Annotated in this window: 57 protein-coding genes (1 of these 57 running past the window's edge); 19 read left to right on the top strand and 38 right to left on the bottom strand. The window is 49.0% G+C overall.

The features are described from left to right. Positions 1–1,060, bottom strand: partial view of a chemotaxis protein CheA gene (locus NP589_RS06505; RefSeq protein ID WP_256606246.1) — the 5' portion only. Its footprint begins 1,031 nt before the window's first position; only the first 1,060 of its 2,091 coding nucleotides appear in the window; its start codon is at positions 1,058–1,060; its stop codon lies beyond the left edge, outside the window. 39 nt (positions 1,061–1,099) lie between these two features. Beyond that, positions 1,100–1,462: a response regulator gene (locus NP589_RS06500; protein ID WP_026146892.1), complete on the bottom strand. Its 363-nt coding sequence runs from the start codon at positions 1,460–1,462 to the stop codon at positions 1,100–1,102. A 416-nt stretch (positions 1,463–1,878) separates the two neighbouring features. On the opposite strand from NP589_RS06500, the gene NP589_RS06495 reads away from it, so the two are divergent. The 6 genes from NP589_RS06495 (at position 1,879) to NP589_RS06470 (ending at position 9,658) form a co-directional block, all read left to right on the top strand. After that, positions 1,879–2,490, top strand: a complete 612-nt coding sequence (locus tag NP589_RS06495; RefSeq protein ID WP_256606245.1) for a GspH/FimT family pseudopilin — start codon at positions 1,879–1,881, stop codon at positions 2,488–2,490. A 3-nt stretch (positions 2,491–2,493) separates the two neighbouring features. Then, the gene (gene pilV / locus NP589_RS06490) at positions 2,494–2,946 is read left to right on the top strand and encodes a type IV pilus modification protein PilV (protein WP_256606244.1); all 453 of its coding nucleotides are present in this window, start codon (positions 2,494–2,496) and stop codon (positions 2,944–2,946) included. Beyond that, complete coding sequence (locus tag NP589_RS06485; RefSeq protein WP_256606243.1) at positions 2,943–3,674, top strand: PilW family protein; 732 nt, start codon at positions 2,943–2,945, stop codon at positions 3,672–3,674. The genes pilV and NP589_RS06485 overlap by 4 nt, the downstream gene beginning before the upstream one ends. 11 nt (positions 3,675–3,685) lie before the next feature. Continuing rightward, a complete protein-coding gene (locus tag NP589_RS06480; RefSeq protein ID WP_256606242.1) occupies positions 3,686–4,264 on the top strand; it encodes a pilus assembly PilX family protein in 579 nt (192 codons plus the stop codon). A gap of 25 nt (positions 4,265–4,289) precedes the next feature. Continuing rightward, entirely contained in the window at positions 4,290–9,110 is a 4,821-nt protein-coding gene (locus tag NP589_RS06475; RefSeq protein ID WP_504137420.1) for a pilus assembly protein, read from the top strand. An 80-nt stretch (positions 9,111–9,190) separates the two neighbouring features. After that, the gene (locus tag NP589_RS06470) at positions 9,191–9,658 is read left to right on the top strand and encodes a type IV pilin protein (protein ID WP_256606240.1); all 468 of its coding nucleotides are present in this window, start codon (positions 9,191–9,193) and stop codon (positions 9,656–9,658) included. Positions 9,659–9,681: 23 nt separating this feature from the next. On the opposite strand, the gene queA is transcribed toward NP589_RS06470, so the two are convergent. The 8 genes from queA to NP589_RS06430 form a co-directional block, all read right to left on the bottom strand. Beyond that, a complete protein-coding gene (gene queA, locus NP589_RS06465) occupies positions 9,682–10,701 on the bottom strand; it encodes a tRNA preQ1(34) S-adenosylmethionine ribosyltransferase-isomerase QueA (protein WP_256606239.1) in 1,020 nt (339 codons plus the stop codon). A 145-nt stretch (positions 10,702–10,846) separates the two neighbouring features. Further along, positions 10,847–11,089 (bottom strand): FAD assembly factor SdhE, encoded by a 243-nt coding sequence (locus NP589_RS06460; RefSeq protein ID WP_064007855.1) that lies wholly within the window; start codon positions 11,087–11,089, stop codon positions 10,847–10,849. After that, positions 11,086–11,868, bottom strand: a complete 783-nt coding sequence (locus tag NP589_RS06455; protein WP_305890944.1) for a succinate dehydrogenase iron-sulfur subunit — start codon at positions 11,866–11,868, stop codon at positions 11,086–11,088. The genes NP589_RS06460 and NP589_RS06455 overlap by 4 nt, the downstream gene beginning before the upstream one ends. Continuing rightward, positions 11,868–13,652, bottom strand: a complete 1,785-nt coding sequence (gene sdhA, locus NP589_RS06450; protein WP_256606238.1) for a succinate dehydrogenase flavoprotein subunit — start codon at positions 13,650–13,652, stop codon at positions 11,868–11,870. The genes NP589_RS06455 and sdhA overlap by 1 nt, the downstream gene beginning before the upstream one ends. 3 nt (positions 13,653–13,655) lie before the next feature. Further along, a complete protein-coding gene (gene sdhD / locus NP589_RS06445; protein WP_256606237.1) occupies positions 13,656–14,036 on the bottom strand; it encodes a succinate dehydrogenase, hydrophobic membrane anchor protein in 381 nt (126 codons plus the stop codon). A gap of 13 nt (positions 14,037–14,049) precedes the next feature. Then, complete coding sequence (sdhC, locus tag NP589_RS06440; protein ID WP_256606236.1) at positions 14,050–14,421, bottom strand: succinate dehydrogenase, cytochrome b556 subunit; 372 nt, start codon at positions 14,419–14,421, stop codon at positions 14,050–14,052. Positions 14,422–14,457: 36 nt separating this feature from the next. Beyond that, entirely contained in the window at positions 14,458–14,634 is a 177-nt protein-coding gene (locus NP589_RS06435; protein WP_157204870.1) for a DUF1674 domain-containing protein, read from the bottom strand. Positions 14,635–14,652: 18 nt separating this feature from the next. Beyond that, a complete protein-coding gene (locus NP589_RS06430) occupies positions 14,653–15,960 on the bottom strand; it encodes a citrate synthase (protein WP_064007851.1) in 1,308 nt (435 codons plus the stop codon). A 474-nt stretch (positions 15,961–16,434) separates the two neighbouring features. Between NP589_RS06430 and NP589_RS06425 the strand changes: the two genes are divergently transcribed. Continuing rightward, entirely contained in the window at positions 16,435–16,980 is a 546-nt protein-coding gene (locus NP589_RS06425; RefSeq protein WP_256606235.1) for a flavodoxin, read from the top strand. A 136-nt stretch (positions 16,981–17,116) separates the two neighbouring features. Here NP589_RS06425 and NP589_RS06420 read toward each other — a convergent pair whose 3' ends face one another. Next, on the bottom strand, positions 17,117–18,298 hold the full coding sequence (locus NP589_RS06420; RefSeq protein ID WP_256606234.1) for a BaiN/RdsA family NAD(P)/FAD-dependent oxidoreductase: 1,182 nt from the start codon (positions 18,296–18,298) through the stop codon (positions 17,117–17,119). 143 nt (positions 18,299–18,441) lie between these two features. Between NP589_RS06420 and ppdK the strand changes: the two genes are divergently transcribed. Continuing rightward, entirely contained in the window at positions 18,442–21,180 is a 2,739-nt protein-coding gene (gene ppdK / locus NP589_RS06415; RefSeq protein ID WP_256606233.1) for a pyruvate, phosphate dikinase, read from the top strand. Between the two features lie 43 nt (positions 21,181–21,223). Here the strand turns inward: ppdK and NP589_RS06410 are convergent, their stop codons facing one another. Continuing rightward, complete coding sequence (locus tag NP589_RS06410; protein ID WP_064036325.1) at positions 21,224–22,459, bottom strand: diguanylate cyclase domain-containing protein; 1,236 nt, start codon at positions 22,457–22,459, stop codon at positions 21,224–21,226. A 198-nt stretch (positions 22,460–22,657) separates the two neighbouring features. Between NP589_RS06410 and NP589_RS06405 the strand changes: the two genes are divergently transcribed. The 5 genes from NP589_RS06405 (at position 22,658) to NP589_RS06385 (ending at position 26,941) form a co-directional block, all read left to right on the top strand. Next, on the top strand, positions 22,658–23,170 hold the full coding sequence (locus NP589_RS06405) for a transcriptional repressor (RefSeq protein ID WP_256606232.1): 513 nt from the start codon (positions 22,658–22,660) through the stop codon (positions 23,168–23,170). Positions 23,171–23,364: 194 nt separating this feature from the next. Further along, positions 23,365–25,320, top strand: a complete 1,956-nt coding sequence (locus NP589_RS06400) for a BRCT domain-containing protein (protein WP_256606231.1) — start codon at positions 23,365–23,367, stop codon at positions 25,318–25,320. Beyond that, positions 25,317–26,102 carry a bifunctional hydroxymethylpyrimidine kinase/phosphomethylpyrimidine kinase gene (gene thiD / locus NP589_RS06395; RefSeq protein WP_256606230.1) on the top strand — a complete coding sequence of 262 codons (786 nt, stop codon included), beginning with the start codon at positions 25,317–25,319 and terminating at the stop codon, positions 26,100–26,102. Before NP589_RS06400 ends, thiD begins: the two co-directional genes overlap by 4 nt. Then, positions 26,099–26,725, top strand: coding sequence for a thiamine phosphate synthase (gene thiE, locus NP589_RS06390; protein WP_256606229.1), 627 nt, complete (start codon positions 26,099–26,101; stop codon positions 26,723–26,725). The genes thiD and thiE overlap by 4 nt, the downstream gene beginning before the upstream one ends. 6 nt (positions 26,726–26,731) lie before the next feature. Beyond that, a complete protein-coding gene (locus tag NP589_RS06385) occupies positions 26,732–26,941 on the top strand; it encodes a dodecin (RefSeq protein ID WP_256606228.1) in 210 nt (69 codons plus the stop codon). 1 nt (position 26,942) lies between these two features. Here NP589_RS06385 and NP589_RS06380 read toward each other — a convergent pair whose 3' ends face one another. The 14 genes from NP589_RS06380 to NP589_RS06315 all read right to left on the bottom strand — a co-directional run bounded on the left by NP589_RS06380 (position 26,943) and on the right by NP589_RS06315 (position 38,032). Next, entirely contained in the window at positions 26,943–27,995 is a 1,053-nt protein-coding gene (locus NP589_RS06380; RefSeq protein WP_256606227.1) for a hypothetical protein, read from the bottom strand. Positions 27,996–28,096: 101 nt separating this feature from the next. After that, positions 28,097–29,011 carry a 1-aminocyclopropane-1-carboxylate deaminase/D-cysteine desulfhydrase gene (locus NP589_RS06375; protein WP_256606226.1) on the bottom strand — a complete coding sequence of 305 codons (915 nt, stop codon included), beginning with the start codon at positions 29,009–29,011 and terminating at the stop codon, positions 28,097–28,099. Then, positions 29,008–29,826 (bottom strand): dihydropteroate synthase, encoded by an 819-nt coding sequence (gene folP, locus NP589_RS06370; RefSeq protein WP_256606225.1) that lies wholly within the window; start codon positions 29,824–29,826, stop codon positions 29,008–29,010. The genes NP589_RS06375 and folP overlap by 4 nt, the downstream gene beginning before the upstream one ends. A gap of 134 nt (positions 29,827–29,960) precedes the next feature. Beyond that, complete coding sequence (locus NP589_RS06365) at positions 29,961–30,179, bottom strand: Nif11-like leader peptide family natural product precursor (protein WP_020482391.1); 219 nt, start codon at positions 30,177–30,179, stop codon at positions 29,961–29,963. A 218-nt stretch (positions 30,180–30,397) separates the two neighbouring features. Further along, entirely contained in the window at positions 30,398–30,886 is a 489-nt protein-coding gene (locus NP589_RS06360; protein WP_256606224.1) for a flavin reductase family protein, read from the bottom strand. 54 nt (positions 30,887–30,940) lie between these two features. Beyond that, complete coding sequence (lysS, locus tag NP589_RS06355) at positions 30,941–32,437, bottom strand: lysine--tRNA ligase (RefSeq protein ID WP_256606223.1); 1,497 nt, start codon at positions 32,435–32,437, stop codon at positions 30,941–30,943. 88 nt (positions 32,438–32,525) lie between these two features. After that, the gene (locus NP589_RS06350) at positions 32,526–32,894 is read right to left on the bottom strand and encodes a DUF5615 family PIN-like protein (protein WP_256606222.1); all 369 of its coding nucleotides are present in this window, start codon (positions 32,892–32,894) and stop codon (positions 32,526–32,528) included. Then, on the bottom strand, positions 32,891–33,121 hold the full coding sequence (locus tag NP589_RS06345) for a DUF433 domain-containing protein (RefSeq protein ID WP_256606221.1): 231 nt from the start codon (positions 33,119–33,121) through the stop codon (positions 32,891–32,893). Before NP589_RS06345 ends, NP589_RS06350 begins: the two co-directional genes overlap by 4 nt. Positions 33,122–33,156: 35 nt before the next feature. After that, entirely contained in the window at positions 33,157–34,254 is a 1,098-nt protein-coding gene (gene prfB / locus NP589_RS06340; protein ID WP_256606220.1) for a peptide chain release factor 2, read from the bottom strand. A gap of 86 nt (positions 34,255–34,340) precedes the next feature. Next, a complete protein-coding gene (gene lgt / locus NP589_RS06335; RefSeq protein WP_256606219.1) occupies positions 34,341–35,129 on the bottom strand; it encodes a prolipoprotein diacylglyceryl transferase in 789 nt (262 codons plus the stop codon). A gap of 96 nt (positions 35,130–35,225) precedes the next feature. After that, a complete protein-coding gene (locus NP589_RS06330) occupies positions 35,226–35,540 on the bottom strand; it encodes a non-heme iron oxygenase ferredoxin subunit (RefSeq protein WP_256606218.1) in 315 nt (104 codons plus the stop codon). A 35-nt stretch (positions 35,541–35,575) separates the two neighbouring features. After that, positions 35,576–36,346, bottom strand: coding sequence for a class I SAM-dependent methyltransferase (locus NP589_RS06325; protein WP_371929650.1), 771 nt, complete (start codon positions 36,344–36,346; stop codon positions 35,576–35,578). 10 nt (positions 36,347–36,356) lie between these two features. After that, the gene (gene sufU / locus NP589_RS06320) at positions 36,357–36,809 is read right to left on the bottom strand and encodes a Fe-S cluster assembly sulfur transfer protein SufU (protein ID WP_256606217.1); all 453 of its coding nucleotides are present in this window, start codon (positions 36,807–36,809) and stop codon (positions 36,357–36,359) included. Continuing rightward, positions 36,809–38,032 (bottom strand): cysteine desulfurase, encoded by a 1,224-nt coding sequence (locus NP589_RS06315; protein WP_256606216.1) that lies wholly within the window; start codon positions 38,030–38,032, stop codon positions 36,809–36,811. Before NP589_RS06315 ends, sufU begins: the two co-directional genes overlap by 1 nt. Before the next feature lie 80 nt (positions 38,033–38,112). Between NP589_RS06315 and NP589_RS06310 the strand changes: the two genes are divergently transcribed. Further along, positions 38,113–38,673, top strand: a complete 561-nt coding sequence (locus tag NP589_RS06310) for a Uma2 family endonuclease (RefSeq protein WP_256606215.1) — start codon at positions 38,113–38,115, stop codon at positions 38,671–38,673. Here the strand turns inward: NP589_RS06310 and sufD are convergent. The 6 genes from sufD to NP589_RS06280 form a co-directional block, all read right to left on the bottom strand. Further along, entirely contained in the window at positions 38,668–39,957 is a 1,290-nt protein-coding gene (gene sufD, locus NP589_RS06305) for a Fe-S cluster assembly protein SufD (protein ID WP_256606214.1), read from the bottom strand. The two genes, NP589_RS06310 and sufD, sit on opposite strands and share 6 nt — an antisense overlap. Continuing rightward, positions 39,954–40,703, bottom strand: coding sequence for a Fe-S cluster assembly ATPase SufC (gene sufC, locus NP589_RS06300; RefSeq protein ID WP_256606213.1), 750 nt, complete (start codon positions 40,701–40,703; stop codon positions 39,954–39,956). The genes sufD and sufC overlap by 4 nt, the downstream gene beginning before the upstream one ends. Before the next feature lie 10 nt (positions 40,704–40,713). After that, a complete protein-coding gene (locus NP589_RS06295; RefSeq protein ID WP_256606212.1) occupies positions 40,714–41,031 on the bottom strand; it encodes a hypothetical protein in 318 nt (105 codons plus the stop codon). 36 nt (positions 41,032–41,067) lie between these two features. Continuing rightward, positions 41,068–41,676: an FRG domain-containing protein gene (locus tag NP589_RS06290; protein ID WP_256606211.1), complete on the bottom strand. Its 609-nt coding sequence runs from the start codon at positions 41,674–41,676 to the stop codon at positions 41,068–41,070. A gap of 914 nt (positions 41,677–42,590) precedes the next feature. Next, complete coding sequence (sufB, locus tag NP589_RS06285; RefSeq protein ID WP_256606210.1) at positions 42,591–44,039, bottom strand: Fe-S cluster assembly protein SufB; 1,449 nt, start codon at positions 44,037–44,039, stop codon at positions 42,591–42,593. A gap of 14 nt (positions 44,040–44,053) precedes the next feature. Then, complete coding sequence (locus NP589_RS06280; protein WP_064010646.1) at positions 44,054–44,503, bottom strand: SUF system Fe-S cluster assembly regulator; 450 nt, start codon at positions 44,501–44,503, stop codon at positions 44,054–44,056. A 251-nt stretch (positions 44,504–44,754) separates the two neighbouring features. Here NP589_RS06280 and NP589_RS06275 point away from each other — a divergent pair, with 251 nt between their 5' ends. The 4 genes from NP589_RS06275 (at position 44,755) to NP589_RS06260 (ending at position 50,088) form a co-directional block, all read left to right on the top strand. Beyond that, positions 44,755–45,522: a polysaccharide deacetylase family protein gene (locus tag NP589_RS06275; protein WP_256606209.1), complete on the top strand. Its 768-nt coding sequence runs from the start codon at positions 44,755–44,757 to the stop codon at positions 45,520–45,522. 173 nt (positions 45,523–45,695) lie between these two features. Further along, positions 45,696–46,655: a glycosyltransferase gene (locus tag NP589_RS06270; protein WP_256606208.1), complete on the top strand. Its 960-nt coding sequence runs from the start codon at positions 45,696–45,698 to the stop codon at positions 46,653–46,655. A gap of 58 nt (positions 46,656–46,713) precedes the next feature. Then, positions 46,714–48,006 carry a putative O-glycosylation ligase, exosortase A system-associated gene (locus NP589_RS06265; RefSeq protein WP_256606207.1) on the top strand — a complete coding sequence of 431 codons (1,293 nt, stop codon included), beginning with the start codon at positions 46,714–46,716 and terminating at the stop codon, positions 48,004–48,006. A gap of 6 nt (positions 48,007–48,012) precedes the next feature. Further along, complete coding sequence (locus NP589_RS06260) at positions 48,013–50,088, top strand: sulfatase family protein (protein WP_256606206.1); 2,076 nt, start codon at positions 48,013–48,015, stop codon at positions 50,086–50,088. A gap of 54 nt (positions 50,089–50,142) precedes the next feature. On the opposite strand, the gene NP589_RS06255 is transcribed toward NP589_RS06260, so the two are convergent. The 6 genes from NP589_RS06255 to NP589_RS06230 all read right to left on the bottom strand — a co-directional run bounded on the left by NP589_RS06255 (position 50,143) and on the right by NP589_RS06230 (position 56,097). Next, entirely contained in the window at positions 50,143–51,147 is a 1,005-nt protein-coding gene (locus NP589_RS06255; RefSeq protein ID WP_256606205.1) for an NAD-dependent epimerase, read from the bottom strand. Between the two features lie 3 nt (positions 51,148–51,150). Next, positions 51,151–52,422, bottom strand: a complete 1,272-nt coding sequence (tviB, locus tag NP589_RS06250; protein WP_256606204.1) for a Vi polysaccharide biosynthesis UDP-N-acetylglucosamine C-6 dehydrogenase TviB — start codon at positions 52,420–52,422, stop codon at positions 51,151–51,153. Between the two features lie 46 nt (positions 52,423–52,468). After that, a complete protein-coding gene (locus NP589_RS06245) occupies positions 52,469–53,074 on the bottom strand; it encodes a TetR/AcrR family transcriptional regulator (RefSeq protein ID WP_064010493.1) in 606 nt (201 codons plus the stop codon). Positions 53,075–53,137: 63 nt separating this feature from the next. Then, on the bottom strand, positions 53,138–53,698 hold the full coding sequence (pgsA, locus tag NP589_RS06240; RefSeq protein WP_020482416.1) for a CDP-diacylglycerol--glycerol-3-phosphate 3-phosphatidyltransferase: 561 nt from the start codon (positions 53,696–53,698) through the stop codon (positions 53,138–53,140). Continuing rightward, positions 53,688–55,526, bottom strand: coding sequence for an excinuclease ABC subunit UvrC (gene uvrC, locus NP589_RS06235; protein ID WP_256606203.1), 1,839 nt, complete (start codon positions 55,524–55,526; stop codon positions 53,688–53,690). The genes pgsA and uvrC overlap by 11 nt, the downstream gene beginning before the upstream one ends. Beyond that, positions 55,519–56,097 carry a uracil-DNA glycosylase gene (locus tag NP589_RS06230; RefSeq protein ID WP_504137419.1) on the bottom strand — a complete coding sequence of 193 codons (579 nt, stop codon included), beginning with the start codon at positions 56,095–56,097 and terminating at the stop codon, positions 55,519–55,521. The genes uvrC and NP589_RS06230 overlap by 8 nt, the downstream gene beginning before the upstream one ends. Before the next feature lie 475 nt (positions 56,098–56,572). Between NP589_RS06230 and NP589_RS06225 the strand changes: the two genes are divergently transcribed. Continuing rightward, positions 56,573–57,640 (top strand): OmpA family protein, encoded by a 1,068-nt coding sequence (locus NP589_RS06225; protein ID WP_256606201.1) that lies wholly within the window; start codon positions 56,573–56,575, stop codon positions 57,638–57,640. Positions 57,641–57,671 lie beyond the last annotated feature (31 nt).

The raw sequence follows: 57,671 nt of genomic DNA, 5'->3' as shown, positions 1-57,671 counted from the left end.
CGTTTTTCAATTGATCAAGTTTATTCAGTTCGAAATGCTCGCCTAATAAGCTGAGCATGGATTGCGTAATGACCAACTCCCCCACCATATTGATCAGGGTATCGATTTTACTGGTATCCACACGAATGGAACTTGAACCTTTCGGTGCGGCTTTTGCGTCTTCTTTCTTGCCGCTTTTACGCTCTAGCGAATTCGACTCGGATTCTTCAGCACGCGTCAGCTCTGGGCTTACGTCCTCGGTAACGCGATTTGCTACGGGGTTTATCGCTACGTCTGGAGCGCTGTGTAATGGCGGCGCTTCTGTTGGAGTTTGATAAATGGGTTGCTTGGCCAAATCGCAATCGTCTTCGACCCAATCGAAAATCTCGTCAACTTCTGTCTCCGGAATATCGCCCAAAACACTCAATTTCCAGGATAGATGACACTCTTCAGGATCCAAATCGTAAAGATCGGGTACCCCTTGTAAATCGACAGTTGTCGTCAAATGCCCCAAGGATGCCAACTCCCTAAACATCCGTACCGGTTCGTTACCGGTCTTCAGCAAATGTAAATGCGGACTGAATGCGATAACCCAGCCCGCTATTTGCTTTGCTTCATCAGCAGGTAAAGCCGTAGCGCTGTTTGACGCTAAGGCTTCTGGAGAGGGTTTTCCAGCCGAGGAACTTGACACGGCATTATTCAGCTCGTTATCCAGGGCTAGTTTATGCTCAGCGACATCGGACTGGTCAACTTCGCTGCCGTTTTGTATCGATTGCAGCATATCTCTCAGACAATCGACTGACCCCAACAACACATCCACCGCCGGTTGCGTGATTTTTCTGCGGCCGTCGCGCATTTCATCGAGCAAGGTCTCCATGACGTGCGTAAAGTCGGAAACAGCGGTAAAACCGAACGTTCCGCTACCGCCTTTTATCGAATGCGCGGCGCGGAAAATGGTGTTGATGTCTTCGACGTTAACATCCCCCAAATCAAGATTGAGTAAGCCCGATTCCATTGCATCAAGCCCTTCGAAACTTTCTTCGAAAAAAACCTGATGAAATTGCGCCATATCGATTGACATAGAATTACCCAGTGCTGAGATCTCTGAATAGGCGAATATTTAACCCATCACTTTTTTGATCGTTTTCAAGAGCTGGTCGGGGTTGAATGGCTTTACTATCCAGCCGGTCGCACCAGCATCTTTGCCCTGCTGCTTTTTGTCGGTTCCGGCCTCGGTAGTCAGCATCAACATCGGCGTAAACTTATAGTTGGGCAAAGCACGTAAGTCTCTAATCAACTCAATTCCGTCCTTATTCGGCATATTTACATCGGTAACAACGCAATCGAAGGCTTGCGCTTTAGCTTTATTCAAGGCATCCGCTCCATCAACAGCTTCTACCACGTTATAACCCGCGCCTTTTAAGGTAAACGCCACCATCTGCCTCATTGATGCGGAATCGTCTACAGCAAGAATTGTTGCCACAATTTTCTCCTCCAAATTTATCGAACATAATTTAAAACTGTTAAATCCTTTCAGACTGCCGTTGTCAGTTCACCTTGATCAGATTTACATTGCTGTGATTGTAGCTAAGCTCTACTAAGATTGTAGTTAGAGAAAGTTGATCTTGCCGAAAAACACTCATTTTAAAAATCTCTGACGTTTCATTGCCGACATCACCAACTTGGCGAAAATCCGTAAATACTCGCACGATGATTGTGGTTTAACTCGCATAACTTTGTTAAATCCTGTGCTATCTTCAAGTCCGATTCCGATGCTTCAATGGCTCCTCCCCAAAACCCATGATTTCATATTTGCATTATTTTGAGGTAGATGCAGCCAGCGTCTGTTATCTGGTTTGGATGTAAATTCAAACCAGCAACCCAATTCGATATGAGCTTATGAAGACTGTACCTTCCGATTATCTAAATGGTTTTACCTTAATAGAATTGATGGTTACCATCACAGTTGCGGGAGTTTTAGTGGGCGTCGCAATTCCAAGCTTCACTTCGATTATCAGCAGCAATCGACTCAGCACATCGACAAATGAGCTCGTAACGGCTCTTAACTTGGCGCGTAGTGAATCTGTAAAGCGTAGCCAATCTGTGACTGTGCGCAAAGTTGATGATAATTCTTTTACTCACTTGGGCGACACAGCCAATTGGGGGGGAGCTAACTGGGAAAATGGTTGGGATGTGTTTACAGATGCCGACAACGATGGCAATTACGAGACTGGCGATCTATTGATTAGATCTTTTCCCGGATTACATACTAATTTGTCTCTAAGGGGTAATAATAATTTTGCCAATTTCATTCGATTTACACCCAACGGCTTTATCAGCAACTCAGGAGGCGGTAGCTTTGCAATATGTGAAAGCAACAATATTTCCAAAGCTAAACTGATTATAGTCAAGGGTACAGGTAGGGCAAGAATCGCTCCAGATCAAGACCACGACGGCATTCCAGAAAAAGAAGATGGTACTGAAATTAGTTCTTGCACATCGGGGTTTTAACTTATGATCAAAAGCCACGGATTCACGCTTATCGAAGTATTGATAGCAATATTGGTATTAGCACTTGGCTTACTTGGCATGGCTGGCTTACAAGCCACTGCGTTGAGAAACAATGTCAGCGCCTACAATCGCAGTCAGGCTACGGAACTAGCCTATGACTTAGCTGACAGAGTGCGTGCCAATATAGCGGGCTTAAACACTTACACTACCGTACTGCCAACAAGCGCGACTGCCCAGTCAGATTGCTTAACTGTTAGCACTACCTGTACTGCTGCCGACATGGCTCAAAACGATTTGTATGAATGGAATAGTAACCTGACCACAACCCTTCCAGGGGGAACGGGTACCATCAGCGTCAGCAGCGGCGTCTACACAATTACTATTAACTGGGACGATAACCGCGACGGTAGCGTAAACAGCAGCGACCCAAACTTTCAGACGACTTTCCGCTTATGAAAACCATCAAACCTCAGCGAGGTGTGACCTTAATAGAGATCATGATCGCTTTGCTAATTGGCGCATTTTTACTTACGGGCATCATACAAATCTTTATAGGCAGTAGGCAAAGCTATCGAATGCAAGAAAGCATGTCCAGGCTCCAAGAAAACGGTCGATTTGCCCTGGAGTTTCTTGCTCATGATATCCGTATGGCCGGTTTTTGGGGCTGCCGCAATCCAACCAGTCCTGATACAGATATTGCTGGAACCAATAATAACGCGACAAATGGCGACAACATTGACAATGGCACTGACACCTTAACGCTGAAAGGCGCATTCGTGCAAACACCAACTGGCACCTGCGGGGATGCAGTCTTGAGCACTGACGGCTTTTACACCCACGCCACATCTACCATTACCTACAAAATCAATAATAGTGTTCTACAGCAGGACACAAACGGCTTAAACAATCTTTTGGTTGAAGGGATTGAGAATATGCAAATCTTATATGGCGCTGATACCAACAGCGACAACTCCCCAGACTACTACGTCGCAGCGGGAACTACAGGCCTTAACATGGCTCAAGTCGTGAGCATACGGATAAGTTTATTGGCTGCAACAATTGAAGACAACCTAACCTCGCAATCAATACCCTACACTTACAATGGCACCACTACAACCCCTTCTGATCTCAAAATCAGGCGAGTTTTCAGTTCAACGATTGCCGTACGAAATAGATTACCCTAATGGCGCATGCGATGAAGACACTATCAACCTCATTGGCAAAAAACACATATAGCAAGCTGTCTGGAAAGCAAAAAAAAATGTCGCGTCAATACGGTGCCGTATTGGTAGTCAGTTTAATCATGCTACTTCTGTTAACCCTAATTGGAGTTACAGGCATGCAAACCACTTCCATGGAAGAAAAAATGGCCGGTAATACTCGAGATCGGAGCATTGCTTTTCAGGCAGCTGAGTCGGCCCTTCGCGATGCTGAAAGGGATATAACACATTCTCGTAACTTGATTGGATATACCGGATTTTCAGTTGGCTGTGGCGGATCTACTCCAAGCACTGGAGACGATGGGCTTTGTTATAACGGTGGCACTGCTTACTCTACCGACATCTGGACAACCGTTAGTATGACAGCAGCGCCCAGTGTAGCGTACGGTCAAGTTACCCATGCCACAGCCATATCAAATCTTTCAGCTCAACCTCGCTATATTATCGAGGGTTTACCTAGTGGCACGGATGCTTACTACCGTATCACCGTTCGGGCTCAAGGAGTACTCGCAACAACGGTCGTATGGTTACAGGCAATATATAGGCAATCATGAACACGTTTAATCCCGAGAGGCAACCATGAACGTAATACGCATTCTGCTTATTCTGTTATTAAGCAATTTACCTACAGCAGGCAGGGCATTGACGCTCGCCCAAAGTCCTCTGTTCATTGCGTCCACAGAGCCTAGGGTTATGCTGCTGCTATCCAGAGACCACGAATTATCCAAAAAGGCATATACCGACTATACAGATCTAAATAACGATGGATCGCTCGACACTAGTTATAACGACTCAGTCTCATACTACGGCTATTTCGATGCCAATAAATGTTACACATATGTGACCGGAAATAGCCGGTTTGAACCTACAGCAAGCGTAAGTACTGGCACCCATCGGTGCAACGGAAGTACCTGGAGTGGCAATTTTCTAAACTGGGCAACCATGACACGATTAGACGTGGTCCGTAAAGTATTATACGGCGGTTTTCGATCGACCGATAATACTGGAACATCATTAGGTAGCACAGTACTTGAAAGAGCATTCCTGCCACCAGATGTACACGCATTTGCTAAGATCTACGCCCCAAATGGCACAACCGGCAATGGATCCGCAGTAAATCTATACACCCCATATTCTTCGGACTCAGGGATCACGCTATGTAATGTAACTGACATGGCGGCTGGTGTTCAAACTGGTTCCATAAATACCATAAACGGTGTAGGTACCTCTCCTGCACCTTTGATCAAGGTTACCGCTGGCGCATGGACGCAGTGGGCAATGACAGAGATTTTGCAGTGTCAATGGAAAGAGCAAACAGTCGAACCTTCGCCTCGCCCCAGCACTGCAACACATAGATTAACCGGCTCCAGCGACCTAACTGCTCGTGTTGCGGTTTGCGTACCCGGTATGTTGGAAGACCAATGTAAATCATATTTTACAAGGGCCAGCACACCGGTAGAGACGGTTAAACCCACCGGTCTACTGCAAAAATATGGAGATGTCGATGTGGAACGCAGAACCCGTTTCGGCCTAATAACCGGGAGTTACAAAAAAAATACTTCGGGCGGGGTATTGAGGAAAAATATTAGGGTATTGACTAATAACGCCAATACTTCCTTGACTAGCAGCACGGTATGCGGCGATAACAATTCTGATGATGAGATTGACGTTTGCACGGGTCAATTCATAAATCAAGATGCTGCAGATAGCGGAATTATCGATACGCTCAACCGGATCCATATTGCGGGCTACAAAACGCCTGCTGCAGGCTCAATAACAACTACACAGGTATGCTCGAGTGGATACAACAACAGCGCACCGTTTGCCTGCAACGCGAGTAACTTACTCTCAGGCACTAACGGTACTTGCGTTGACTGGGGCAACCCTTTGTCTGAGATGTATCACGAAGCTCTACGATATTTTGCTGGTAAAACATCAGCCTCAACAGCGTATGCTACCGATGACAGTTCGTCTACCGCAGTGATTGCGGGGCTTGGTCAAGCCACATGGGATGCGAGTTCTGACCCATTACCTTCAGCGGAATGGTGTGCATTATCTAATGTTATTGTACTCTCCACCGGATTGACCTCTCTGGATAACGCCACTATTACCACGGACATTTCAGGACTGGATCCCTCTAACCTGACCGATGCAGTCGGCACAGACGAAGGGGTCAATGGCACAGCGCAATTTCTCATAGGTTACAAAGGAAGCGCTTCATCGCCAACATCCCTAGACTACTTATGTACAGCTAAAACTCTACCTAACTTGTCTTCAGCCAGTGGGATTTGTCCAGAATTGCCACATATGAGGGGCGGATACCTAATAACCGGCCTTGCCAGATCCAACCGTTCCCTTGATCTCCGTCCGGGATATGCCACCAATCGAGCTGACCGATGGACGGGAATTAATTCTGACTGGGTAGCTCGGCAACCAATAGGCACCTATACAGTCGGTTTAGCCGAAAACTTGCCAAGCTTCGAAATTACCGTTGATTCTGGCAAAATCAACTTAGTCCCTGCTTGCCGATCCAACGGTTCGACTACCTGCAGTATGACTGATTTACGGGTAGAGAATTATTCCCCTACCGCTGCCAGTTTCCTTGTATCCTGGGAGGATGGTTCTGCTGGTAGCGACTATGACATGGATACTATCGGACGCATTCAATACTGTGTCGGTAGCGCTTGCTCACCAACAGTCCCATCTAACCAAATTAAAGTCACTGTATCCTTGGCTCAGTCTGCGACTGGTTCCGGCATGGAACTGGGTTATACCATTTCAGGGTCAAGTACAGATGGAACTACTTTCCCCATTAAAATACCAGGAACCGCAACCTGCGATCCCTCTACAGGAACTGGTGCAAACGCCAATTTTTTTAGCCTACTTACTACACCTTTCTCTTCTCGCCCTGCTAGTGCATATTTAACCTGGCCGGCTTGCCCAGCACCGTTTAACACAACGACACTTCCCGCGGGAATTGTTAATGCCACTGGCTGTCCTAGCGGTAGCAATTGTGGTTGCCCAAAAGCTACAATTTATACTCATACAACTACGCCAGCAGCAGGTTTGCTAAAAAACCCTCTCTGGTATTCGGCAAAATATGGCGCACCTTTAAGCTCTTGGGACTTGCAGAATAATGTCACTCAGGCGTTAACTCCAGATGGTGAACCAGATAATTTCTTCGATGTGCGTAATCCGGCTACGCTTTATAACTCTTTGGCAGCTGTTTTTGACAGAGCCTCTCAACCGGACGCATCAGCAGCATCTGTTGCTACCAACTCCACCAGCCTACAGATCGAAAGTAGAGTATTCCAAGCCAAGTTCTCCAGTGCAGATTGGAGCGGGCAATTATTGTCTTACCGAATCAATACTAGTGGCGTACTTAGTACTACGGCTGAGTGGGATGCAGGAACAATTATCAACTCTCAGGACCCTTTTACTGGAAGAACTATTATCACCAAAGGCGCAAGTGATGGTGTTGCGTTTGCTTATGCCAATCTTACCGGACCCTCGACAACTGTAGGAACAGAACAAAACTACCTCGACACAAACTACACTGGCATTACCGTTGACAATTGCGGCCTTGAGCGGGTGGATTATTTGCGTGGCGATGCCAGCAACGAGGGAGAATCTGGTACTTTGACCTGCGCATCTACCTCTTCAATCAGCAAATTTCGCCCGCGCCAAACCAGTAAATTGGGAGACTTTATTAACTCTAACCCCTGGTACGTTGGGTCGCCGGCTGCAGGCTATTCTGATATCCTCCACCCCGGTTATAGTACGTTTAGAACTAACAAGTTAAACCGTAAACCCATGGTTTATGTAGGTGCCAATGACGGCATGTTACATGCGTTTGACGCATCCTTAGATTTTAGTACTGTGACGGTAGGTGTTCCAACCGCCACATCGGGCAAAGAGTTACTGGCTTACATTCCGTCAGCTGTATATCCTAATTTGAGTAGACTGACCACAAGGAATTACCGATCAGATCACCGATATTTCGTCGATGGATCACCAATGACCGCAGATGCGGACGTTGGCACAACTTCTACGCCCGATTGGCGGACAGTTTTAATCGGTGGTTTGGGTGCTGGGGGCAAGGGTTATTACGCGCTCGATATATCCGATCCAAGCAGTTTCAGCGAAACCGGAACCGCACCGGCAAACACGTTGCTTTGGGAATTCGATGATAGCGACATGGGTTACACTTTTAATACTCCACCGACCAGCCTGAGCACTAACCAAGCAAAGCAAATCGTTAAACTGGCAAACGGTAAATGGGCGGCTATTTTAGGAAATGGTTATAACAGTAGCGCAGGCAAGGCCGTTTTATACGTGTTGTTTATAACAGACGGCATTGACGGTAGTTGGGGCGCAACTGATTTCGTCAAAATCATCGTCGATAGCCCCACCGCCGCAGATAATGGGCTTTCAACACCGGTGCCAGTCGATACAGACTTCGATGGTTACGCCGATACGGTGTACGCTGGTGATATAAAAGGCAACATGTGGAAATTCCTTATAGGCCCCAACAGCAGTGACAACACGGTTACGAGCAACTCTTCGACTTGGAAAATAGCTTTTTCCAGTGCATCCTGCGCCACCACAACGCCAAGCACCTGTACCCCACTATTCAGGGCCATGGACAGCAGCAGCCAATCTCAACCGATCTTTTGGCCTCCTGAGGTAACCGCACATCGTGGCGGACAACTTGTCATGTTTGGCACCGGCAAGTATTTGGAAACATCTGATAACACTAGCAACTCGACACAGACCTTCTATGGCATATGGGATAGAAGTAACGGCACGACAACGATAGGTACCAGGGCAGCCGATTTATTACAGCAAACAATAACCAGCAATTCGACAACTACGGCGGGAACCTTTCGGGTTCCAAGCACTAACTCAATCAACTGGCGCCCCAGCACCGGTGGCAGCGCGGCAAATTGTTCAGGGGCCTGTACTCCAACGCACATGGGCTGGTACATAGACTTACCAAGTACTGGAGAGAGGGGGACCGGAATCCCAAAATTAATTAATAACGTTATTTTTTTCAACACCTTAATACCTTCGACAGCGGTCTGCGACTCTGGTGGAACAGGATGGCTAATGTCATTGGATTATTTAACCGGAGGAAAAGTAACTACACACAGAATATTCGACACTAACGCTAGCGGCACAATCGATAGCAGCGATATCGAAGTAGGTGGTTTTCAAGTTGGCGCTGTTGTAGGTGGTACAACCTTGATTCAAAATCAATTATCCACCAGCAATATCGGTGTGGGCGTGTCAGCCAAAACATCAGGAACTTTAGCCAGCACACTCATTAACTTTGGTACTAGCGGCTCCGGCGCAAGCAGTACTTTGAATCGCTCAAGTTGGCGCGAGCTTTTTCGATGAATAAGCATTACCAATTAAATATCTATCGCGTATATAAAAATACCCAAATAATGTAATTAAGGCTTTGCAGGATACCAACTATGAAACAAAGACAAACTGGAGTTACACTTGTTGAGCTAATGATCGCGGTAGCGATCGTGGGTATTCTGGCCGCAGTAGCTTTACCAAGCTATCAAGACAGCATGCGGAAATCGCGCAGAGCCGATGTAAAAGCAGTGTTGCTTGGCTTATCAAATGCTATGGAACGCCGCTTTACTGAGACAAACAGCTATTGTGACGCATCAAGCACTGGTACTGCGGTAACTGGCTGTGGAACAGCTACCGGCGATACCGGCACACCGTCAATCTACACAGTTCCAACGGGAACTGCTGGCCTTTACACTGTAACAATCAGTGCGGCCAGCTCCAGTACCTACACCCTAAGTGCCACACCGACCGGAGCTCAAACTGGAAACGGCATACTCGAATTGACGAATACTGGAGTAAGGCGCTGGGATAGAAATAATGATGGAGATTTTTTGGATACGAATGAAACCACTTGGGACTAATTGTCAATACCGCGTTTCGATAACTAGATCATTAACATCGCATCGCCATAACTAAAAAAGCGATACTTTTGCTCAATAGCATGCCGATAAGCATTCATAACCCCATCATAGCCGGCAAATGCGGCAACCAACATCAACAACGTCGACTCAGGCAGATGGAAGTTGGTCAGCATGGCATCGACCGATTTGAAAGAGTAGCCCGGCGTAATAAATAAATCGGTATCACCGAATCCAGCTTGCAACACGCCGCTGCGCGATGCTGACTCCAACGCTCTTACCGCGGTGGTGCCTATAGCCACGACCCGGCCACCTCTCGCCTTTGCCTGGCTTACCGCGTCCACACACACTTGAGAGACGCTATAAGATTCTTTATGCATCACATGCTCGGATAAGTCTTCGACGCGTACCGGACGAAAGGTGCCGCTGCCGACATGCAAAGTCACGAAGCTGCGCGCCACACCTTTTTGATCTAAGCGATCCAAGATTGCTTGATCGAAATGTAACCCCGCCGTGGGTGCCGCGACCGCCCCGATTTGTTCGGCAAACACGGTTTGATAACGATCCAAATCGCTCGCTTCGTCAGTCCGGCTAATATAGGGCGGCAGCGGAATATGCCCTACTTCGTCCAATAGCTTCAACAAGCCAGCTTCTGTTTCAAACCGCAGTCGAAACAAATCGTTATATCTGCCAATTACTCTGCAAATCGCACCATTCTCCAAGGTCAACATGGCATCGGTCTTTGGCGACTTACTTGCTTTAACATGAGCAAGTGCGGTATGAGTATCCTCGATACGCTCTATCAGCATTTCGACCTTACCGCCGCTAGACTTATGCGCGAACAAGCGAGCAGGCATCACTTTGGTATTGTTAAAAACCAATAAATCGTTGCTGCTTATCATGTCTACGAAATCAGCAAACTGGCAGTCTGCGATTGCCGCACTTTGTCTATCCAAACGCAGCAACCGACTGGCGCTCCGTTCCGGTAGCGGATATTGAGCAATAAGTTGCTCAGGCAACTGGTAATTGAAGTCGCTCTTTTTCATTACAGATATTATTAAATGACTTTTAAACAGTCTTGGGACTCTATAATCCGCAAGATAGATAAAGGAGATTTTTTACGGTTTTTAAATACTTAAGATATTGGTATTGAACGCAATATTCGCTACGGGAATAGGCGTTAATCAAGATTTAAACCGGCAAAGCTCTTATTGCCAAGACCAGATTTTTCAAACTCTCGTCGTTCGGCAATTGTTCGCCCATCAAGTATCGCATCAATTCAGTGTCTTCAAGTTCCAGCATTCGCAAAAACGTCTGCTGTTCCGAAAGTTCTGCTGCCAGATAACGATTTTCCAAATACCTCAGCAGCATCAAATCAAGCTCAAGGGTACCGCGCCGGCAACGCCAGCGCAGTTTATTGATGTTTTCGTTCACAGATGGTCGCGTTCTACCAATAGTTTCTTGATTTCGGCAATCGCCTTGGCCGGATTAAGCCCCTTGGGACAAGTATCCGTGCAGTTCATGATGGTATGGCAACGATACAATTTAAACGATTCGTCAAGTTCGTCCAGGCGTTCTTTATCGTTTTCATCTCGGCTGTCGGCCAGCCAGCGATAAGCTTGCAATAGAATCGCCGGCCCGAGATATTTGTCACTGTTCCACCAATAGCTGGGACAACTGGTTGAACAACATGCGCAGAGCACGCATTCATAAAGACCGTCGAGTTTGGCGCGCTCATCTCTGGTTTGCAGACGTTCGGTTTCGGCGGGGGCTTCCGATTCGGTGGTTAACCAGGGCTTTATCGACGTATATTGCTCAAAGAAATGTGTCATATCCGCAACCAAATCTTTGACCACCGACATATGCGGCAGCGGGAATATTTTCACGGTGCCTTTGTAGTCGCTAATTGCTTTAGTGCACGCCAAGGTGTTTTTGCCGTTGATGTTCATCGCACATGATCCGCAGACCCCTTCGCGACAGGAACGACGAAAGGTCAGGCTGCTGTCAATTTCATTTTTTATTTTGAGAATTGCATCCAGCACCATGGGCCCGCATTGATCCATATCGATTTCATAAGTATCGATGCGCGGATTCTCACCGGAATCAGGGTCCCAGCGATAAACTTCGAAATGACGGATGTTGGTGGCGCCTTCGGCTTTATAGGTTTTACCCTTTTTTATGACCGAGTTTTTGGGCAGTGTAAATTCAACCATTAGTAAACCCTCTCTTTAGGCGCAACGACTTCGACTTCGTCGGTGAGCGTATACAGGTGGACGGGGCGGTAGTCGATTTTGACTTTGTTGTCTTCCCGCCAGGTCAGAGTGTGCTTCATCCAGTTTTTGTCGTCGCGTTTTGGGAAGTCCTCGCGCGCATGACCGCCGCGACTTTCCTGGCGATTACCGGCGGCAGTAATAGTGACTTGCGCTTGGCCGAGCAGGTTATCCAGTTCCAGCGTTTCCACCAGATCGGTATTCCAAATCAGCGATTTATCACCTACTTTGACATCATCAAACGATGCAGCGATTTCGCCTATGGCCTTGATACCTTCGTTCAGAGTGGCTTCGGTTCTGAATACCGCCGCTTTGGACTGCATTGTGGTTTGCATATCCATGCGAATTTCTGCTGTTTTACGGCTACCGTTGGCATTGCGGATTTTATCGAAGCGAGAAAGCGCCTGGTCCGTGGCATCTTTTGCCAACTGCTTATGCGGCATGCCCGACTTGATTAACTCGGTACAGCGAATCGCCGCCGCCCGGCCGAATACCACCAAATCCAGTAAAGAGTTAGAACCCAAACGATTGGCGCCATGCACTGAAACGCAGGCGGTTTCGCCAATTGCCATCAAGCCCGGTACCACATAATCGGGATTACCGTCTTTCAAGGTAACGACTTCGGCTTTGTAATTGGTTGGGATGCCTCCCATGTTGTAATGCACGGTCGGCAAAACCGGAATCGGTTGTTTGGTCGCATCCACACCGGCGAAAATCCTGGCTGTTTCGGTGATGCCGGGCAAACGCTCGTGGATAATGGCCGGATCGAGATGCTCCAAATGCAAATGCACATGATCTTTCTTGGGACCGATGCCGCGTCCTTCGTTAATCTCGACCGTAATCGCCCGACTGACCACGTCGCGTGAGGCCAAGTCTTTGGCATGCGGCGCGTAACGCGCCATGAAGTGCTCGCCTTCGGAGTTGGTCAAATAACCGCCTTCCCCGCGCGCACCTTCAGTCATCAAGCAACCGGAACCATAGATACCGGTTGGATGGAATTGCACGAACTCCATATCTTGCAACGGCAAACCGGCTCTCAAGATCATACCGTTGCCGTCGCCGGTAACAGTGTGCGCCGAGGTGCAGGATAAAAAGGTACGACCGTAACCGCCCGTTGCCATTACCGTTTGATGTCCGCGAAACAGATGAATGGAACCGTCATCCAGGCACCAGGCCAAGACGCCGCGACACTCGCCCTCTTCCATGATCAAATCCAGCGCGATGTACTCGACGAAAAACTCTGCGTTGTGCTTCAAGGCCTGTTGATACAAGGTGTGCAGAATCGCGTGCCCGGTCACGTCGGCCGCCGCGCAGGTTCTTTGCGCCTGGCCTTTGCCGTAATGGGTGGACATACCGCCAAAAGCCCGCTGGTAAATCTTACCTTCTGCAGTCCGTGAGAAAGGCACACCGTAGTGTTCCAGTTCGATGATGGCCGGGATCGCCTCCCGACACATATATTCGATGGCATCCTGATCGCCCAGCCAGTCGGAACCTTTCACAGTGTCGTACATGTGAAAACGCCAATCGTCTTCGCCCATATTGCCCAGTGCGGCGCTGATGCCACCTTGCGCCGCCACAGTATGACTGCGGGTAGGAAACACTTTACTGATACAAGCGGTTTTTAGACCTTTTTCCACCATGCCGAAAGTGGCCCGCAAGCCGGCCCCGCCGGCGCCAACCACCACGACGTCATGTTGGTGTTCGATGATGTTATATGCTGAGGCCATGAGTTACCTTGCCAAAAGAATGATGATAATCGCGAGCAATGCCGCAACACCCAAAACTAAAAAAATCAGGTTAGTGGCGCGTATCGCCAAGTTCCTTACCGGAATAGTCGAGACATAATCTTCGATCACCACCTGCACCCCCAAAGCGGCGTGGTAAACAACCGCCACAGTCCAGGTGATAATCGCCAAGGTGTTTAGCGGGGAAGATAACCAATCGACAGTATCCGCATAGGGTGCGTTTAAGGCCTTGTTTAGAAGAACAATCAACCAAATCGACAACGGCACCAAGGCCACTGCGGTGACGCGTTGGTACCAAAAATGACCTGAGCCGCTATGTACCGAGAAAAAATCGGCGGCTTTTTCCAATGTTGCTTTGTAATCCATAACCAACCCTCCTTTAAGAAACCATAAAGGTAATCAGTGTCAACGATGCGGAAGCAATCAGTTCGTACACTGCGTATTTATCCAAAGTCATGCGCTCGAACGTTTTGCAAAAATCCCAAATCAAATGCCGAATACCGTGCACCAGATGGAAAAATAGCGCATAAATAAAGCCCCAATACACCAGCTTAAACAACCAGTACGACATAAATGCCTGCATGGCACCGTAAGCACCTTCGCCGACGGCGATGGCGAACAGCACATAAACAAATAGCACCAAGCCCATGGAAAGAAATACGCCGGTCATCCGATGCGTGATTGAAACCAGGCCGGTTAAGGGCAATCGATAGACTTGGAGATGGGGCGAAAGTGGTCTGTTTGCTGACATGATTTACCCTAGGTTAAGTTGAAAAATAATGTGTAATCAAAAATCGACGCAACGACCTTTCCGTTCCCAGTCACCAAAGCGAGTGGGCTCAGGCCCTTTTGGGCCATTAATTTCTGTCGGAAGGGCAGGATTTTGCTCCGTGGACGGCGTCTTCTCGGATTCTGTCTGAGCGCTTTCAGGCGGTTCTTGCTTAGTAGTTTGAGCTGACTTCATGTCGGTTTTCTGCATAATTTAGCGATTATTGACAGCCACATAATCACGACGCGGCGGCCCGACATAGAGCTGTCTCGGCCTGCTGATCGGCGTCGCCGGCTCCTCCATCATCTCCAGCCAATGTGAAATCCAGCCGGCAGTTCGGGCTATCGCAAACATCACGGTGAACATTTCGACGGGGATGTGCAAGGCTTTATAGATAATGCCTGAATAGAAATCGACATTGGGGTAGAGTTTTTTCTCGATGAAATACTCGTCTTTCAACGCATATTCTTCCAAGGCCAAGGCCAGTTCAAACAAGGGATCGCTGGTGTTGGTTCTACTCAACACTTCGTAGCACGTTTTGCGTATGATGGTAGCGCGCGGATCGAAATTTTTATAAACCCGATGCCCAAAGCCCATTAAGCGGAACGGGTCATCATGGTCCTTGGCTTTGGCAATATACTTGGGTACGTTTTCGACGCTACCGATTTGCGCCAGCATGTTCAGAACAGCTTCGTTGGCACCGCCGTGCGCCGGTCCCCACAAGGCCGCTATGCCGGCTGCAACGCAGGCATAAGGGTTGGCACCGGTACTACCTGCCATGCGTACTGTAGAGGTACTGGCGTTTTGCTCGTGGTCGGCATGCAGAATAAACAACAGATTCAATGCTTGGACCAGATTGGGATCGATGTAATGTTCCTGATCGATATAATTTTGGGAGGAACGCGAGAACATCATGTTCAGGAAATTCTCGCAATAACTCAGATCCATGCGGGGGTAAACAAAAGGTCTACCTATGGAATGCCGATAAGATGCTGCGGCGATAGTCGGCATCTTGCCTATCAGCCGGGTCGCACAGATCATGCGGCTAGCGGGGTCTTTAATGTTCAGATCGCTGTGATAAAACGCCGACAAGGACCCCACCACCCCCACCAGCATCGCCATCGGATGGGCATCGTAATGGAAACCATCGAAGAATTTACGCAAGGCTTCATGAATGATGGCCCTATCGCTGATTTCCTCGTTAAAGTCGCGCAACTGCACCGCATCCGGGAGTTCGCCGTTCATCAGCAAATAGGCAACCTCAGTAAATTCGCAGTTCTCCGCCAATTGCTCGATGGGATAGCCGCGATACAACAAAATACCGTTATCCCCGTCGATGTATGTAATTTTGCTTTTGCAAGCAGCCGTGGCAATAAAGCCCGGATCGTAAGTAAAACACCCAAGATCTTTGTTTAAAGAGCGAATATCGACAGTATCTGCACCCAAAGACCCCTTCAACAACGGATATTCAACTTCTTTTCCGGTGGCATTGTGCCTGACCAGTAAAGTATCGTTTGACATGGTTTCCTCAGTTTTCTGTTAGCAGAAGCTTAGCAGTTGAATTTGATTATCACACAGCCAATGTGATTAGGCCAAACGCTTATGCCATGATCCCTCTCAGTTGCGTCTCAAGGTTAAGCCGGTAGTAATTACCACCTACTACCCGGCAAGGCTCAAGCCATTCTTTGGCTACTTGATAAAAATACCATCTGGTTCAGAAAAGGCGCAATGCATCAACCAAGCGCCGCAACATTTCTGTCAGATTTTTGTAAGCAAATAGCAGCGTGTCGGTTTGATTGTCACGAAGTCAACCAAACACCCTGGTCGCCTTTTACTTCCTTTCCCCAAGGCAGTTTACCGTAAAGCTTTGAAGTTACCGCCTTAGCGAGGTATTTGAAGATACATCACCACCAGTAAACGACATCCCATACCAAAGATTGTTGATGGTTTAAATTTTGCTTTGCTGATTGTAGACAATTCGATGAGGCTAAAACGATGAATAAGATTGGAATTTTCTACGGCACCGAAAAAGGTATGACAGAGATGATGGCACAGGTCATGTATCGGGTTTTAGGGGACGAAATTGCCAGCGAGCCGGTGAATGTCAACCGAGCCTCAATAGCACAATTGCTTGGTTACAAAGCCTTGATTTTGGGCATGCCCAGTTACGGCGTCGGCGAAATACCCGGCAGAACCACCGGCAGCGAAGAAGGCAACTGGGAAGAGTTTTTGTTCCGCCTGGACCAGGCCGATTTATCCGGAAAACGCGTCGCGCTATTTGGTTTGGGCAATCAGCAAAAATATTATGCGCGCTTCGCTAGTTCCTTGATTCATTTATACCACCATGTTGCCGGTTACGGCGCCGAAGTGGTCGGAGCCTGGAGCACCGACGGCTATCACTTTACCCATTCCAGGTCGGTAGTCGATGGCAAATTTGTCGGCCTGGTGTTGGATCATCACAACCAGCCCGAATTGACCAAAACCCGAATTCTGGATTGGCTGGAGCAGATAAAACCGGCGTTGTTGGAGAAGTTGAATTGAATTTGGCGGAGCAGAAATGCACTAGGAACGAATTCGATCAGCCGAAGGGCAAAAAAACTGGGAGAGCTTTCTTAGCGGCAGGATCTTGACAGTCATCAGGATACCCTTGGCACCAGCGACACATCTCAACCAATCATCATACATACTGCCCCGCACACCACCCCGAAGCCCAAGCCCACTGAAAGTTATAGCCCCCCAGCCACCCGGTGACATCCAACACTTCCCCGATAAAATACAGCCCCGGCACTTGCAAACTCCCCATGGTTTTCGAAGAAATCGCATCGCAATCGATGCCGCCGACGGTCACTTCTGCGGTGCGATAGCCTTCTGTGGCATTCGGCTTGATCGTCCAATTGTGCAGACTTTCCACAATGGCGTTCAGATCTTTATCGGCGCAATTAGCGACTGTAATATCCAACTGCCGCTCGTCCAATAGCGATTGCAACAAACGTTTCGGTAGATATTCAGCCAACAGATTTTGGATTTTTAACTTGCTGCCCTGCCGCCGCTTTTCTTTCAACGCTTCCGACAAATCCATGTCCGGCAATAAATCCACATACAGTGCCTCGCCGGGATGCCAATATGAGGAAATTTGCAGAATGGCTGGCCCGCTTAAACCGCGATGAGTGAATAAAATATTTTCTTTGAAAGACTGCTGTTGATTGGCTACTCGGCACGGCACAGCGATGCCGGTCAGCGGGGTGAAGCGTTGTGAGTCCTCCGGTTGCAGCGTTAACGGGACCAAACCGGCCCGAGTCGGCCAGACTTTGATGCCAAACTGCTCAGCGACTTTATAACCAAACGGCGTGGCGCCCATCTTCGGTATCGATAGACCGCCACTGGCAATGACCAGGGCCGCCGCAGAGACCAAGCCACTGCTGGTGTGTAATAAAAAATTGCCGTCGCCATGTTTCTCCAATCTGTCCACCCGGCAATTTAACTCCAGGCTCACGCCGGCTTGGGCGCATTCTTTCAATAGTGCATCCAGAATGTCCTTGGCGCTGTTGTCGCAAAATAACTGCCCGTGCAGGCGTTCGTGAAACGGGATTTGGTGGCGCTGCACAAAGCTTAAAAAATCCCATTGCGTGAAGCGGCTAAGGGCCGACTTGCAAAAATGCGGGTTATTGGAAATGTAATTTTCCGGCGCTATGCTGTAGTTGGTGAAATTACAACGGCCGCCACCGGACATCAGAATTTTCTTACCCGGCTTGTTGGCGTGTTCCACTATTTTCACCCGCCGGCCCCGTTTGGCGGCTTCGATTGCGCACATTAAACCGGACGCGCCGGCTCCGACGATGATGACATCAAACTTATCCATGGCGCATAACTTGTAATGACTCGGAAAAATAGGTAAAAAGTGGGGTATTCTAACCGCAATACCCGGCATCCCGAGACGCCAACGAGGTACTCAAGGCGTTTCCCGCAGCCATCATCCAACTTCAACACTTCGACAAGGCCATAATGACTCCAAAATACAGCTATTCATTCAATACGGGCGACGGCAAAAATAAGGCATTACTGGGCGGCAAAGGCGCAAACCTTTGCGAAATGACGCAAATGGGTTTCAACGTGCCGCCGGGATTTGTCATCACCACGCAAACCTGCGTGACCTACCTGGAAAACAAACAATTACCCGGCGATTTAATGGACGAGGTACGCCAGCAAATCGCCGAAATCGAGCAACTTAGCGGCAAGTCGTTTGGCGGCGCCAGCGACCCGCTGCTGGTTTCGGTACGCTCCGGCTCGGCCATTTCGATGCCTGGCATGATGGACACCATTCTGAACTTGGGCTTGAACAAACAAACCCTGGCCGGTTTGATAGAAATGACCGATGACCCGCGTTTTGCCTACGATGCGTATCGGCGTTTCATCCAATTGTTCGGCAAGGTTGCGTTGGGCATTGAAGACGAAAAGTTCGATGTGCATTTCAACAACGTTAAGCGCGCCGCCGGCATCAAGGCCGATGTCGCCTTGACCGCCGACCAGCTTCAGGAAATTAGCGAACTGTTCCTGACCGTAGTCCATGAAGAAACCGGCCGGCCGTTTCCAGAGGACGTTTACCAGCAACTAGAAATCGCCATTCGCGCGGTATTCAACTCCTGGTTGGGCCGACGTGCAGTAGATTACCGCCGCGAGTTTCACATCACGCCTGACATCGCCAACGGTACAGCCGTCAATATCGTCACGATGGTGTTCGGCAATATGGGCGACGACTGCGCCACCGGCGTCGGCTTTACCCGTAACCCCGGCACCGGCATCAACGAGATGTATGGCGAATACTTGGTCAACGCTCAAGGTGAAGACGTGGTAGCCGGCATCCGCACGCCTAAGCCGGTCCAGGAAATGGCCAAGGAAATGCCCGAGCAATACCGGCAACTGGTAGAGCTGCGCAACAAACTGGAAGCCCATTATCACGAGGTGCAGGATTACGAATACACCATAGAACGCGGCGTGTTGTATTGTCTGCAAACCCGTAACGGTAAGATGAATGCGACCGCGATGGTCAAAACCTCCATCGACATGGTGGCGGAAGGCCTAATCACCAAGGAACAAGCGCTGCTGCGGATTAATCCGGATATGCTGGAACAATTGCTGCATCCGCAATTGGCCCCCAATCACGAAGTAAAAGCCATCGCCCAAGGGCTGCCCGCCTCTCCCGGCGCCGCTTGTGGCCATTGCGTATTCGACGCCGATACAGCCGTCCGCTTGGGCAAAACCGGTCAAGACTTAATTCTGCTGCGCGAGGAAACCAAACCGGAAGACATCCACGGCTTTTTCGCCGCGCAAGGTATCTTGACCAGTCGCGGCGGCAAAACCTCACACGCGGCCGTGGTAGCACGCGGCATGGGCAAAGCCTGTGTGGCCGGCGCGGAAGACATCAAAGTGGATGTACGCGCTCGTTTGGCCATCGTCGGTGACATCCATATTAAGGAAGGTGACCTGATCACAATAGACGGCAGCAACGGCAATATTTATTTGGGCCGCATTCCGACCATTCCGCCATCCTTCTCCGAGGAACTAAAAACCCTGCTGGGCTGGGCCGACAGCATTGCCCGCCTGCGTGTGCATGCCAATGTCGATACGCCGGAAACCGCGAGACTGGCGGTCAGCTATGGTGCCAAGGGTGTAGGCCTGTGCCGTACCGAACGCATGTTCAACGCTGCCGACCGTTTACCGTTGGTGGTGGACATGATTCTGGCGCACAACACCGAAGAACGCGAAGCCGCATTGGCCAAGCTGTTCCCGATTCAGCGCGACGACTTCCAACAGCTATTCGAAGCCATGTCGCCGCATCCGGTTACCGTGCGCCTGCTCGATCCGCCTATGCACGAATTTTTGCCCAACGAGCACCAGTTGATCGATGAGTTGGATGCTCTTAGACATTATCTGACCATCGTTAAAGGCCAACGCGTCACGCTGGATACTCTGGCGCATCCGGCGGAAATGCCGGCGCCGTTCAATATGCTGAACGAAGACGTGATTTTGGAAGCAATCAGCAAAAAACAAATGATGCTGGACAAAGTGCTGGAGCTGTACGAAGTCAATCCGATGCTGGGTCATCGCGGCGTTCGCTTGGGAATGAGCTATCCGGAAATTTACAAAATGCAGATCCGCTCGATTCTGGAAGCGGCGGCACTTTGCGTGAAACAGCGGATTCCGGTCGAGCCGGAAATCATGGTGCCGCAAGTGATCACCGCGCAGGAGTTAAAAACCGTGAAAACCTATGTCGACGAAATTCAAGCCGAAGTGGAAGCGCAATACAAGCTCAAACTTAACTTCAAGTTCGGCACGATGATAGAAACGGTGCGTGCTTGCACCCGTGCCGATCACCTGGCCGCAACCGCCGCCTTCTTCTCCTTCGGCACCAACGATTTAACTCAAGCCACTTTCTCGTTCTCGCGCGAGGATGCCGAAAACAAATTCCTGCCGCTTTATGAAGAATCCGGATTGCTGGAAGACAACCCGTTCGAAACACTGGACATTGAGGGTTTGGGCAAACTGATGAAAATGGCCGTGGAACTGGGTCGTCAGCAACGGCCGGATTTGAAAATCGGCATTTGCGGCGAGCATGGCGGGCATCCGCGTTCGATTAAATTCGTTCACGACTTAGGCTTGAACTATGTATCGTGCTCGGCGCCGCGTATCCCGGTCGCTCGCTTGGCGGCAGCTCATGCCAAACTTTTGGAAAAGCACTCGTAAATACACTGCATGGCAAGGGCCGGTTAACACCGGCCCAATCATTTCAAATCCGGCGTTTTCCAACCCGGTTTCTGCCGGTGGCCTTGGCATCGTATAGCGCCTGATCCGCCGCATGCAGCAGACTTTCGAAAGACAGGTCGTCACCCGGCACGATACTGGCAACCCCAAGACTGATAGTCACAAATTCGGAAATTTTAGAAGCGGGATGCGGTAAACGCATATTCTCGACAGCTTTACGCAGAATTTCGGCCAAAACCATGATTTGTTCCGCATCACAGGCCGCGACTACGCAAAACTCTTCGCCGCCATAGCGAGCAATCAAATCGCCTGGTCGCCTAAAGAAACGCTTCAAGGTTTTGGCCACTTGCCGCAAACAATGATCGCCTTCGATATGTCCAAGATTGTCGTTGTATAGCTTAAAGAAATCGATATCGATCATGATCATCGAAATGGGGTATTTATGCCTTAGGGCCCGCTTCCATTCCCTTTTTACAAAGGCATCGTAGTAACGGCGATTGGGCAGCAACGTCAAAGAATCCAGATAAGCCAGTTGCATACGGCTTTTGGCTTTATCCAGACGCTGGCTTAGTCTGGCTTGCGCCAAATAAGACAACAGCAACACGATCAAACCGACGAACGCCACAATCGCATGAGTGATGGTCAGATGCTCCAGGCGCTCGTTCACAAAGCCATCAATACTGGCGCTGGGAATACTGACACTAATACCGCCGCGAATATCGCCCTCTCTGTAGCCTTGCCGCTGATGGCAAACGAGGCAACTCTGGTCCACATGAAGCGGCGCCATGTAACGATAGAAAGATTGCCCATTGATAGTACCGATACTACTCACGCTTTTTTGACCTTGCTGAAAGGCCAACAAAGCTTCGGACTCCCATTGGTCCGGCCGATTTTCCGGGCGAATCGGATTAAAGCCGGTAACGTGAAAGGCAATACCCGAGTCGTCGCTCATTTCAGCGAGTTGCCGAGTCATATAGGCAGGATTGATCAAAGTAAGGCGCTTGCCATCCGTGGTTTCGACATCCCGTTGCGGAACATCCAGGTAAGGATTGGGCTGAGTAGTTTCAGTGATAGGCACATAAACGCCACCGTGCAACGCATTCCATTTTCTGATCAGCACGATGTGATCGAAAAACATCTCGGCCTGCCGCGTGGCAATTTTTTGCGCGTAGTGTTTGGTGTCCGTTACTTGCTGGTAAAGGTTCAGGCTAATCAACAAAATCCATAGCACTGCATAAACCAGGAATGTAATCCTTCTCATTTATTGCCTCAAAAATACTTATAGCCGCTTCGCAAAAGTCCGCCGAGAAACCGCCAAACAACCATACTATGGCGCTCAACCGCGCGCCTTAAAATTACACAAACTCTATTTGGTAATCCGATTTGAAATGGGTTGTTTATGCTGGCACTATAACTTACCGCGTCCACAAAATGAATGAACCTAATCACCCTTTGTAAAATGACAGACAAAGCAAGCTTCCCGGCACCCGAGCATGACCATAACGTATGCATCCACAAGGCGATAAGTGTAGCCGAACAACTTTGCTTAACACGCGGCGTGCAACTGACCCCCATCCGCCACAAGATTTTGGAGCTGATCTGGAACAGTCATAAGGCTGTTAAAGCATACGACTTGCTGGATCAAATCAGGCCGGTAAACGACGCCGCAAAACCGTCAACAGTCTACCGGGCTTTGGACTTTCTGTTGGAGCAAGGCCTTATTCACCGAGTGGAGAGTTTAAACGCGTTTGTCGGCTGTCATTGCTCCGGCACCCAACACGATCAACTGTTGTTAATCTGCACCGCGTGCCATACGGTTCAGGAACGCGCCGCGCCTTCGGTACTGAGCGCGTTATCCAAAGAACTTGGCGATGTCGGCTTCGTACCCCAGCGTAAAACCATCGAAATTCATGGCTTATGCAAAACCTGCAACCCTGCCATAAATACTTTGGATGAACAGGTTGTTCAATAACCCGCCAAATATTGACCTAGATCAACGCTTGTCCGGCAGAAAACTTTATATTAAGCCCATGTCACGCGTTTTCCTACCGTCGACATGATCCTCTTGAAAGATAGATGCTTCGGCGGGCGAGTTCTCTCTCCCGCCTTTTTTTTGCGATATTATCCTCTATAATCGCCGCCCTACCCGACACATCTATCCCCGGCATGCTTACCGAAAGTCAAAAAGCCATTCTTTTGCAAACTGATTTAGATCAAACCGCAATCAGCGAGCAACGTTTTTGCGAATTATGCAAACAAGCGGATTTGCTGAATACCGTAACGAACAGCGAATTAGTCGCGTTCCTGGAAATTGCCAACGCTTTGTATCGTGGCGGCGAGCCGATTATCAGCGATGCCGATTACGATTTTGTGTATTTGGCGGAATTGAAAAAACGTCAGCCCGAGCATCCGCTGCTGCACACTGTCGAGCCGGAACCGGCCTTCGCTGGCAAAACCGTGGATCTGCCGACCATCATGCTCTCCACCGACAAAGCTTATAGCCGCGATGAGGTAGAACGCTGGGCCGGGCGAATCGAGAAGGCCGCTGGCGATCTGGACAAAAACTTTGCTGAGCTGATTTTTAAGGTCACCCCCAAGCTCGATGGTTACGCCGCCTACGACGACGGCGAGACGCTGTATACCCGTGGTGATGGCCGTAAAGGCACAGATATTACCCGCGTATTCGAGCGCGGACTGCAAGTCGCGAATCAAGGCCCGCGCGGCTTGGGCGCTGGCGAGATTGTGGTCAGCCGCAGTTATTTCGACACCAATCTCGCCGAGTTTTTTGACAATGCCCGTAACTTCCAGGCCAGTGTGATCAAGGAAAAAGAGCTGGACGAACACGCCGAACGCGCTATCGCCGATCATGCGGCGGTGTTTTATCCTTTTGCGATCCTGCCTTGCTGGACCGGCTTCTGGCAGGATCTGATCGATCACTTTGAAACCATTGTCAAAGACATCTGGCATAAACTGGATTACGACGTCGACGGCGTGATTCTGGAAATCGTCGACGACCAGCTCAAACAAGCGATGGGCGCCACCCGCCATCATCACCGCTGGCAACTGGCTTACAAAGAAAACCTGGAGACTGCGGAAGTCGTCGTCATTGGCGTCACACCACAAACCTCTCGCTCCGGTCGTATCACCCCAGTCGCCGAGTTGGAACCGGTTCGGCTCAGCGGCGCCTTACTATCCCGCGCTACCGCCCATCATTACAAAATGGTGTTGGAGAAAGGCATCGGCGCCGGCGCCTTGATTCGTCTGGCCCGCTCAGGTGAAGTGATACCTAAAATCGAGGAAGTATTGCGTCCGACTGAGCCCGCCGTACCCACTGCCTGCCCTAGCTGCGGCCACGACTTGATTTGGGATAACGACTACCTGATCTGCCCGAATAATCTGGAATGCCCGGCGCAAATCAGTAACAGCATGGAACATTTCTTCCGGGTGCTGAAAAACAACGACGGCTTCGGGGCTGCAACGATCAAAAAGCTTTATGAATACGGCATCCGCCGCGTCGACCAGATTTATGCCTTAACCGCCGAGCAATTCGAAAGCATGGGCTTCGGTCCCAAGCAATCGCAAAACCTGGTCGATCAATTGATACGAAGCCGCAATGAAGCCGTCGAAGACTGGCGCTTTTTATCGGCATTTGGGGTGTTTCGGATGGGATTGGGCAACTGCGAACGACTGTTGGCACATTACACCTTGGCGGAGATTTTCAATCTCAGCGAAGCCGACATCGTCGCCATCGAAGGCTTTGCGGAGAAAACCGCAGCGGTTATCACGGAAGGCTTTACCAAAATCAAACCCTTGTTCGACAGTTTGATGTCACTAGGTTTTAATCTCACCTCCACGCAAAACCAGGCCACCGAAAACGCCCATCCGCTAGCCGGCAAAACCTTGGTCTTCACCGGCACCTTGCATAGTGGCAGCCGCGACGACTTGAGTAAGCAAGCCAAAGGCAAAGGCGCGAGAGTCGGCGGCTCGGTATCGGCAAAAACCGACTATCTTGTAGCGGGCGACAATGTCGGCGCTAACAAAATCAATGCTGCGCGAGAAAAAGGCGTGACTGTTATCAGCGAACAAGAGTTTCTGACTTTGCTTGCGGGAGAAGACGCATGAGCCGCAACCGCCCGGTGGTACTGTGCTTTTCCGGCCACGACCCCAGTGGCGGCGCCGGTGTACAAGCCGACATCGAAGCCATCGTCGGCCATCAATGCCACGCGGCTAGCGTGATCACCGCCTTAACCGAACAAGATAGCCGCAACGTCAAGAAGCTGATTCCGCAAAAGCCCAAGAATATTCTCAGCCAGGCGCACACCTTGTTGACGGACATTAAAGTCTCCGCGTTCAAAATCGGCCTGATCGGCGATGCCGGAGTGGCCGAAGCGATTGCACAGGTGTTAAGACAACATCCGACTATTCCGGTGGTGCTGGACCCGGTACTGGCGGCCGGCGGCGGCACCGAACTGGCCGGCCAGCAATTAATTGACGTCATAGTCGAGCAACTACTGCCGTTGACCACCTTATTAACCCCCAACAGCGAAGAAGCTCGCCGCCTTTCCGGACAAAACAATCTAGGCGACTGCGGCCGCTTCTTGCAAGACAAGGGAGCCGAATACGTACTTATTACCGGCACCCACGAAAGCTCGGAGTTGGTACATAACCGTTTATACATGCCCGATGATCTGCATGAAACCTTTAACTGGGAGCGCCTGCCGCACAGCTATCACGGCTCGGGCTGCACGCTGGCCAGCGCCAGCGCGGCGCTGCTGGCCCAAGGCCTGGATGTGTTTACCGCCGTCAGCGAGGCCCAGGAGTTCACCTGGCAATCCCTGGCCGCCGCTTACCGTCCCGGACTAGGCCAATACAATCCTGATCGGCTGTTTTGGGTAGAAGCATGAAGTTTCCGCGCCGCGGTCTGTACGCCATCACCCAACCCGAACACAGAACGATCAAGCAAGTGGTAAAAGACGTAGAGGCGGCCTTGCGCGGCGGCGCGAGCGTGATTCAATACCGCGACAAAAACCCCTTGGATGCTCCGCAATTAGCTAGTCTATTGTTGGAAGTCTGCGACGCCTACGCTGCCCCGCTATTAATTAACGATAGTATCGAGCTGGCACTGGCTGTTGGTGCGGACGGCGTGCATCTGGGCCGCGACGATGGCGAAATCGCCGAAGCAAGACAGATGCTTGGCCCGAATGCCATCATCGGCGTATCCTGTTATAACGATGTCGAAAAAGCCTTGACCATGGCCGCAGCCGGCGCAGATTATGTGGCATTCGGCCGCTTTTTCCCTTCGGGTTCGAAACCGCTGGCCGCACCGGCCGACATCGTCAGCCTGGCACGCGCTAAACAATCGATAACCGTGCCGATTGTCGCCATCGGCGGCATTCTGCCGGAAAACGGTGGAACTTTACTGGCGGCGGGCGCAGACTTATTGGCAGTGATAGGCGGCGTATTCGACCATGAACCGGAAGCGGCGGCGCGCGCCTACCAAGCCTTATTCAACCATCAACCGGAGTAAAACCTCATGCCAGAACATGTCTATCAAAAAATCGAACTAACCGGCTCATCCAGCCTGGGCATCCAGCAAGCTATCGAAAACGCTGTCGCCAAAGCCGGCGAAACTGTCCAAAACATGCGTTGGTTTGAAGTGGTGGAAACTCGCGGTCATATCGACAACGGCAAGGTCGCGCATTGGCAGGTAACCATCAAAGTGGGTTACACGCTGCCGCATTAGGTCATGAGACGCCGCTAAAGCGAATATAACGCCTTAGCGGCGAGCCGGCGGCCCAGACAAAGGCCTCGGAGTAGTAATGCATCAAGGCCAAATAACCCAGAAAACCCAAAGTTACGGCTTTGTAGATTTGCGTCGAAAACAGGGTTTGTAGCAATAGATTTACCCATTCGTCGCCATAAGCCTGCAATAGATACGTCAAAACAAAGGATAACAGCGGCAACACTAACCAAATAGGCAGCCGTAGCGCCGTGGCCGCTCGGAACAAACCATTTTGTGGCTGTTCGCCGTGCCGATTCACATCGTGAGTCACGTAAAAACTATAAGCAGTAATGTCGTGTACTAAGCGCGGCATCAAGATCGCCAGAAAATAATACTGCTGACTGTACACATACCAACTGCTGGCAACCAGCAGAGTATTGGCCCACAGAAAATACAATCCAAATCGACTAGGAATATAGCGTTGACACCATAAGGTGCTCAGCAATAAACCCACGGTCAGCACGCCAGCAACCTGCAACACTAACGCCGCTTGCTCCGGCTCCAGGCTATTTTTTAGAAATATCCCCATGTAGATAAAAATCCCGGCACTAACGCTGAGCCACAATTGCAGATAAAACGCCCAACTCGGCAAGCGACATACCGCCTTGGCGATGCCGTGTTGCTGCTTCAAAACGTGATATACCGTCCAGCAGGCGGTAATGATGTAAAGCGCACGATAAGGAATAAATAAGCTGCCAATGCCGAAAAAAACCATGATGAACAAGGTCATGGCGATTAATTTGCTTTTAAAGGCTTGCAGATAGTCTTGATGGCTGACCAACAATAGATTGCTGGCGATGATATGCGGGGTACCAAATAAAATTTGAAACAACAAAAAATGCGTTGGGCTACTGGGCAGCAAATTGCGTAGCGCGAAATTAAAGCCGTACTTGTCTAGCCAAAGCACCACTAAGCACAGCGGTACAATCGCGTACAAACTCAGCAAAAAGCGGAAAGACACCGCCAGTTTATTGTTACTTTTTTGTTCGGGGAATGAAATGATCTGCGCAACCACGATGCCACCTTTTTATTATTTTTAGGCAGCGGCTATTATCACCATTTTGAGTAATCACTCAATATCTATTTGATTTTTAACCGGTAAAACGAACGGTAATGCTACATACGCTTGCCTTGCAAACCGCCAGTATGGATTGCCACTATCCGCTGCCCGGCGGGGAAATAGTCCCGCCGGATTAAATCGTAGAGCGCAAACAGCAATTTTCCGGTGTAGATTGGCTCCAATTCTATGCCGTACCGCTGTTGAAAGTCCTGCATAAACGCCAACAAAGCCGGCGTCGTTTTGGCAAATCCGCCGAAATGGTAACCCACTAAAATTCGCCAGTCAGCGTGACTAGTCATTCCCTGTTTATTCAGCAATTGCCCGACATCGTCGATTAGAAAGTCGCCACCTTTCAGCGCCGCCACGCCGATAACTCGACTGGTACGCGGCGAAGCAAGCAAGCCTGCCAAAGTGGTACCGGTGCCGCAGGCCACTGCCAAAGTATCGAAACCGATTTCGATTTCATCGACCAGTTCGGCAACGCCTTGCAATGCAAGGTCCGTGGCCCCGCCTTCCGGCAACCAATATTGGCCGGGCTGAAGTTCCGGCAAACTGTCGTAATCATGGTAATTACGTAATTGCCGGTAGTCGCTACGCGAAACAAAACGCAGCTGCATGCCCCAATCAAGCAGATCATGCAGCGTGGCATTCAGTTGTGCGGGCCTTTCGCCACGAATGTAGCCTATGGTTTTCAATCCCAAGGCTTTACCGCTAAAAGCCAAGGCGTGTAGATGATTGGAATATGCGCCGCCCATGCTGACGATGCTGTCGGCGCCAATGTGTAAGGCATGATTGAGGATATATTTGAGCTTGCGCCATTTATTGCCGGAGATAATCGGATGCAGTAAGTCGTCGCGCTTTATCCACAATTCCAACTGCCGGTCGGTTAATTCCGGGTCGTTAATCCTAGTTAGCGGCGAAGCAGCCAATTGCACCTGCAACACACTTAGACGCGGATGGAGACCGGTCACTGTGCCTGTTTGATGGCCCAAGCCACATCCGCAGCCTGACGATTGGCTTTGACATCATGAACCCGGAACATCTGCACCCCCGCCATTACCCCCAACGCGGTGGTTACGGCAGTCGCGGTGACCAATTCGGCCGGTTCGCTGACATTGCAAATACTACCCATGAAGCGCTTACGGCTGGTACCCAGCAACACCGGGTAACCCAACTCAACAAAACTGCGCAAATGCGCCAAAAGATCGATATTGTCTTGCTTACCTTTGCCAAAACCAATGCCGGGATCTATCGCGATATTTTTCGCCAACACGCCGGCCGCCAGTGCTTCAGCGATACGCTGTTGTAAAGCGGCGATTACATCGGCCAGCACATCGTCGTAATGCGGCTGATCCTGCATGGTTTTCGGAGTACCCTGCATATGCATCAGGATGATTGGAACTTGAGCGGATGCCGCAAAAGCCAACATATTGGGATCGCCCTGACCGGCCGAGACGTCGTTGATAATACTGGCACCCGCCACCACCGCTGCTGAAGCAACTTGGCTTAAAGTGGTATCTATGCTGATCTGAATTTGGGGATAGCTCGCACGGATCGCAGTAATCACCGGCACCACCCGGCGAATTTGCTCGTCCGCGGCAACGGGATCGGAACCGGGCCGAGTCGACTCGCCGCCGACGTCGATAATATCGGCACCCTCGGCTATCATTTTCTCAGCTTGTGCTATTGCTGCCGCCACACCGGTAAATTTACCGCCATCGGAAAAACTATCGGGGGTGACGTTGAGTATCCCCATCAGTTGGGGACTATTGACAGCGTTGAACATGTTTGAAAACTCCTCGATAGCAGCAAACGCGTAGTTTACCGTTGTCGAGTCGTTTTTAGAATTTACCGGCTACCGTTTTACGCTATGCCGATAACTGGCGGCCATCCCGCCCAGGGCAGGATGGCACTCAGTCGTTAAACTCTTAGTAGAGCTTTAGCAAGTTTTTCTGAAAGCTGCTCTTCAACAAATTGTGGTTCGTTAGGTGGATACAGTTCATCCTCCTCAATTTCAAACCCGCTTTCCTTAGCCAATAGCAGCATTTCCTTAATTTTGACGCAGGCTTTCAGTTTTTCTTTCAGCCCCTCATCGCCTTTGGCTTTTTCAGAAAATTCTTTGATGACCTTAATTGACATTGATAACTCCGTGATAACTCTGAAGGTTGGATAAAACTCAAAGTTATCTAAGCAAAATAACGGCCATTTTTTTAAAAGCCGTTATTTCTTTTGTAGTTCAAGGCATTACAAAAAAGGTGTCACCAAAAATGGCAGCTATTCACCTACAATTCATGCGGCATTTGTAGCAAATACAACAATTGTCGGTGCGTATAGACATAGCTAACGACAGTAAATCTTTAGCCTTGTGTAGCAACCGTACGATAAGCGGAATGGTAATACAGCAATGGATCACCTTCCCGGCACACCACACTATCGACTTCACCAATAATCACCCAATGGCTACCGGCCTGAACTTGTTGCACAACCCGGCATTCCAGTACTGCCAGGGCTTCGCTCAGAATCGGCGCCCCGTTTTCACCCGCTTGCCAGGCGATACTGGCAAAGCGCTGTTCTTGGGTAGTACTACCGGCAAATTGATTGGATACGTCTTCTTGCGCGCTATTAAGAATATTGACTGCAAAGCGGCGGCTTTCCAGCAAAGCCGCGCCGGTATCGGTCGCTTGATTCAAACATACCAGAATTTGCGGCGGCTCCAAGGACACGCTGCTAAACGCAGTCGCGGTCATGCCTCTGGGCTGATTGTCACGGCCCTGAGTCGTAACCACCGTTACGCCGCTGGCCCATAATTTAAGGGCATTTTTAAATTGTTTGGCTTCAACGCTCATAATTTTCTCTTAGATCCAATAGCGATAACACAGCATAGACGTCCAATTGTGCAATCAGTTTTTAGGACGCATATGCGGGAACAGCAGTACGTCGCGAATGCTTGGCGAGTTGGTGAACAGCATCACCAAACGATCTATGCCGATACCCTCCCCTGCGGTCGGTGGCATGCCGTGCTCCAGCGCGGTGATGTAATCGGCATCGAAATGCATGGCCTCGTTGTCGCCGGCTTCCTTTTCTTCTACCTGTTTTTGGAAGCGTTCGGCTTGGTCTTCGGCATCGTTCAACTCGGTAAAGCCGTTGGCGATCTCGCGGCCGCCGACGAAGAATTCGAAACGGTCGGTCACATGGGGATCGTTGTCGTTGCGCCGGGCCAGTGGTGAGACTTCCACAGGATAGGCGGTGATGAAAGTCGGGTTCATCAAGCGATGTTCGACGGTTTTTTCGAAAATCTCGATTTGCACTTTGCCCAAACCGTAACTGTCTTTGACCGGAATTTTCAGCTTCTCGGCTACTTTCACCGCCGCTTCGCGAGTGCTCAGGTCAGCCAGCGTCAATTCCGGATTGAAATGCAGGATCGATTCCAACACTGTCATCCGTGCGAACGGCTTACCGAAATCGTACTGATCGCCTTGATATTCGATCACCGAACTACCCACCACATCTTCAGCTATGCCTTTCAGCATCGCTTCGGTCAGATCCATCAAGTCACCATATTCCGCGTAGGCTTGGTAGAACTCCATCATCGTGAATTCGGGATTGTGGCGAGTCGACAGACCTTCGTTGCGGAAGTTGCGGTTGATCTCGAACACCCTCTCGAAACCACCGACCACCAAGCGTTTCAGATATAACTCCGGCGCGATACGTAGATACAGTTCCATATCTAACGCGTTATGGAACGTAGTAAACGGCCGCGCGGTGGCTCCGCCGGGGATGACCTGCATCATCGGTGTTTCCACTTCCAGGAAGTCGCGGGCGATCAAAAATTCGCGGATGTAATTGACGATTTTCGAACGCATCAGGAAAGTCTTGCGCGTCTCGTCACTCATGATCAAATCCAGATAACGCTGGCGATATTTGATCTCCTGATCGGCAATGCCATGAAACTTTTCCGGCAAGGGCCGCAGGGCTTTGGTCAGCAAGCGAATATCGTCCAGCCTAACGCTCAACTCGCCGACCTTGGTTTTAAACAAAGTACCTTCGGCTCCGACAATGTCACCAATATCCCATTTCTTGAACTGATCGTTGTATACGCCTTCCGGCAGATTGTCACGCGCCACATAAACCTGAATCTGCCCGGACATATCCTGCAAATGGCAAAAACTGGCCTTACCCATGATGCGACGCGTCATCATCCGTCCGGCAATCTTCACCCGAATCGGCTCGGCCAACAGCTCTTCTTCGGTTTTCTCGCCGTACTCGGCTAATAATTCACCGGCCACCACATTGCGCCGAAAATCAGTCGGGAATGCGATGCCTTCTTCGCGCAAGGCGTTTAGTTTTTCGCGGCGTTGTTTGATCTGTTCTTGTTCGTCGTGTTCGAGTTCTGACATTTTAGTAATCGATAAAATCAAATGTGGATCGGGTTTATGGAATTCAAGTTGATGATAGGCCTTGCCGAAAATCACTTAACGATACTAACTATCTCGCTAATGGCAACAAGCGTACCCTCTCGCGCAGTTCATCTGCAACGATCAGCGCCCCGTCGCTTAGCTCTCTTTCAAAGCGACGCAACAAGACAATTGCTCGCAACCCGAGAACATTAGGTGAAACATCATGCGTGCGTATTTGAAAAACGCTGGGGGATTCAGCATTGGTCAAGGCTAGTAAAGTGCCAAAATCAAGATCATGTGTAAAAACGATAGCATTTTGAGAACGCGCCCAGCCAAATAATTCCGTGTCTAAAGCATCAACTGCCCCCACGTCAATCCAGTGCACGGCATCGAAACCAGCCTCCACCAGCAGTGGCACCCAAGCTGGCGAAAGATTCATATCCAATAAGATTTTCATGCCGCCACAAGCGGCAGCTCAACTTCTTCGGATCTCCAAGCGGCATAACGTAAAGCTTCGGTTATATCTTCCGCTTCTAAATACGGGTATAAGTCAAGGATGTCTTTAAAGTTATAGCCACTGGCAATCAGACCGACAACGGTGCCAACTGTAACCCGAAGCCCGCGTAAGCAAGGCTTGCCACCCATGACAGCAGGATTGAAGGTGATTCGATCAAAATTCTTCATGTCGTCCTCACAAGCTCTCACTCGCACTTCGCAAATTACAATCCGCTCTTTAAGCTGGCCTCAATAAATTGATCCAGCGCCCCATCCAAGACTGCCTGGGTATTACCGGTTTCGACGTTGGTACGCAGATCTTTGATGCGGGATTGGTCCAATACGTAGGAACGAATCTGACTACCCCAACCTATATCCGATTTGGAATCTTCAATCGCTTGCAAGCCTTCGCTGCGTTTCAGCATTTCCATCTCATACAGCTTGGCTTTCAGCTGCTTCATCGCGGTATCTTTGTTTTTGTGCTGCGACCTATCGCTTTGGCATTGGGTCACAATGCCACTGGGGCCATGCGTAATCCGCACTGCCGATTCGGTCCGGTTGACGTGCTGGCCGCCGGCACCGCTGGCCCGATAAACGTCGATGCGCAAATCCGCAGGGTTAATATCCACTTCGATGTCATCATCGATTTCCGGTGAGACGAATACCGAGGCAAAAGAAGTGTGACGGCGGTTGCCGGAATCGAATGGCGACTTTCTCACCAACCTATGCACCCCGGTTTCGGTACGCAGCCAACCAAAGGCATACGGCCCTTCAAATTTGATGGTCGCACTCTTGATGCCGGCCACATCACCTGGCGATTCTTCGATTAACTCGGTTTTAAAGCCTTTCGCTTCGCCCCAACGCAAATACATGCGCTCTATCATTGATGCCCAGTCCTGTGCCTCGGTACCGCCGGAACCGGACTGGACGTCCAGGAAGGCGTTGTTAGCGTCCATCTCACCGGAGAACATCCGCTGAAACTCCAAGCCGGCCACTTGTTTTTCGTACTCTTCAAGATCGGCAGCGACGGTATCGACGGTTTCTTCGTCGTTTTCCTCCACCGCCATCAACAACAATTCTTCGGCGTCGGACAAACCTTGTTCCAATTCCAGAATGGTATTGACGATGCCTTCCAGCATCGCCCGCTCCTTACCCATGGCTTGCGCTTGCTCCGGCTTATTCCAGATAGCCGGATCTTCCAACTCGCGCAGCACCTCCACCAGGCGCTCGCTTTTACTGTCGAAATCAAGATAGGTTTTCAATCCGGCGCTACGTTCGCGGAGATCGGCTATCTTGTATTTAATCGGATTAATTTCTTGCATGAACTCTCAAAACCCAAGCGAATACCCCCAATGGGGCACTAGACGCCGGGCAGCCCCGGCGGTTAAAAGGGAGTGATTATAAACGATTAAGCAGCCGGCTTGGGCTTATGGTTTTTCAAGGCCCAAACGATACAGCCAATACCGGCCAGCACAAACGGTATGCTGAGTAATTGGCCGGTAGTGAACATCACACCGGTGTCGTACATGGCTTGCTCGGTTTTGAAGTATTCCAGGAAAAAACGCACAGTGAACAGCATGCTGATGAAACAACCGAACACAAAGCCTGGCTTATCGGCCTGCTTTTTATAGATCGCCAGTGAAATCAGATAAATCATCAGGTAACAAGCGCCTTCATAAAGCTGTACGGGGTGACGCGGCAGTGGATCTATCCGCGAAAACACCACGGCCCACGGTTGTTCGGAGGGAACCCCAAGAATCTCGGAATTAAAGAAATTCCCGACGCGGATTAGTGCACCAGCCAACGCGGTCGGAATACTGACTCTATCCAACAGCCAGAAATAACTATCGCCGTATTTGCGCCGGTAGAGATACAAAGCCAGGATGATACCCAGTGTGGCGCCGTGACTGGCCAAACCGCCTTCCCAAACGGCCAGAATCTTCAACGGATGCGACAAATAATAAGCCGGATCGTAGAGCATGGTATGCCCCAAACGCGCACCGACTATCGTCGCAATCACCATATACCAAAGCAGGGTGTCCAGCTCTTCGATGTTCTTGCCTTCGCGCTGGTAAATCCATTGCATGGTCAAAAAACTGCCTACAAAGCCGGATGCGAACATCAAGCCATACCAACGGATTTTCAGAAAGCCGAAATCGACAAGAATGGGGTCAATATTCCAAATAAAATGGTCCATGATTATGCGGGAAGTGATTACGGTTAAACGCGAAAGACGGTGAATTCTAACGCCGGCTGGTTTTTTTCGCTTTTTATCTTTCGCCCGTCGCCTAGTTCATCTTGGATCGGATACTTGTATTCTGCCTTCAACTATCCGTACCGGAAAGGTCGCAACATCTTCATACGCGGGTGCGCATTTGACGGCACCGGTTTTTACACAAAATCGGGCACCATGGCGCGGACAGACGATTTCATCGCCATCCAACTCGCCGCTGGCTATTTCGGCACCATCATGTGTGCAAACGTCTTCAATCGCGTAGTATTGATCGTCGATTTTAAAAATCGCCACATCGGTACCGTCAACATCGACTAGCACATGCTCGCCGTTGGCCAGTGCCGATTCGGCCACCACATCAATCCAATCGCTCATATTTGCCTCGTTTGGGTTTAAGTTTTGTCTGCAAGTTATTTCAGATAAACGTCGTATCTGAGCAACTTGCCTTGGTAGTTTTCGCTGGGTTTGCCGCCCAGCGGTTCTGCATAATCGGGGCTTTTAACTACTACGCGCTTACCCGCCGCCTGCCATGCCGCCTGAAACAAATCGGCCCTGTCCAGGTCGTCGCCTAAAATTTCGCGGAGGATAGCCATTGATTTGCGCGTCGCTGCGGTTTGCTTACGTTTGGGAGGAAACATGGGGTCGAGATAAATGCAATCGGGCGCTTGCGACAAACCACCCAGTAACTCGATGGCATTACCGACCATTAACTCGGGCGGCTGCAATTGCCGATTTTGCATCCAATCTTTTTGCGCCAAACGCTGAAAACCATCCTTGATCAATTCGGCCATTACCGGCGAGCGCTCGATGCACTGTACCTCATAGCCCATGCGAAACAAGGCCAAACTATCCTGCGACCAGCCCGTTGTGGCATCGATGACAGTTTTGGTTTTCTTGCCTATCGCCTGCGCTAACAAGTCTTTTTTGGGGGCGGGATAGGAGTGTTGCTCGCCGGGGCGCGGATCGACATCGACCGCCAAACCGCCTTTTTTCAGGGTCTGTTTATCCAATAACTTCAGACAAGCATCCCGATAACAAAGGAAAAACGCTTGCGGGGATTCGGCGGATAGCTCTTGGAATGCCAGCAAGGGCCAGCCCAAACGCTGGGCAAGCGCCTGACTGGCGGCCAACGCCGAGTCCTCAGCATAGACCACCGCGCCTTGTTCGGACAAACTCGCCACGCGCGATAACTTACTCGGTGGAAATCGACTGGGCTTCGTTTTTTAAGGCAGCATCTAAAGTATGCCAAGCCAGCGTGGCACATTTCACTCGCGCCGGATACTCGCGCACGCCCGCTAAAACCGCCAATTTACCAATCGCTTCCAGATTAATATCTTCGGTTTTGCCGGTGGTCATTTCATGAAACTGCTTGAACAAGGTATCGGCCTCAGCTTCCGTTTTACCTTTGACGATTTCAGTCATTAATGACACCGACGCCGTCGAAATGGCGCAACCGGAGCCTTGGAAACTGGCATCGCTGATGACGTGATCATCAATTTTCAAAAACAAAGTCAGCCTATCGCCGCACAAGGGATTAAAGCCTTCCACCTGTCGATTGGCATTGTCCATCACCCGAAAATTGCGGGGATTGCGGTTGTGATCGAATATAACCTCTTGGTATAGATCGCGTAAATCTTCAAACATTAGCCGAACACCTCTATTAGGGATTTGATGCCTTGCATCAACACATCGATTTCTTGGCGGGTATTGTACATGGCAAATGAAGCCCGCGCCGTGGCGGGTACGCCGTAAAAGTCCATCACCGGCATCGCGCAGTGGTGGCCAGCCCGAATTGCGATACCCAAACTATCCAGCATGGTGCCGATATCGTGCGGATGAATACGATCGAGTGTGAAGGACAAAATGCCGCCCTTATGTGCCGCTTGCCCGATGATGTTGAGGCCTTTGATCTGCTCGGCTTGCTGGGTGGCGTAATCCAGCAACTCGGCTTCGTAAGCGGCGATATTATCCATGCCGATGGCAGTGACGTAATCGATGGCCGCGCCCAAACCAATGATTTCAGCAATAGCCGGGGTGCCGGCTTCGAACTTATGCGGCAGGCCGGCGTATTCGGTTTTTGCGAACGTCACTTGCCGAATCATATCGCCGCCGCCTTGATAGGGCGGCATGGCTTCCAACAATGCCTGCTTGCCATACAGCACACCGGTGCCCGATGGCCCATAAAGCTTGTGACCGGAGAACACGTAAAAGTCGCAATCCAGGGCTTGCACGTCCACCGCCATATGCGGAATCGCCTGCGCGCCGTCCAGTAATACCGGAATGCCTTTAGCGTGGGCCGCGGCGATAATTTTTTCCACAGGGTTGATCGTACCCAAGGCGTTGGACATTTGGGTGATGGCCACCAGCTTGGTTTTGTCGTTCAGCAATTGCTCAAACGCGCCGAACAGTAATTCACCCTGTTGATTCATCGGTGCCACACGCAATACCGCGCCAATCTGCTGACAGAGCATTTGCCACGGCACGATATTGGCGTGATGCTCCATCGCACTGATGACAATTTCATCGCCGGCTTGCAGTTGCGATTTACCGTAACTCTGCGCCACCAGATTAATCGCTTCGGTGGCACCGCGCACGAAGATAATTTCTTTGGTATTGGTGGCATTGATAAACGCCCTGACCTTTTCCCGAGCGCCTTCAAATTTGTCCGTAGCCCGGACGCTTAAAGTGTGGACGCCACGATGGATATTGGCGTATTCGTGGCTGTAGGTATGCACAATACTGTCGATCACCGCTTGCGGCTTCTGACAGCTGGCGGCGTTATCCAAATAAACCAAAGGCTTGTTACGAATGGTTTCGCCGAGGATAGGAAAATCGGCGCGGATTTGTTCTACTGGAAATATACTCATCGTTAACTAATTGGTTTAATTGATTTCGTTATTACTAAACACTAGAATCGAGAAAGTCGATTCGCTAATGGATAAAAACTATGGTCGCCGTCTTTCCGCAAAAACACCTCACCGACATAGCCGAGTGGCATCGCATGGGCGAGGCCGGAATTTTTCCGCCCGAAAGCCACTTAGAACTGATTGAAGGAGAGATACTGCATATGGCACCAATAGGATTTAATCATGCTGGGCATGTTAACCGGCTCAACAGTTTTCTTACTTTACTTACTCACGGTCAAGCAATTCCCAGCGTACAAAATCCGGTACAACTTGGTGATCTTTCCGAACCACAGCCCGATTTCCTATTGTTACGTCCAGAGCCCAGTTTCTATAGCTCGCGTCACCCCGACGCCGCGGATGTTATTTTACTGGTCGAGGTTTCCGATAGCACCCTGCGCTTTGACCGCCAGCAAAAACTGCGTTTGTACGCCAGCCACAACATCCCAGAATACTGGATCGTCAACCTGATCGATAATTGCCTGGAAGTGTATCGACAACCCCAAGACGGCGACTATCTGGATAAATCCGTGCTAACAAAAGCCGATAGCCTTAATTTAGCGGCCTTACCAGAGCTTCAAGTTTCAGTCGCTTCGATCTTATAAACTGATCGCCGGAAACCGCTCCAACAACTCTTTCAGCAGCAAGGCCTTTAATTCGGCGTTCTCGACTTTATCCACCATCTCATTGGCAAACGCAAACGTCAGAATGTTTCTGGCCGCCTCTTCATCAAGACCGCGCGATTGCAGATAAAACACCGATTTTTCCTCCAACTGCCCCACCGTGACACCGTGCGAACATTTCACATCATCGGCATAAATCTCCAACTGCGGTTTGGTGTCCACTTCGGCATCTGCCGATAACAGCAGGTTGCGGTTATTCATTTCTGAATCGGTGCGCTGTGCATCCTCCGCCACGACCACCCGGCCTTGAAACACCCCGCGCGCCTTGTTATCCAGCACACCTTTGTAAAATTCGCGACTGATGCCATGCGGTTTTAGATGGTTGATACGGGTGTGATTGTCGATGTGTTGGCGCTTGCTCGCCACAAACAAACCGTTCAACGAGCATTCCGCCGCCGTATCCAAATCACTGTGAATATCGCTGCGCGCCAAGCCACTGCCCAACGCAAAATTGTGATGGTTAAAGCGACTATCACGGCCCTGCTTCACGTAAGTACCACCAAAATGCTGAGCTTTTTCCGCTTCAAGCTGCACTTTATACAACGTCAATCCCGCATTATTGCCCAACAAACATTCATTGACCGAGGCGGTGAAATAGCTATCGACGCTGCCGACAAAAGTTTCGATCACTTCCGCTTCGGCTTGCTCATTCAGGACCACTAAATTCCGGGTTGCTGACAGCGCGTCGGTTTGGGTAACCACGTGCAGAATCTGCAAGGGCTTGGCCAATTGCTGGTTAGCCGCCGCTTCGATCACTACACCGTCGGCAAACCAGGCATTATTGAACGCCACCAAATTATGTTCGGCACTGGTCACAGCTTGTCCCAAACGGCTTTCCAGCCAGGCTGGACGGTCTTGCAAAGCTTGTTTCAGACTGGAAACAGATACCTGGCCTGACAAGTCTTGCAGGCGCGACAGAGACGCGGAAAACTGGCCGTTGACCAACACCACACTCGAGGCATCGTCCAAGCGGTATTGGTTTAACCAATCCTCATCAACTGTCTGGCTAGCGCTGGGGGCAAACAGGGTTTTATTCAGTGCCGACAGATTGGTATACCGCCACTCTTCCTCGCGATTGCCAGGAAAACCGCTGACACCAAACACCTGCAAAGCCTGCTGTCTAAAGCCTTGCAACCAAGGCAAGTCCAGCCCCGGCAAACTCGCCGCCAAGCCGGAATAGTCTGTTAAATATGCTGCGCCGCTCATGCCGCTTGCCCTTCCAGCCAGCTATAACCACGTTCTTCCAACTCCAATGCCAGTTCCGGTCCACCGGATTTAACAATCTTGCCATCGGCCAGCACGTGCACCACGTCCGGCTTGATGTAGTCCAGTAAGCGTTGGTAGTGGGTGATCATCAAGAACGAGCGCTCGGCGTTACGCAAGGAATTGACACCTTCGGAGACGATACGCAAAGCATCGATATCCAAACCGGAATCCGTTTCATCGAGGATACACAGTTTCGGTTCCAAGATCGCTGCCTGCAAAATCTCGTTACGCTTTTTCTCGCCACCAGAAAAACCTTCGTTAACCGCGCGGTACAAAAACTTCTCGTCCATCTGCAACAATTTGACCTTGCTTTTCACAATCGTCAGAAAATCCATCGCATCCACTTCCGGCAGACCTTGATGCTTGCGCATCGCATTCAGAGCGGCTTTCAAAAGATAGATATTGCTGACACCGGGAATTTCCACCGGATATTGAAACGCCAGGAAAACACCTTCGCGGGCGCGGATTTCCGGGGCCAGTTCCAGCAAGTCTTTGCCGTTATACATCACACTGCCTTCGGTGACCGTGTAACCGGCTTTACCGGACAACACATGCGACAAAGTACTCTTGCCGGCGCCGTTGGGGCCCATGATAGCGTGAACTTCGCCTGGGTTTATGTCCAGGGTTAGGCCTTTTAATATGGGTTTGTCGTTGATGGTTACGTGGAGATTTTTTATGCTGAGCATGATTAATTACCTAAAATATACGTTTAAACTGTTCTTTTATTTGCTTAGACTGATACTCCATTTCTGGAAATAATACAGCCTCAGATATACCAAACAAAGCCAGCTCTTCAATCAGTTTTTCCTTATGTTCACGTTTAATTTTTATCTTTAACAAGGAAGGTTCGCACTCTTCCATTTTATTAGTCTTAACAAATAGCTCTGGTCTTTTGCTTTCAACATTAAAAAAATACTTACCTCCATGCAGAGTAAAACAACCATGTTGCTGCCTTATTCTGTTGTTTAAATATGATGGCTTAAACCTAAATACTTTAGAAAATAAACCTTCCATATTCGAATGAGCTACCCCTTTTATACACGGCATAGGCTAAACTTCCATAAATGATTTAAGTTCATGTTGACCATTAACAACATTGTTAAAATGAGAATAATCAGCTTTCCACTCCGTGATAGACGCACCATTAATCTTTGTATAATTACCAAAACTTTTCGACGCCACTTCTACTAGATCCTGATAAAACAAACTTACATTTTTAGCAAGAACCAAAGCTTCCATGCATGAGTAAAAATAGTGTGTAGTAGAAAAAACGGAATTCGGGTTAAATGAAAAAACCGCTCCATCCTTATCGTTATCTTTATTGCAACAAAAATATAAAGCCACAAGCAAATTAGTTGACCAATCAAGCAATCTCGTCGGCAGTCCGTAATGCTGCATGAGTGTAAGCCACTCAAAAACGCTTACATGCTTCTTGGAGTGTTCTGGATGCCTTCTAATGAACTCATCAATCATTTGAGCTTCGTCATAAAAACAATCTTTGCCACCGTCTTTTCTAAAAATAGTTGGTGTTAATTCATGACTATAATCTGGCTGCCCACGAAACCATATATCACCATAAATATTGCAAAAATTTTTATTCTCTTTTATTACAGAAACTACGTCAGAGATACAATTAATTTCATACTCACATTCTTTCATGTTTAGGGCCGTAAGCTGAATAAAGCAATTCGAAACTCAGTATAAAATTAGTTAGTCATTAAAGTTTCGCTAACGCGAAGCCCTTTTTAAACGTCGGTTCTCGCACCGACAGGCGAGATACTTTTCTTTGCTTGTCCAAAGAAAAGTATCCAAAAGAAAAGACCCCCGGATGCCGCATATTCCCTGCGCTCCTCGCTTTTGAACGGGGTTGCCGAAAGGGGCTTCCTGCCCCTTCGGCAACGTGCGGCACCCATGCCGCACCCCTGCGGGCTAATCCGTCCAAAAGCTCCGGTGCTCGGCTCGGCATACGGGGCCAAAACCATCAGCCTCAAAAAACATTCCCAACTGTTAAAACTCATTAATTACGTAGGTTGGGTTAGCTCGATAGAGCGTAACCCAACAATTCGAAGCCAACGTGTTGGGTTACGGCTAATGCCTAACCCAACCTACATTTAGTTTTTAAATCTGTTACTTATCTTCAATCTCGCGACGGGGTTGGTCCCGTTATTCCGCCCCGAGCATCGCAGCTTTTGGCGAGATCGGCCCGCAGGGGAGCGGCAGGGATGCCGCTCGTTTTCGGAGGGCCAAGGATGGCCCTTCCGAAAACCCTCGCCAAAAGCGACAAATTTGCCTGGAGCAAATTTGAACAGCCGATAGGCTGGCCCGCAGGGCGAAAACCATGGATGGTTTTCGTAAAGCGCAGGATTAAGGCGGAATTCCGGGTGGCCTTTTCTTTGGATACTTTCTTTTGGCCAAGCAAAAGAAAGTATCTCGGCCGTCGGGCCGAGACCCGACTTTAAAACAACCCGTCGCGATAGCGACACTTCATCAACAAACATACTTAACAATGAAATGGCCGCCGCGTTGGGTTACGGCTATCGCCTAACCCAACCTACAAAACCACAAAAACCCTTTTAACCAACCGCCCCTTCCAAACTAATCCCCAACAACGCCTGCGCCTCAACCGCAAACTCCATGGGCAATTCCTTAAACACTTCCTTACAAAACCCATTCACAATCATCGATACCGCATCTTCCGCAGACAAACCACGCTGCTGGCAAAAGAACAATTGATCTTCACTGATCTTGGAAGTTGTCGCTTCATGCTCAATCTGCGCGGTCGGCTGCTTCACTTCCACATACGGAAAAGTATGCGCGCCGCATTTATCCCCAACCAACAGCGAATCGCACTGGGTATGGTTACGGGCGTTTTCGGCCGATTTGGCGACTTTTACCAAGCCGCGATAAGTGTTTTGCGCCTTGCCGGCGGAAATACCCTTGGACACGATGGTGCTACGGGTATTTTTGCCGATGTGGATCATCTTAGTGCCGGTGTCGGCTTGTTGCAGGTTGTTGGTCAAGGCCACTGAATAAAACTCGCCCACCGAATCGTCACCCAGCAACACGCAACTTGGGTATTTCCAGGTAATCGCCGAACCGGTTTCGACTTGGGTCCAGGACACTTTGGAATTGTGGCCACGGCATTCGGCACGCTTGGTGACGAAATTATAAATACCGCCCTTACCTTCTTTGTCGCCCGGATACCAGTTTTGCACAGTGGAATATTTGATCTGGGCATTGTCTAAGGCCACCAGTTCTACCACCGCCGCATGCAACTGGTTTTCGTCGCGCATTGGCGCGGTGCAGCCTTCTAAGTAGGAGACATGCGAGCCTTCGTCGGCGATGATCAGGGTTCTTTCAAATTGACCGGTGTTGGCAGCGTTGATCCGAAAATAGGTCGACAACTCCATCGGGCAGCGCACGCCTTTGGGGATGTAGACAAAAGAACCATCGGTAAACACCGCGGCATTCAGCGCGGCGAAGAAGTTATCTCCAGTCGGCACGACGCTACCTAAGTATTGCTTCACTAATTCCGGATGCTCATGCAAGGCTTCGGAGATCGGGCAGAAAATCACCCCGGCATCTTTCAATTTGCCTTTAAAAGTGGTTGCTACCGACACGCTGTCGAACACGGCATCGACGGCGATTCCGGCCAAGCGCTCTTGTTCGTCGAGCGGGATGCCCAGCTTTTTATAAGTATCCAGCAATTCCGGATCGACTTCATCCAGGCTTTTCGGGCCAGCTTTTTTTGATTTTGGCGCCGAGTAGTAACTGATAGCTTGGTAATCGATCGGATCAATTTTCAGTTGCGCCCAGTCCGGCGACGGCATGGTCTGCCAATGCCGGAAGGCTTTCAACCGATACTCCAGCATAAACTCCGGCTCGTTTTTGACTTTGGATAGCCGGCGAATCACGTCTTCGTCCAAGCCTGGCGGAAACGTATCGACTTCCAGTTCGGTCACAAAGCCTTGTTTGTATTCCTGACTGATGAGATGTTCGATTTCTTGTGCGCTTGTAGACATAATCTTTTCAATAATTAGCGAAACAACTGGTTAACCGGAATGGAGACTTCTTCCGGCGGCTTAAACGGCAAAATCAGATCGGCTAAGGTCACTGATTCGAGCGCATTGGCGATCTTCTGGTTGATCAAGTGCCAATTGCCTTGAATCCGGCAACCGCTGGCTTGATCGCAGCCTTTATGAGAAGCCGTGCATTCGGTCAGCGCAATCGGCCCTTCCAGAGCACTAATCACGGTTGCTACGGTAATCCGGCCAGGATCTCTCGCCAACGCATAACCGCCTTTGGCACCCCGCATGGAACTCAACACGCCGGCCTTGAGTAATATCTTCAATATTTTGCTGACCGTAGGCTGAGCAATGCCCGTCGCCTCGGCGATTTCCAGAGCGCCGTGTACGCGACTCCTGTCCTTGGCCATATAGCTCAAGATCACCGTTGCGTAGTCCGTTAACTTACTTAGCCGTAACATTACACTCTCTTTTCATTTAGGACTATTTTAGTCTTATTTAAATCCCGAGTAAATAGCTTGGTTATTAAATTTTGCACTTCATCCACCGCAACAGGCGTCTTACGCAGCCAGACTGACAAGCACTTCTGCAAATTTATCGAACACACCGTCAGCAACAAAATATCCTTGCAGAACTTTTCCCTGAAATTCTTGGTTTTTTGCAATACACTTCTTCGGGTAAAAATGACATCCAGCCTCATTAAATAATAGCCATGACCCAAACTCGCAGCCCCATTGTTTTGATGTATCACGGTACGCCCAACGCTCAGCCGGAGTCTCATTACTCGTTAAGCGCTAACTTATTTGCTAAACATTTGCGGTATTTACAGCAAGAAGGCTGGACAACGGTTTTGTTCAAAGACCTACAAAATGTCAAAACGCTACCTGAAAAAAGTGTGGTCATTACTTTTGATGATGGTTACGAAGACAATTATTCGGGGGCTTTTTTACCGCTAATGGGACTCGGGATGAAGGCAACTTGGTTTATCGCGACCGATTGCATTGGTAGTCATGCGCATTGGCTAGGCAAACCATCGACACAAACACGGATGTTAACTGGGGAACGCTTGCTTGAAATGCATACCGCCGGAATGGAAATCGCTTCACACACCTGCTCGCATCCCGACCTTTCCGCACTCAGCGCCGATCAACAACAATTAGAACTCTCAAAAGCCAAAGCCGTACTGGAAGATTTGTTATCCACCCAAGTCAGCAGCCTGGCTTATCCATTTGGCAGATTTAATGCCGATTCGGTTAGCGTAGCCGAACAAACCGGTTATCGCATGGCCTGCACAACCCGTCCCGGCTGGTTCGACAGCGAACCAAACCCATATATGATCAGACGTATTGCCATATTTTCCGGTGACAGCGTCAGCACACTAGCCCGCAAATTAAACTTTGCGGATAACGACGTATCATGGAAAAAAATGACTCGCTACTACGCGAACCGTGTTTGGGATAAACTAATTCATAGCATTTGATTGAACATGCCAATGCGGATTTTGGCTATGTTATGAATCAGCAGTGATTAGGCTACAGATATTCGTGCCCACTAGAATTCAAAATTTTTTGCGCCTAGCCCCAACACCTAGAACCCTAAGAACATGACTTTGCCCGGCAACTCTTCACCACTCTCTGCGTTTAGATATCGAAAATGAGCCTGGAAAATGCCTCTAAAAAGCTCACGTTCGCTTTTTGCACTTACAACCGCGCGAAAAGACTGGAGAATCTGGTCTCGGCGATGCGCGTACAATCTTGCCCAATTCCATTTGAAATTCTTGCTGTCGATAACAATAGTAGCGACACGACAAGCGATGTATTGAAGCAACTTCAGCAACTGCCCGGCCCAACGCTTCGCTGGGTGCATGAGCCCAACCAAGGCATAGTCGCAGCGCGTAACAGAGCTATACAAGAGGCAATCGATTCAGACATTCTGGTGTTTATTGACGACGACGAACTACCACTAAGCGGACTCTTGGAAACAGTTGTACACGCATGCCTTAGCGAAGGCGCAGAATGTGTTGGTGGACGAATCGATATAGACTTTACAGACCATAAGCGTCCAGAATGGCTTGACGACGAATTATTGGGGTTTCTAGGTGCGCTGGATCACGGCAAACAAGCTTTTTGGATAGAAGACAGTAGCACACCGGTTTGGGCCGGCAACATTGCATATAATGTGGCGATATTCCGAAACGATCCGGCATTACGCTTTGATCGACGGTATGACCGCAAAGGTAAAACCATAGGAGGAGGCGAAGACGTGATGATGTTTAATGCCCTGCTCCAGCAAAGACGCCGGATACGTTACCGACCGGATATGGCAATACTTCATGCCGTCGAACCATGGCGACTCCGGCGGCAATATTTTCTAGAAGTGCATTTTCTGGCCGGCTATCGTGGCGCAGTTAATGATTTTCCCGTTTATCACCGCACCTATCTGGGCATACCGCCATTCTTAATCTCGCAAATTATCCGCCAATACTGGCAATGGCTTGTATTGGCATGCACTGCAAAACATAGCCTACGCCAAGCAATGAATGTCAGTTATTCTCTCGGGCAAATATGTGGCTGTTTTTCACGTTGGAAAAATAAAACATTAATAAATAATTAAATTAAGCCAATATTTAAAAGCTTAATTGAATGCAATCTAACCTACTAAATTAAACTCCGTGCGCGACATAGTTGTTCTTATTTTCCTGTTATGCTGCATAGTTGCCGCGATAAAAAAGCCGTGGTGGGGGGTGCTATCGTTAGCGATATTCAGCTATTTGAATCCGCACGCCTATGCCTGGGGAGCAGTACGTTCGCTACCGGTTTACTACGTGTTATTCTTGGTAGTTGTTGTCAGCACATTCAACACTAAAGATAAACAGCCCATCCCTAAAGATTGGCGAATTTCTACTTTTATAACGCTTTGGTTCTATTTCATATTTACCACAACTCAAGCACCGTTGCAGGACGTTTCTTGGAGCAAATTTTTGTTTGTCTCTAAAATATTCGTACCGTTCTATTTCACATGGGTTCTGATCAATACCAGAGAAAAACTTTATTATTTGATTTCCACCATAGGCGCATCCATCGGCGTAGTTGCGGTTAAAGGCGGTATATTCGCCATATTAACCGGCTTCGGTCATCGCGTTTACGGACCACCTAGCACGCAATTCGAAGATAACAATTTATTTGCCGTCGCGATGCTTATTGCAATTCCCCTTCTATTGATTTGGGAAAAAGAATTACGGAAGAACTGGCTAAAAAAGGGAATATTACTATCTATCCCTGTTATCTATGCAGCCTCCTTATCATCATGGTCTCGAGGTGCGCTACTCACCATGATTGCCCTGACGTTTACGCTGATCTCAAACAGCAAGCGTAAACACATGATGATCCCATTGGTAATCGGCGGCACGTTTTTCGTCATTCCCTATTTACCTGAAGAATGGTTCGGACGTATGCACACCCTGGAAACGTATGAGGAAGATTTATCCGCCATGTCACGAATTGAGGCATGGACAGATGGCTGGAACTATGCGCTTAGCCACCCATTCACTGGCGCAGGATTCGATGGCTGGATATATGTCACCATGCGGGACTGGCACAGTTCCTATGTGGAAATGCTTGCGGAACATGGCTTTATCGCATTCGGGTTATGGATTTCTTTAATACTGGGTAGTGTTTTCGGCTTAACCAGTTTATCTAGACAGGCTAAGCAAGTAGAAGGCATGGAGTGGGTGCGCCACTACAGCCTGATGATCAGAACTTCGATAATTTGCTATATGGTTGGGACCGCTTTCCTCGGTTTATCTTACTGGGATTTGATTTATCATTTAGTATTCATATCCATGTTAATTAAAAAATTCGCATTGCAAGAGTTTTCAGAAAAAGCACGAATAAATGAACAGCAGTACAAAAAGAACTCAAAAAACAACAACCTTATCACCAATCGCATTAATCCAATCGAATAAATAGAGATGGAAAAAATACTGGTGTCTCTCTACGGCTCTTCCGTTGCTGCATTACTTTGCACTATTACGCTAATTTTTCTAACCTTACATAATTATTCCCGCACTGGACCCGGCATCCAAAAAGAAATTGAAAAAAAATTTGGATACTATGTGGTTTTCGCTCTCTCCAGATTAGCTTTATGGTTATTTGCCATATTTTTTCTAACATCTTTACCCGGCTCTGTTGCAGCTTATTCGTTATCAAAATTTACCGGATTGGTGCATTTTGACTTCGTCACAGGCTTAATCAGCTGCCTAATATCAACCACCTTAATTACAACTTACTTTTTTTTACATCAACTCCTATATACGCCGGGCACCATTCAACTATCTTTCCAGTATAGATTTTCCAGATTGTTTGTTATATGGAAGATATTATCCCCCGCACTAATAACCGGCATAAAATTTTCTTTAATTTTATTGCTGTCTATAACATCCGCAATTGCCCTGTTTTTCGCTATCGAAGAAAATAATACGCCACTAGTGATCTATGTATTAGCCTTGGCTGTTTTATATGCTTACATATATTACGCGACGATTAGTAACGAACCGGCTATCGCTAAAGCCGTGACCCAAACAAAACCCAACGTAATTATGATAGGTTCCGATACATTGCGCCATGACAGACTGGGCGGCAGTAACTATCACAGAAACCTTACCCCCAACATTGATAAATTAAGCGCGAACGGCTTACGACTCTATAAATGCATTACCCCTGTCGCTAGAACCGCGCCAAGTATTGCATCTCTATTTACCGGGCTATGGCCTCATAACCATAAAATTCGGGATAATTATCCATCGCTGGCCGACTGTAAATTGCCGCAACCCTCTTTAATCGACATATTGAACGAGCAAGGTTACTTGACGGCATCCATCTCCGATTGGTGCGGAGCGGATTTTGCAAAATTAAGTTTTAACTTTAAGGAAATCTCCGTCGCTGAAGATCAATGGAATATAAAACTTTTACTAAGGCAAGGCCCGTCTTTAATCAGAAACGTATTATCCCTATTCACCAATAATGCATTAGGAAAACGCTTCTTACCCGAGTTCTATTATCTGGCTGGCGTACCCTTGACCGGAAGCTTGGGCCGCGAATGCCGCCAACTAATTGCCAGTTCGGCGAAAAACTCGCAGCCCTTTTTTATCAATTTGTTCACTTCGGCTACTCACGTTCCGTTTAATTCGGAGTATCCCTATTACAACCTATTTACCCCAACAGACTATAAAGGTGAGTCGCGGTTTATTATGACCAGACTCGCATCGGCGGAAGAAATTATCAAAAAACAGGAAAAAAGCTCGGATTTTTTCGACATCCCGCAAATCATTAATTTATACGACAGCTGCGTCAAACAGTTCGATGATGAAGTTGGAAAAATAATTGATTATATTGAAAAGTCCAATCTATCCGATAATACCATCGTAATTATATATAGCGATCATGGTGCGGATTTTTTTGAAACTGGATGCTGGGGACAAGGCAACACATTGGTGGGGGACGACCCTAGCGGCAGAATTCCATTGGTGATAAAAGGTCCTGGCGTACCTATTGGTGTAAACTTTAAGCCGACTACCCGCTCCATAGACGTAATGCCAACTTTGTTAGATTTGTTGAATATACCTATTCCAACAAATCTGGACGGCGTTAATTTGATCCCCTATGTGAAAGCGCAGAAATCGCCGGAGCTTTTTGCCTTTCAAGAAACAGGCATTTGGCTGGGAAAGATACCCGGTTTACATCCCGACCAAATTTTATATCCCAATATTGTTGAATTACTCGATATTCCAGACAAAAAATCCGGGACCCTGGTAGTCAATGAAAAACATTATCCTACGGTTATCCGAGCGAAGAGCCGCTCCATACAAAACGAAAAGTGGAAACTAATATATATAGCGACTTATACAAAGCCTGTTTATCAGCTTTATGATTTGGAAAACGACCCATATCTGGATGTCATAGAGTCTCATCCCGATATATTTGCCGCGCTTAAAAAGCTATTGGATAGCCACATTGAAAGTGACCCATTGTTTAAATCTAATCATTAATATAAAAAGCTGTTGCATAGTTTAAAACTGTGCAACCCGACTATCAAAAATTATTCACTGATAGTACTCAAGATACCAAGCAACAAACCGTTCAATACCCTGCTCAATAGTAGTACTTGGTTTATACCCAACATCCGCCACCAAGGCCTCTACATCGGCGAATGTATCGGGAACGTCGCCAGGCTGTAACGGCAAAAGATTTTTCTCCGCAGTTTTACCCAGAAAGCGTTCCAAGGTTTCGATATAAGATAACAATTCCACAGGATTCTGGTTACCAATGTTATAGACCCGCCAAGGCGCCCTGCTGGTGCCGGGATCAGGCTTCGCCCCACTCCAGTCTGGATTCGGCGAGGCGTTATGATCCATAGTACGAATCACGCCCTCAACAATGTCATCTATATAAGTAAAGTCGCGCCGATGTTTACCGTAGTTGAATACATTGATTTTCTCGCCGTTCAAAATAGCCTTGGTAAACAAAAACAAAGCCATGTCGGGGCGACCCCAAGGACCATAGACGGTAAAGAAGCGCAAACCCGTGGTGGGCAACTGATATAGATTGCTATAGGTGTGCGCCATCAGTTCATTGGCTTTTTTTGACGCCGCATACAAGCTCAACGGATGATCGACATTGTCGTGCACGGAAAACGGCATCGATTCGTTCGCGCCATATACGGAACTACTGGAGGCATACACCAGATGTTCAACCTGATTATGCCGGCAGCCCTCCAAGATATTGATGAAACCGACGATGTTACTATCGATGTAGGCGTGCGGATTCTCAATGGAGTAACGCACACCGGCCTGAGCCGCCAGATTGACTACTTTTTGCGGTTGGTGCTTTTTGAATAGCGCATCCATGCCGGCTCTATCGGCAATATCCAGCCGTACATCGGTATAGCCGGCAAAATCCTTGATCCGATCTAAGCGACTCAGTTTCAGGTTAACATCGTAATAGTCGTTGAGATTGTCCACACCAATGACTTCGTCACCACGCTCTAATAATCTCAATGCCAAATGGTTGCCTATAAAACCGGCGGTGCCGGTCACCATAATCTTCATTTTTTAGAGCCTTGCGTCTGTTTGATCCGTAGGAAACAAGTATTTGAGGTCATACACAATGGCCTGCGGCGTGCCTAGGGCTCTGATGTCCGAAATTGCCATTTTTTTGAATTGATCATGAGCCACAGCGAGAATGATTGCATCGTATTTTCCCGCTACCGGCTTAACCACTGGCGTAATACCGTACTCGTGTTTCGCTTCCTCGGCGTTAACCCAGGGATCGTAAACCTCGACATTGACGCCATAAGTCTTCAACTCAGCGACGATGTCCACCACACGGGTATTACGAATGTCCGGGCAGTTTTCCTTGAAGGTCAAGCCCATGATCAACACATTAGCTTCTTGCACATGCACACGTTTTTTCAGTAACAACTTGACTAACTGGGATACGACGTATACACCCATACCATCATTGATACGGCGGCCGGAGAGGATAACTTCCGGGTTGTAGCCGATAGCTTGGGCTTTATGGGTTAAATAGTAAGGATCCACACCGATACAGTGTCCACCGACCAAGCCAGGGCGAAACGGCAGGAAATTCCATTTAGTGCCTGCGGCCAACAAAACTTCCTCTGTATCTATTCCCAGTTTGTTGAAAATCAAGGCCAGTTCGTTGATCAAAGCAATGTTGACGTCGCGCTGGGTGTTTTCAATAACCTTGGCAGCCTCGGCGACCTTGATACTTCTGGCTTTATGCGTACCGGCAGTAATGATACTTTTATATAACGCATCTACTTTTTCGGCTATTTCAGGCGTAGAACCCGAGGTAACTTTCAGAATATTAGTGACGCGGTGTTGCTTGTCGCCAGGATTGATACGTTCCGGGCTGTAACCGACGTAAAAATCCCGATTGAACGTCAAACCGGACACTTTTTCCAGAATCGGTACGCAAACTTCTTCGGTTGCGCCAGGGTAAACAGTGGATTCGTAAATGACGATGTCACCGGCTTTGATAACCTTACCCAGTAAATCGCTGGCTTTTTGCAGCGGCGTCAAATCCGGTTGTTTGTGTTCATTGATTGGTGTGGGGACTGTGACTATATAAACCGAACAATCGGCTATATCTTGTAAATCGGCGCTATACGTTAACAATTTGGCTTCGGCTAGCTCTTCTTCACTAACCTCCAGGGTATGGTCGCGGCCTGCCCGTAATTCCTGAATACGGTGCTGATTAATATCGAAACCTACGGTTTGGTATTTTCGCCCAAACTCGACGGCTAGCGGCAACCCCACGTAACCAAGCCCAATCATGCCGATTTTAATGTTATCTAACATCTAGTAAATCCTCCTCCGCCCCGCTCTGAGTTTTGATGACATTGAATTACTTTTTAACTATACAGCCCCATGCCGTCAGCCAGGCTTGCGCCTGATAACTTTCCGCCGTTTTCGGCAAGTTGCCGCTCAACACCATCGCCAAGGTATGATTGATAATGCCGAAGAAATAAGTGTAGGCCAATAACGGATCCAGCGCCTTCATCTCGCCGTCTTTGACGCCGTTCTGAAAAATCCGCTTTATTTTGGTAAACGCAGGTGTTTCCAGCAAGGGCTTAGGTTCCGCCAAAAACTCTTCGCTCTTTACAAATAACAAAAACTCGACAATTTCCGGGGCGTCGTCGGTTAATTTGAATAGTAAATCGACTATTTCCCGCAATTGCTCGGCAGCTTTACGATTCCGGCGGCGAATATCGTCAATCGATATGCTCAGACTATCCAGAATATTTTCGTATAAGGCTTGCGCAATGGCTTGCTTGGTTTTGAAATGCTGACTAATGCCGGTACTAGTTGTTATACCGGCCGCATCTTTGATATCGGTTAATGAGGTATTGAAATATCCCTTCTTGGCAAACAGCTTTAAAGCGGCCTGCAACACTTCATCCTGACTGATAGTTTTATTCGGTTTATTTTCTAGTTCTAATTCTTGTTCCATGCTCTTATATACAGCTTTACCTGCTGTTTACTCTCTGTTGTGGCAGTATCAATACTGCTTTTATTATTCGTTGATGGTGGAGAACGCCGCGACCAGATAATTAACCATAGACCATAAGGTTAAAATCGCCGACAAGTATAACAACCAGTAACCCATGGTATTGATAGGCAGGCCTAATAAATCATCCCGATAAAGCAACAAACTGACTGCCGTCATTTGCGCCGTGGTTTTCCATTTTCCCAACTGCGAAACCTTGACTTTGGCTCGCTGGCCGATTTCGGCCATCCATTCTCGCAGCGACGCAATCGCAATTTCCCTACCGATAATGATAGCCGCCGGCACCGCAAGATAAGGATTGCCCTGCGCTTGCACGACCAATACCAGCACAAACGCCACCATCAATTTGTCAGCCACCGGATCCAGGAAGGCGCCGAACGCAGTTTGCATATTCATTTTTCTGGCCAGATAACCGTCCAGCCAATCGGTGAAACCGGCAACCAAAAATATCGCAGTGCAAGCCAGATTGGAATATTGCCAAGGCAAATAAAACACAACGGCCAACAAAGGAATGAGGGCGATCCGTAACAGGGTTAAATAGGTCGGAATGGTGAATCTAATGGCCATCTTGATGGTGAAATGTATCGTAAATTCGCTGCGCTAATTGTCGGCTAATGCCATCTATACTGGCTAAAGCATCCACACCCGCGCTGGACACACCCTGTAACCCGCCAAACTGTTTCAGCAAAACCTGTCTTCTTTTCGGCCCCAGTCCGGCAATATCTTCCAGTACCGATTGTTTGTTAACCTTACCGCGTCGCTGTCTGTGTCCGGTTATCGCAAAACGATGGGCTTCATCGCGTATCTGTTGAATCAATAACAGGGCCGCAGCACCCGGTGTCACGTCCAGGGGTTGCCGATTACCGACCAGAATAATTTTCTCCATTCCGGCTTTGCGATCAGGGCCCTTGGCGACGCCGACTATCATAACATCGTTTATCTCCAATTCAGCCAAAGCCTTTTCCGCCTCAGCGACTTGGCCTTTGCCGCCGTCTATTAAAAGGATGTCCGGTGCTGGATGCTCGCCATTCTTCAAGCGGCTAAAGCGTCTAAAAACCGCCTGATGAATCGCCGCATAGTCATCGCCGGCGGTAATCCCTTCGATATTAAAGCGCCTATAATCCGATTTCACCGGCCCTTCTCTATCGAACACCACGCAAGACGCCACAGTCTGTTCGCCTTGGGTATGACTAATATCGAAACACTCCAATCGGCTTGGCGTGGTTTCGCAGCCCAGCTCTTGCTGCAAACTGATAAAGCGCCCCTGTAAACCCTGCCGATCAGCCAGCCTAGCGTTAAGCGCACTGTCGGCATTGGTCATCGCCATTTGCAGCCATTTCATCCGCTCACCGCGCACATTATTGGCAATCGCTACCGCATGCTTAGCCTGTTCGGCCAACACCTCGGCCACCAAAGCCGATTCCGGCAAGGCATGACTGACGATCAATTCATGAGGTAGTGTTTTATCCAAATAATATTGGGCGATGAAAGCCTGCAATATTTCCTCGGGCTGATTTTCATCGCCGATTTTTGGAAAAAACTGCCGGTTGCCCAAATGTTGGCCATTGCGGATAAAAAACACCTGTACACAAGCCGCGCCGCTTTTTGCCGCACAAGCCACGATATCCACATCGCCTTTTTCACCTTCCACACAATGTTTTTCCAAAACTGCGCGCAAACGGGCGATTTGATCGCGATAAGCGGCAGCCTGCTCGAACTCCAGCTGGGCGGCGGCGGCTTCCATTTTGCCGACCAAGCGATCGATCAACAAACCGCCCTGTCCCTCTAAAAATAAAATGGTATTTTCCACATCACTAGCATATTGCTCTTTGCTAATCAGCCCAACGCAAGGCGCGGTGCATCGCTCAATCTGATGCTGCAAACAAGGCCGGGAGCGAGCGCTGTAGTAGGAATCTTCACACTGCCGCACCGGGAAAATTTTTTGCAATAACTTCAAGGTTTCCTTTACCGCGCTGGCGCTGGGATATGGCCCGAAATATTTGCCACGGCGCTTCTTGGCCCCGCGATGAAAAGTCAGTTGCGGAAAATCGTGAAAGCTGGATATGAAGACATAGGGATAGGATTTATCGTCCCGCAAACTGATGTTGTAGCGTGGCTTGTGGCGTTTGATCTGCTGACTTTCCAGCAGTAAGGCTTCACCCTCCGTGTGAGTAACGGTTACTTCAATCCCGGCGACCTTGGCTACCATGGCCTGCTGTTTGGGCGAGGCGTTCTGACTTCTGAAATAGCTGGAAACCCGGTTCTTCAGATTCTTGGCTTTGCCGATGTAAATGATCTCGCCCTTCTCATCCAACATCTTATAAATGCCGGGACGCTGGGTTAGCGTCTTCAGAAAGGTTTTGGCGTCAAAGTCGACAGGCTGAGTTTCAGTCACGGGCAGACAGCAAGTTTTGAATGGTTACAAACACCGCCGCCAGCATCTCCATGCTCAGGCGCTTGGTCTGCACGTTATAGCGGCTGCAATGGTAAGAACTGACCAAAGTGTTGCCGTCCGGCAATGCAAAACTAACATGATGAGCAAATTTTGCCTCACCGCTTTTCAGGCCGTAAACGCGCAACACCGCCTGATGGGCTATATTGCCCAAGGCCAATATCACCGAATGTTTCGGCAGGGTTTTAATTTCCGCAGCCAGATAAGGATTGCATTGTTTAATCTCGTCGCCTGTCGGTTTGTTTTGTGGCGGCAAACATTTCACGGCATTGGTAATCCGGCAATTGCTAAGCTGTAAACCATCAGCCAAATTTGTCGATTCCAATTGATTGCTATAACCGAAATCGTACAAAGCCTGATACAGCAACAAGCCGGCATAGTCGCCGGTAAAAGGTCTGCCGGTGGCGTTTGCGCCGTGCATACCCGGCGCCAAGCCAACAACCAGCAAGCGCGCTTCCGGATCGCCGAACGGTGGCACCGGCAAGGCGTGATAAGCGGGATATTTCGCCTTCACTTCGCAAAGAAATTCACTTAACCGCGGGCATGCCTTGCAGTCTTGCTTGAAATAGGATGAATTAGACATATAACAATAGACGCTGAAATTATCGGAATTTTACCTGAGCCCAAGATTTCTTGCGTCGCTCAGGTTCGTAATTGTTCCCGCCCATCACTATCGCTGCTCCCGCGTTCGACGGAATGACCGCCGCCAGGAATTGAAGGGCCCGGTTAGCATCAAGCACTCTTAGCCCCGATTTTCCAATTCTAAATAAACAAATTTCAGAAATAGCTGGATTGGAATACCACAAACACCAACGCCGGATGAACCTAAATGTTTGCTGTTTGAAGGAATTGTGGTATTTTCACAACATACCTAACAAAATTTGCAATTATCTTTGTTTTTTAAAGCCTATTTTTAATTTCCGACCTTATTAGTTCGTTCCCAAAAAGCAACGAATCATCAATTTTTCACAAGTAATGAAGGAGTCTTTATGTTGAAGAAAAGTTTACTGGCAATAGCCACGATAACGACGCTCGGTTCCCTGTCGACGGCACAAGCCGACGAGTTCCTTGACGACAGATGGTATGCAGCACCATTCGGCACTTTCGTGCAGCCAGGCGGTGATCGCAGCGCACATAGCGGTTGGGGTGGAGGCCTGGGCTTGGGCAAGATCATCAACGAACATTTGAACATCGAGGTCAGAGGTTTATACCAAAACCTGGAAGGCGCCAAAGCTAACGGCAACTGGGATTTGACCGGCGGCACGGTAGATGCACAATATTTCTTGTTTAGAGACACTTTCTCGCCTTATGCAGTGATCGGCGTCGGCGGCATAAACTCTACGCACAATGGCGACAGCGGCGCGGGTTTCATCGGCGAAGCGGGTGCGGGTTTTACCTATGAACTTCACGATAATTTCTTGATCCGCAGCGACGTACGCTACCGCTACAACAACAATTTCAACGCAAAACTGCAACCTGGCACCGAAGAGTTTCATGACATGACGGTCAATCTGGGTTTCGTGATTCCATTCGGCGAGAAACCTAAAGCTGTGGTTGCTAAAGCCGAGCCGACTCCTCCACCTCCAGCACCCATGCCGGCTAAACTCGATTGCTCGAAAATGGATGACGACAAAGACGGTGTAAATAACTGCGTTGATAAATGTCCTACTACATTACCGGGCGTTGAAGTCAGCATTTACGGCTGCTGGATCGTTGAAGTTAAGTTCGATAACGACAAAGACGTGATCAAACCACAGTATTTCCCAAAACTGGATAAAGTCGTTGACCGCATCAAACAGTACCCTGATATGGCGTTTGAAGTGCAAGGCCACACCAGCAACACCGGTTCTTACAAACACAACATGGATTTGTCAGAACGCCGAGCATTGGCAGTTAAGAAATACCTTACCAAAGGTACTCACAACCCCAATATCTCGTCTCATGGATATAGCTGGGACAAACCTGTTGACACCAACGAAACTGAAGAAGGCCGCGCCAATAACCGTCGCGTGCAATTGGAAGTTGACGGCAAAGCGCAACAACCTTTGAAAAAATAACAAGACCTGATCAATCTGATTGATTCATAAC

It is taken from the genome of Methylomonas rosea, assembly GCF_024505055.1.
Lineage (GTDB): Bacteria > Pseudomonadota > Gammaproteobacteria > Methylococcales > Methylomonadaceae > Methylomonas > Methylomonas rosea.
This window is presented reverse-complemented; position numbering and strand designations above follow the sequence as displayed.

Bases quoted from the DNA above. Each gene is read 5' to 3' on its own strand.
- NP589_RS06495 (WP_256606245.1), top strand. From the start codon at position 1,879: ATGAAGACTGTACCTTCCGATTATCTAAATGGTTTTACCTTAATAGAA.
- pilV (WP_256606244.1), top strand. From the start codon at position 2,494: ATGATCAAAAGCCACGGATTCACGCTTATCGAAGTATTGATAGCAATA.
- NP589_RS06485 (WP_256606243.1), top strand. From the start codon at position 2,943: ATGAAAACCATCAAACCTCAGCGAGGTGTGACCTTAATAGAGATCATG.
- NP589_RS06480 (WP_256606242.1), top strand. From the start codon at position 3,686: ATGAAGACACTATCAACCTCATTGGCAAAAAACACATATAGCAAGCTG.
- NP589_RS06475 (WP_504137420.1), top strand. From the start codon at position 4,290: ATGAACGTAATACGCATTCTGCTTATTCTGTTATTAAGCAATTTACCT.
- NP589_RS06470 (WP_256606240.1), top strand. From the start codon at position 9,191: ATGAAACAAAGACAAACTGGAGTTACACTTGTTGAGCTAATGATCGCG.
- queA (WP_256606239.1), bottom strand. From the start codon at position 10,701: ATGAAAAAGAGCGACTTCAATTACCAGTTGCCTGAGCAACTTATTGCT.
- NP589_RS06455 (WP_305890944.1), bottom strand. From the start codon at position 11,868: ATGGTTGAATTTACACTGCCCAAAAACTCGGTCATAAAAAAGGGTAAA.
- sdhA (WP_256606238.1), bottom strand. From the start codon at position 13,652: ATGGCCTCAGCATATAACATCATCGAACACCAACATGACGTCGTGGTG.
- sdhD (WP_256606237.1), bottom strand. From the start codon at position 14,036: ATGGATTACAAAGCAACATTGGAAAAAGCCGCCGATTTTTTCTCGGTA.
- sdhC (WP_256606236.1), bottom strand. From the start codon at position 14,421: ATGTCAGCAAACAGACCACTTTCGCCCCATCTCCAAGTCTATCGATTG.
- NP589_RS06435 (WP_157204870.1), bottom strand. From the start codon at position 14,634: ATGAAGTCAGCTCAAACTACTAAGCAAGAACCGCCTGAAAGCGCTCAG.
- NP589_RS06430 (WP_064007851.1), bottom strand. From the start codon at position 15,960: ATGTCAAACGATACTTTACTGGTCAGGCACAATGCCACCGGAAAAGAA.
- NP589_RS06425 (WP_256606235.1), top strand. From the start codon at position 16,435: ATGAATAAGATTGGAATTTTCTACGGCACCGAAAAAGGTATGACAGAG.
- NP589_RS06420 (WP_256606234.1), bottom strand. From the start codon at position 18,298: ATGGATAAGTTTGATGTCATCATCGTCGGAGCCGGCGCGTCCGGTTTA.
- ppdK (WP_256606233.1), top strand. From the start codon at position 18,442: ATGACTCCAAAATACAGCTATTCATTCAATACGGGCGACGGCAAAAAT.
- NP589_RS06410 (WP_064036325.1), bottom strand. From the start codon at position 22,459: ATGAGAAGGATTACATTCCTGGTTTATGCAGTGCTATGGATTTTGTTG.
- NP589_RS06405 (WP_256606232.1), top strand. From the start codon at position 22,658: ATGACAGACAAAGCAAGCTTCCCGGCACCCGAGCATGACCATAACGTA.
- NP589_RS06400 (WP_256606231.1), top strand. From the start codon at position 23,365: ATGCTTACCGAAAGTCAAAAAGCCATTCTTTTGCAAACTGATTTAGAT.
- thiD (WP_256606230.1), top strand. From the start codon at position 25,317: ATGAGCCGCAACCGCCCGGTGGTACTGTGCTTTTCCGGCCACGACCCC.
- thiE (WP_256606229.1), top strand. From the start codon at position 26,099: ATGAAGTTTCCGCGCCGCGGTCTGTACGCCATCACCCAACCCGAACAC.
- NP589_RS06385 (WP_256606228.1), top strand. From the start codon at position 26,732: ATGCCAGAACATGTCTATCAAAAAATCGAACTAACCGGCTCATCCAGC.
- folP (WP_256606225.1), bottom strand. From the start codon at position 29,826: ATGTTCAACGCTGTCAATAGTCCCCAACTGATGGGGATACTCAACGTC.
- NP589_RS06365 (WP_020482391.1), bottom strand. From the start codon at position 30,179: ATGTCAATTAAGGTCATCAAAGAATTTTCTGAAAAAGCCAAAGGCGAT.
- NP589_RS06360 (WP_256606224.1), bottom strand. From the start codon at position 30,886: ATGAGCGTTGAAGCCAAACAATTTAAAAATGCCCTTAAATTATGGGCC.
- lysS (WP_256606223.1), bottom strand. From the start codon at position 32,437: ATGTCAGAACTCGAACACGACGAACAAGAACAGATCAAACAACGCCGC.
- NP589_RS06350 (WP_256606222.1), bottom strand. From the start codon at position 32,894: ATGAAAATCTTATTGGATATGAATCTTTCGCCAGCTTGGGTGCCACTG.
- NP589_RS06345 (WP_256606221.1), bottom strand. From the start codon at position 33,121: ATGAAGAATTTTGATCGAATCACCTTCAATCCTGCTGTCATGGGTGGC.
- prfB (WP_256606220.1), bottom strand. From the start codon at position 34,254: ATGCAAGAAATTAATCCGATTAAATACAAGATAGCCGATCTCCGCGAA.
- lgt (WP_256606219.1), bottom strand. From the start codon at position 35,129: ATGGACCATTTTATTTGGAATATTGACCCCATTCTTGTCGATTTCGGC.
- NP589_RS06330 (WP_256606218.1), bottom strand. From the start codon at position 35,540: ATGAGCGATTGGATTGATGTGGTGGCCGAATCGGCACTGGCCAACGGC.
- sufU (WP_256606217.1), bottom strand. From the start codon at position 36,809: ATGTTTGAAGATTTACGCGATCTATACCAAGAGGTTATATTCGATCAC.
- NP589_RS06315 (WP_256606216.1), bottom strand. From the start codon at position 38,032: ATGAGTATATTTCCAGTAGAACAAATCCGCGCCGATTTTCCTATCCTC.
- NP589_RS06310 (WP_256606215.1), top strand. From the start codon at position 38,113: ATGGTCGCCGTCTTTCCGCAAAAACACCTCACCGACATAGCCGAGTGG.
- sufD (WP_256606214.1), bottom strand. From the start codon at position 39,957: ATGAGCGGCGCAGCATATTTAACAGACTATTCCGGCTTGGCGGCGAGT.
- sufC (WP_256606213.1), bottom strand. From the start codon at position 40,703: ATGCTCAGCATAAAAAATCTCCACGTAACCATCAACGACAAACCCATA.
- NP589_RS06295 (WP_256606212.1), bottom strand. From the start codon at position 41,031: ATGGAAGGTTTATTTTCTAAAGTATTTAGGTTTAAGCCATCATATTTA.
- NP589_RS06290 (WP_256606211.1), bottom strand. From the start codon at position 41,676: ATGAAAGAATGTGAGTATGAAATTAATTGTATCTCTGACGTAGTTTCT.
- sufB (WP_256606210.1), bottom strand. From the start codon at position 44,039: ATGTCTACAAGCGCACAAGAAATCGAACATCTCATCAGTCAGGAATAC.
- NP589_RS06280 (WP_064010646.1), bottom strand. From the start codon at position 44,503: ATGTTACGGCTAAGTAAGTTAACGGACTACGCAACGGTGATCTTGAGC.
- NP589_RS06275 (WP_256606209.1), top strand. From the start codon at position 44,755: ATGACCCAAACTCGCAGCCCCATTGTTTTGATGTATCACGGTACGCCC.
- NP589_RS06270 (WP_256606208.1), top strand. From the start codon at position 45,696: ATGAGCCTGGAAAATGCCTCTAAAAAGCTCACGTTCGCTTTTTGCACT.
- NP589_RS06260 (WP_256606206.1), top strand. From the start codon at position 48,013: ATGGAAAAAATACTGGTGTCTCTCTACGGCTCTTCCGTTGCTGCATTA.
- NP589_RS06255 (WP_256606205.1), bottom strand. From the start codon at position 51,147: ATGAAGATTATGGTGACCGGCACCGCCGGTTTTATAGGCAACCATTTG.
- tviB (WP_256606204.1), bottom strand. From the start codon at position 52,422: ATGTTAGATAACATTAAAATCGGCATGATTGGGCTTGGTTACGTGGGG.
- NP589_RS06245 (WP_064010493.1), bottom strand. From the start codon at position 53,074: ATGGAACAAGAATTAGAACTAGAAAATAAACCGAATAAAACTATCAGT.
- pgsA (WP_020482416.1), bottom strand. From the start codon at position 53,698: ATGGCCATTAGATTCACCATTCCGACCTATTTAACCCTGTTACGGATC.
- NP589_RS06225 (WP_256606201.1), top strand. From the start codon at position 56,573: ATGTTGAAGAAAAGTTTACTGGCAATAGCCACGATAACGACGCTCGGT.